A 56,819-nucleotide genomic window follows, 5' to 3' on the forward strand; every position below is an offset into this window, starting at 1 on the left:
GCGTCCCGGTGTGCGGGTCGCCGCGCTGTTCGCGTCCCGGTGTGCGGGTCGCCGCGCTGTTCGCGTCCCGGTGTGCGGGTCGCCGCGCTGTTCGCGTCCCGGTGTGCGGGTCGCCGCGCTGTTCGCGCCCCGGTGTGTGAGTCGCCGCGCTGTTCGCGTCTGGTTGCGGTCTGCTCGGCAGCGACCCTCGCTCGGCTCCAGGTCGCGGCCGCCCCTCCTGCTCACCGGCCGGCCCCACCGTCGTCGTGAGCGCCCGATAACCACGCTCGGGCCCAGCTCGCCCAGCTCGCCCAGCTCGCCCAGCTCGGCTTGCTCCCAGCGTCGTTGTAGGTGCCGGGTGACCACGGTCAGGCCCAACTTGTCCGGTTCGGGCGGCGTTCACTGTTGTTATGGGGGCCGCTGACCACGGCGTGGCCGCACGCAGTTGTCGTTCGCCGGGGCTTCGAACTGAGGCCCCGGACGGCGAGCGCGGGGCGCTGGGGCGGGGCCCCGGATGACGTACCAAAATAAGGGGTTAATTGGCTTTCGATGGGTTTTCGGGGGTATAAGGAGCGCCGGTCCAGAGATTGGTGGCCGTGCCTTCGGCCACGTGCGCGCCGTAGACCGCGACCTTGTAATCGATGACCTCGCGGAACTTCTGCAAGCGCCGGATCTGCTCGTCCACCCGCTCCCGATGGTCGCGCAGCAGTTCGAGGCGTTCGAGCTCGTTGCCGGAGCCGGCGCGGACCAGGTCGGCGAAGCGTTTGATCTCGCTCAGCGGCATGCCGGTCGCCCGTAGGTTCGTGCAGATCTCCAGCCAGCCCTCATCCTCCTCCCGGTAGACCCGGCGGCCGGCCGAGTCCCGCTCGACCGGGCGGGTCAGCAGGCCGGCCCGCTCGTAGAAGCGCAGCGTGTCCACGCTCAGCCCGGTCCTGCGGGCGATCTCCCCGATGCTCAGCCCGACGTCGTTCATCGGCCGAGCTTAATCCCTCGGGAGGGGGCGCTGGGGTTGTCCACACTGGAGGTCTGTCCACAGGGCGGCGGTGTGATCTTGATTTTTGAGCGGATAATGGCTGGTGGGTGGTCTGCCCCCGGATGGGGTGGGGCCTGTTTCCGGCGGCCTGTTGTCCGGCGGGCTAAGGCTTGTCCAGGTGACCGCCGACCGCTGCCAGCGCCTCCGCGTCCAGCCGCACAGCCCGCCGCTCCGCCGCCGCGTCATGTACGGCCCGCACCGCATACGCCACCAGCTCCGGCTGATCATGGGGGATGCCGTGCCCGGAGTGTTCAGCCACGATCAGCGCCGTCCCGGCGTCTCGCGCCAGGATCCGCTGGCTGGCGAGCCACAGTTCGTCCGCTCCGGGTGGTGGCGGCCCGGGTGCCCAGTGTCCGGGGCTGCGGACGAGGACGAGGGTGGGGGCGGCCGGCGCCGTCGCGTAGAGGACTTCGACCTGTCCGTTGACGATGTCGATCGCGGTGGCGTCGGTGTCGCCGTCGGCACCGTCTTCGGGGGTTTCGGTGCCGGGTACCACGTAGAACTGGGGGAGGGAGCCGTCGACGTGCACGATGCCGGCGACGCGGTGGGCGTGCCGGGCGGCGTAGACGCGGGCGATGAGGCTGCCGATGGAGTGTCCGACGATCACTGCTGGGCCGGTGATGTCGCGGTGGTCGAGGTGGGCGGCCAGTTCGTCGGCGAAGGCGCTGTACGGCAGCGGTGGGTTGGGTGGTGGCCGGTGTGGTGTGGCACCGATGCCGGGCCGGTCGTAGGTGATGGTGGTGTGGCCGGGGAGGTGGTCGAGCACGGGCTGCCAGTATCGTCCGGGCTGCCCCATGGCGCTGATGAACACGATCGGTAGCTGTGACGTCACCTGTTCGAGGGTATCGATGGTTGCCGTGATCCGCCCGGCTCGGAGATCCGAAAAGCATCGATGATGGTAATTGTCGGAAAATCTCCCGGGACCGACAGCGCTGGGCGCATGCTTACGGAATGGCCACTTTGCTGATCGCCGAGGACGACGAGGACATCGCCATCGTCCTGGCCCGGGTCTGCAAGCGGGCCGGCCTGGACGTGCTGCGTGCGCCGGACGGACAGGCCGCGTTCGAGATGATCGTGGAGAAGCATCCGGATGCGCTGCTCACCGATCTCGGCATGCCGCGCATGGACGGCTGGGAGCTGATCCGCAAGGTCCGCGAGCATCCGGAGGTCGGGCACATGCCGGTGGCCATCCTGACCGGGCAGCTCGCGCCGGGTGATCCGCGGGCGGCGGAGGCGGAGGCCTGCGCCGTGCTGCTCAAGCCGTGCCCGAACGATCAGCTGCTGGCGACCATCCGGGCGCTGCTCCAGAACGGTCCGCACGAGCACGATCAGCGCTGCGAAGTTTGAGACCGGTCGTCCCGTGACCGTGCTGGGGGCCGATGCCTTCCTCGGCGCCCTGCTGGAGAGCCTCTCGGCCGGGGTGGTCGCGTGTGACGCCACCGGCCGGGTGGTTCTCGTGAACCGGGCCATGCGCGAGGTCCGGGGCTTTCCGCTGGACGGACCGGTGCCGGAGGACTATGCCGAGAGCAGCGAGCGGGTGCTGGCCAGCCCGGACATGCGGCCGATGCCCTGGGCGCAGACGCCGCTGATGCGCGCGCTGCGAGGCGAGCACATCGTCAGTGAGGACGTGCTGTTCTGCTGTCCGGGGGAGCCGGTGCGGGTTTTCGCCTGCACCTCGCAGCCGATCTACGACGCCGCCAACCGGGTGCTCGGCGCGGTCTCGATCGCCCACGAGGTGACCGCGCTGCGCCGCGCGGAACGGTTCCGGGCCTGTCATTTGGCGGTCGAGCACGTGCTGAAGCGGGCCGCCACGGTCACGGCCGCGGCGCCGGACGTGCTGCGCGCGGTCTCGGTCACGCTCGGCTGGCCCTGCGCCGAACTGTTCCTGATCGACGACGCGGCCGGCTCGGCCCTGCGGTCGGTGGGCCACTGGGATGCCTCGGGGGTCGCCTCGGACGGGTTCTTCGGGCACGTCCCGCGGTTCGGGGAGGGCATCACGGGGCGGGTCTGGGAGACCGGGCGGGCAATCTGGGTACCGGACATCGGGGCAGACCTTTCCCTGCGTACGCCGTACGAGCGCGAACGCGTCCAGATCTGCATCCGCCGCGGTATCCGTACGGTGCTCGCCGTCCCGGTCCACGACGGCACCACCCTGCTCGGCGTGCTCACGTGTTACGCCGGCGCCCAGGAACGCCACGAGGACCTGCTGACCGTGCTGATGGACGGGGTCGCCGCGCAGATCGGCGTGTTCGTGGCGCTGCGCCGGGCCGAGGAACTGGCCCGTCAGCTGGCCCGCGCGCAGAGTGATTTCGTCGACCTGGTCGGCCACGAGATGCGTACGCCGCTGACCTCGATCACGGCGAACGCCACGATTCTCGCCGAGGAGTCGGCCGGGATGGATCACGACGGGCGGCAGATGGCCCGGACGATCGCCCGTAACGCCGCCACGCTGCAGCGGATCGCCGACGCGCTGCTGGATCTGGCCGGGCTCGACGGCGGTCACCTCACGCTGGAGCGCCGCCGGGTCGACCTGGTCGCGGTGGTCACCGACGCGGTCGCCGCGGCCTGCCGGACCGGCCGGTGCGACGGGGTGAGTACGGACCTGCCGCCGGAGCTTTACGTGCCGGGCGACCCGGACCGGCTCCGTCAGGTCCTCGACGACCTGCTGGCCAACGCCATCAGGTACAGCCCGCCGGGCGCCCCGATCCAGATCGTGCTGCGGGCCGGCGAGACCGTCGCCGAGCTGTCGATCGCCGACACCGGCATCGGCACCCCGGAGGCCGAACGGGACCGGGTCTTCGACCGGTTCTTCCGCGGCAGCAACGTCCGCCATCAGGGGACGCACGGCAGCGGCCTGGGGCTGAGCCTGGCCCGCGCGATCGTCCACCTGCACGGCGGCACGATCCGCCTCACCGGGAACCACCCCACCGGCACGGTCGTCTCGGTGCGGCTGCCGACGTCGTGATCCGGCACCCCGATCGCATCGACGGGGCGGAATCCTGCGATCTCCCGTGCGATGCCGGCCGCCCGGCGATCCGCCGGACACTGAACGTCCACATCGGATCGCGGATTCGTGCGCTTCACACGGCTCCTCGCCGGCGCTGATCAGCGTTCCGGCCCGGTGGTGACACCGGGCCGGACGTCGGCGAGCCGTTACGTCAGCGGTCCCAGGCGTCGAGCAACGCCGTCCCGTGCAGCCCGGCGTTGATCCCCAGCCACCGCGCCGGTTCCGGCTCCCACCGCCGCGACCGGTGGTTCACCCAGGGCAGCCGGGTCAGATCGGTGGAGCGGCCCAGGATCAGGTCGGTCAGGGTCCGCCCGGCCAGGTTGGTCGCGGCCACGCCGTCGCCGACGTAACCACCGGCCCAGGCGATCCCGTCGCGCAGTCCCACGCTCGGCATCCAGTCCCGCGGGATGCCGAGAGGACCACCCCAGCGGTACGCCACCGGCACCTGGATCCCGAACAGCTCGCTCAACGTGTGCCGGAGTTTCCCGAACACCGCCGGCACCCGGTCGAACTCGGGCCGCACCCGTGACCCGAAGTGGTACGGCGCCCCGCGCCCGCCGAACGCCAGCCGGTCGTCCGCGGTCCGCTGCCCGTAAATGATCATGCGGCGTTCGTCCGTGAACGTCTCCCGCCGCTTGAGCCCGATCCGCTCCCACACGTCGGCCGGCAGTGGCTCGGTCGCGATCATCAGCGAGTAGACCGGTGCCACCTCCCGCCGGTATCCGGGCAGCTCGGGCGTGTACCCCTCGAGCGCCCGCACCACCGTGTCGGCCCGGACCGTCCCGCGGTCGGTGACGACCTCACCGGCGGTCAGCGACAGCACCCGGGTGTCCTCGTGGATCGTCACGCCCAGTCGTTCGACCTCGGCCGCCAGCCCGCGGACCAGTTTGCCCGGGTGCAGCGCCGCGCAGTGCTCGCTGTAGACGCCGCCGAGCACCCCGGTCGCGTTGCAGATCGCGCGCGTCTCGTCGGCGTCGAGCCGATCGGCCGGCGCTCGGCGCAACTGGCCGGGGGAACGGATCAGCGAGATCACCCCGCCCTTGGCGTAGTCGCAGTCGATGCCGGCCCGCCCGACCTCGTCGACGGCGTCCTCCAGGGCGGCGTGCATGGCCCGGGCGGGCTCCACGCCGTACCGCGAAGAAAGCTTCTTCTCGGAGACGGGGAAGAGGCCGGAGGCCCAGCCCCCGTTGCGCCCGGACGCGCCGAAGCCGCAGAACTCCGCCTCGAGCACGACGATCCGCAGGTCGGGCCGGGCCTTGGCGAGGTAGTACGCCGTCCAGAGACCGGTGTAGCCGCCGCCGGCGATGGCGACGTCGGCGGCGGCGTCCCCGGGGAGCGCGGGGCGTCGCTCGACCGGGCCGAGCGATTCAAGCCAGAAACTCATCTGTTATCTGGTTCCCCAGGCGTAGGTCTGTTTGGCGAGCTTGAGGTACATGAACGTGTCGACGGCGGCGACGCCCTCGATCGTGCGCACCTTCTCGTTGAGCAGGTCGAGCAGGTGCGCGTCGTCGGTGCACACCAGCTCCACCAGCAGGTCGTAGCGCCCGGCGCAGATCACCACATAGTCGACCTCGGGGATCGAGGCGAGCTTGTCGGCGATCTCCCGCAGGTCCCCGTTCACCCGCAGGCCGACCATCGCCTGCCGGGCGAAGCCCAGGGTGAGCGGGTCGGTGACGGCGACGATCTGCATCAGCCCGTTGTCGAGGAGCCGCTGCACGCGCTGGCGCACAGCGGCCTCCGACAACCCGATCGTCTTGGCGAGAGTGGCGTATGACATCCGCCCGTCCCGCTGCAGGTGATCGATGATCTGCTTGTTGATCTCGTCCAGGCCCGTCTCGCTCACGGCGCGATTGTTCCCTGTGAGCATGCGTTCGGCTAGTTCCGGAGAGCTTCGCGCAGAATGTCCAGCCCGCGGTGGAGGTCCTCGTCGGAGATGACGAGCGGGGGCAGGAACCGCAGCACGTTGCCGTAGGTGCCACAGGTCAGCGTCAGCAGACCGGCCTCGTGACACGCTCGGGAGACCGCAGCCGTGCGAACCGGATCCGGTGCGAGCGTGCCCGGCCGGTTCAGCTCGACGGCCATCATCGCGCCGCGGCCCCGGATCTCGGCGATGCCCGGAACATCGCTGAGAGCGGTGATGATCCCGGCCTCGATCCGCTGTGCGGCCGCAGTCAGATCCAGCTCACGCATCGTCTCGATGGCCGCGAGTGCCGCGGCGCAGGCGACCGGGTTCCCGCCGTAGGTCCCGCCGAGCCCGCCCGCGTGCACCGCGTCCATCAGGTCCGCCCGCCCCACGACCCCGGCGATCGGCAGCCCACCGCCCATCCCCTTGGCCGTGGTGATCAGGTCCGGTTCCAGGCCCTCGTGCTCGGAGGCGAACCACTGCCCGGTCCGGCAGAACCCGGTCTGGATCTCGTCGGCGATGAAGACCGCCCCGGCCTCGGCCGCCCAGGCGGCAAGAGCAGGAAGAAAACCCGGCGCCGGTACGACGAAACCGCCCTCGCCCTGGATCGGTTCGATCAGCACCGCCGCGACGTTGCCGGCCCCGACCTGCTTCTCGATCACGTCGATCGCCCGGCGGGCCGCCCCGGGGCCGTCCAGACCGCCGTCACGCAGCGGATACGACATCGGGGCCCGGTACACCTCCGGCGCGAACGGCCCGAACCGGTGCTTGTACGGCATGTTCTTCGCGGTCAGCGCCATCGTCAGGTTCGTCCGGCCGTGGTAGGCGTGGTCGAACACCACGACCGCCTGCCGTCCGGTGGCGTGCCGTGCGATCTTGACGGCGTTCTCCACCGCCTCGGCCCCGGAGTTGAACAGCGCCGCCCGCTTCTCGAACGAGCCCGGGGTCAGGTCGATCAACTGCTCACAGACGGCGACGTACGACTCGTACGGCGCGACCATGAAACAGGTGTGCGTGAACCGCTCGACCTGGGCCCGGACCGCCTCGACGACCTTCGGTGCGGCGTTGCCGACGTTGGTGACGGCGATGCCGGACGCGAAGTCGATCCACTCCCGCCCGTCCACGTCGGTCAGCGTGCCGCCGCCGGCGTGGTCGACGTAGGCGGAGATGGTGGACCCCACGCCCCGGGCCACCGCGGCGACCCGTCGTTTGTGCAGATCGGCTGACGACATCAGGCCCCCACGTTGTGCATGACGTGCTTGATGCGGGTGTAGTCCTCCAGGCCGTACACGGAAAGGTCCTTGCCGTGCCCGGAGTGCTTGAACCCGCCGTGCGGCATCTCGGCGACGAGCGGGATGTGGCAGTTGACCCACACGCAGCCGAAGTCGAGCCGCTGGGTCATCCGCATCGCGCGGCCGTGGTCCTTGGTCCAGACGCTGGAGGCGAGCGCGTAGTCGACGCCGTTGGCCCAGCGCACCGCCTCGTCCTCGTCGGTGAACTGCTGCACGGTGATGACCGGGCCGAACACCTCGTTCTGGATGATCTCGTCGTCCTGCCGGAGACCGGCCACGACGGTCGGTGACCAGAAGAAGCCGCGGTCGCCGACCCGCGAGCCACCGGCCTCGATCGAGGCGTGGTCGGGCAGCCGGTCGATGAAGCCGCTGACGCGGGCCAGCTGGTTCGCGTTGTTGACCGGGCCGTAGAGCACGTCCTCGTCGTCCGGCGCGCCGGTCTTCGTGGCCTTGGCCTGCTCGGCCAGCGCCGCGACGAAGTCGGCGTAGACCGCGGGCGCGACCAGCACACGAGTGGCCGCGGTGCAGTCCTGACCGGCGTTGAAGTAGCCGCCGACCGCGATGTCCGCGGCGGCCGCGGCGATGTCGGCGTCCTCGAAGACCACGACCGGGGCCTTGCCGCCCAGCTCCAGGTGGGTGCGCTTGAGATCGGCGGCGGCGCTGCCGGCCACCTCCATGCCGGCCCGGACCGAGCCGGTGATCGACACCATCCGCGGGGTCCGGTGCTCGACCAGGGCGCGGCCGGTGTCCCGGTCGCCGAGCAGCACGTTGAAGACGCCGGCCGGGAAGAACTCGGCGGCGATCTCGGCCAGCAGCACGCTGGTGACCGGGGTGGTGTCGGACGGCTTGAGCACCACGGTGTTGCCCGCGGCGAGCGCCGGCGCGATCTTCCAGACCGCCATCATCAGCGGGTAGTTCCACGGTGTGACCTGGGCGCAGACGCCGATCGGCTCGCGCCGCACATAGCTCTCGAACCCGTTCAGGTACTGCCCGGCCGAGCGGCCCTCCAGCACGCGGGCGGCGCCGGCGAAGAACCGGATCTGGTCGACCGCGGGCGGCAGCTCCTCGCCGGCGGTCAGACCGAGCGGCTTGCCGGTGTTCTGCGACTCGGCGGCGACCAGCTCGTCCGCACGGGCCTCGACCGCGTCGGCGAACTTCAGCAGCGCCCTCTGCCGGTCCCCGGGGGTCGTGGTGCGCCATTCCTCGAACGCGGAGGCGGCGGCCGCCATCGCCCGGTCGACATCCTCGGGGCCGGAGACCGGGGCGGACGCGAAGACCTCACCGGTGGTCGGGTCGACGAGGTCCGAGTACCGCCCGTCGGCGGGCGCGACCGCGGCGCCGGCGACGAAGTTGTGCAGTTGCTTCTTGGCGGTCATCCGGCCTCCAGGTTCGGGTTCAGTGCATGCCGCCCCATCTTTTCCACTGATTCCGTGGCGAGCAAGGGGGAGCAGGCACTTTTCCGTGTTTCCGGCGTTGTTCGAAGGTGTGTCAGTGACGTCGGTGGACGGCCAGCACCGCCACGTCGTCCACGGGCTGCTCCGCGCCGGTCGCGGCCATCACCGTCGCGCAGACCCGCTCCGCATTCTCCGCCCGGACGGCCCCGGTGAGGCGCGCCAATCCGATATCGATCACCTCGTCGCGGCGCTCGATCAGCCCGTCGGTGTAGCAGAACAGCATCGCCCCCGGCGGGAACGCGATCGTCGCGCTGCGCCGCGCCCGGGACGACCGGCCCATGCCGAGCGGCGGATCGACCGGCATCTCGGCCAGCTCGGCCGTGCAGCTCGGCCGGGCCAGGACCGGGCGCAGGTGGCCGGCGCTGGACAGCACGATCCGGTCCCGCTCCGGGCTGATCATCGCGTAGAGCGCGGTGGTGAGGCTGCCCGCCTCGAAATGGTGCACCTTGCGGTTGAGCAGCGTGAGGGCTTCCGCCGGGTCGTCGCAGATCAGCGCGTACGCCCGGAGAGCGCTCCGGATCCGCCCCATCACCACGGCCGAGGCGAGGCCGTGGCCGGACACGTCACCGATCACCGCGCCCAGCCAGCCGGTGGGGAGCGGGAAAACGTCGTACCAGTCGCCGCCGATGCCGAACGCGTGGCCCGGCACGTAGCGCGCGGCCAGCTCGACCCCGGCGATCTCCGGCAGGCGCGACGGCAGCAGGCTGCGCTGCAGGGCGAGCGCGGTCGCCTGATCGAGCCGCCCCGGCCGGGCCCGCCTCCCGGCGGACCCGGCCGGGGCGTCCGTGTCGATCAGGCCCCGGACCCGGTCCAGCAACTCGTCGAGCAGATCGGCGGGGCCGAGGCGGCCGGGAGCCGCCCCGAGCCGCCGCAGCCGCTCGTCGTCGCCGATGCGTCCGGGCACGATGTCAGCCTAGTGGCCGCTCAGCGGGGCGGACGGCAACCGGCGGTCACGATCCGATCGGCCGGACCGTTCCGGGGGTGGTCAACCGGCGCTCCGCACCGGCCGGGCGGACCGGGCCGGTCAGCCGGACGGTCGCCTGGCAGGGCAGGTCCCCGGCCGACGTACCGACGAGAACCCGCAGGTCACCGGGCTCCACGATGCGTGTCAGGTCGCGGCCGGTGAACGCCGCCCGGTCGGTGTGGACCGAGAACGTCACCTCCGCGCCCGCACCGGCGGCGAGCTCGACGCGCCGGAAACCGGACAGTTGGAGTACCGGACGGGTGACCGTGGCGACCGGGTCGGAGAGGTAGAGCTGCACCACCTCGGAACCGTCCCGTTCGCCGGTGTTGCGCACCCGCACGGTCACCTCGAACTCGCCGTCGGTCGGCACCTGGTCGGCGCTGACCCGCAGCTCGTCCACCTCGAACGTGGTGTAGGACCGGCCGTGCCCGAACGGGTAGAGCGGCACCGGGTCCAGGTTGCTTACCCCGCTGTGGGTGGCACCCAGGATCGGCTGCAGATACGTCCCCGGCTGCCCGCCCGGGTGGCGCGGGATCTGCACCGGCAGCTTGCCGCTCGGCTGGATCCGCCCGCTGAGTACCCCGGCGATCGCGGCGCCACCGGCCTGGCCGGGCATGAACGCCTGGACCAGCCCGGCGACCCGGCCGTCCAGGTCGCCCAGCGCGTAGGGCCGGCCGGAGACCACCACCACGACCACCGGCGTGCCGGTGGACAGCAGTTCCTCGATCAGGTCGGCCTGGACGCCGGGCAGGCGCAGGTCCTCGGCGTCGCAGCCCTCACCGGACGTGCCCTTGCCGAACAGCCCGGCCAGGTCGCCGACGAACACGACGGCCAGGTCCGCGCCGCGGGCCGCCTCGGCCGCCTCGGCGAAACCGCTGCGGTCCTCGCCGCTGACCTCGCAGCCCTTGGCGTAGGTGATGTCGTTGGCCGGGAACTCGGCGCGCAGACCGTCCAGCGCGGTGGGGATGTCCAGCCCGAGGCCGAGCTGCGGATAGCGCGGGAGCACGTGGTTGGGGAACGCGTAGCAGCCCAGGAACGTCCGGGCGTCGTCGGCGCACGGGCCGATCGCGGCGATCCGGAACGGTTCGGTGACCGGCAGCGCGGTGCCCGTCTCCAGCAGCACGATCGACCGCTCGGCCAGGTCGATGGCGATCTGCTGGTTCTCGGGGGCGTTCAGGTCGGTGAACTCGGCGGCGGTCACCGACGACTCCGGCGTCCAGCCCGGGTCGAGCAGGCCCAGCTCGGCCTTCTGTGTGAGCAGGCGGCGGACGGCCCGGTCGACCAGCTCCTCCGGCACCTCGCCGCGGCGGACCCGCTCGACCAGCCCGGCGCCGTAGCCGATGGTGTCGGGCAGCTCGACGTCGATGCCGGCCTCCAGGGCGAGCGCGCCGGCGCCGGTGTTGTCCTCGGCGACGCCGTGCATCAGGGCCAGGAACGGGATCGCCCAGTAGTCCGAGACGACCGTGCCGGTGAAGCCCCACTCGTCCCGCAGCACGTCGGTGAGCAGCCACGAGTCGGCGCCCGCGGGGACACCGTCGACGTCGGAGTAGGAGTTCATCACCGAGCGGACACCACCCAGTTTGACCGCCATCTCGAACGGCGGCAGCACCACGTCGATCAGCTCGCGGCGGCCCATCGCCACCGGGCCGTGGTTACGGGCGCCACGCGAGGCCGAGTAACCGGCGAAGTGCTTCAGCGTGGCGATCACCCCACCGGCCTGAAGACCACGGACGTACGCCGAACCGACCGTCGACACCAGGTAGGGGTCCTCGCCGATGGTCTCCTCCACCCGCCCCCACCGGTAGTCGCGCACCACGTCGAGCACGGGGGAGAGCCCCTGGTGCACGCCGAGCGCGGCCATGTCGCGGCCGATCGCGGTGGCCATCCGCTCGATCAGCTCCGGGTCGAACGTGGCGCCCCACGCGATCGCGGCCGGGTAGACGGTCGCGCCCAGCGCGGTGAACCCGGTCAGGCACTCCTCGTGGACCAGCGCCGGGATGCCGAGCCGGGACGCCATCACGACACGCTGCTGACGGATCAGTTCGGCCGCGCCCTCGGCCGGGGTGAGCGGCACACTCCCGTACACCCGGGTGAGGTGACCGAGACCGTGCTGGGCCGCGACCTCCAGCGGAACCGTGCCGCCGGCGGCGAAGACGTCCTGCATCGGGGCGACGTTGTGCTGTTCCTCCGGGTCATACCCGTCGTCGTGCCCGTCGTCGCCCATGTCGTTGCCGACCCAGCGGCTGCCCAGCTGTGCGACCTTCTCCTCGAGGGTCATCTCGGCGAGCAGTGCCTCCACGCGGTCCGCGACCGGCCGCGCCGGGTCACGCCACGGCTGGGTCACCTGTTCAGTGGTCAACGTTTCCTCCGATTGGTCCCCGAAAGTTTCGGGTGCCTTGAGCTGCGTGCCGATGAGCGAAAAGGCCCTGACGGCGCTGCCTACTCTCGCGCTCCGGGCACGGTTACGGCAAGGGCCTTGACACCTGTCACAGCGAAACCCTACGTTAACGAAACCTCGCGTTAATTTGCGGCTGTCACTCGAAAGTTCCGGAACTCGGTGACCGCCGTCGCCATCGCTATATCACCCCCCGCGGCTTGCCGCGGCTTGCTTCGAGTACGGAGAAAAGCGTGAAGCGCAGGAATTTTCTGAGTCTCACCGCGGGTGCTGCCGCGGCCACCGGTCTCGCCGCGTGCGGCAGCTCCGGCCCGGCGGACACCACCGGGGGCGGCTCCGGTGGCGGGGACGCCGCCACCTACTGGTTCCTCAGCGGCCCGCCCGGTGAGCCGATCCGCCAGGGCGCGGTCGACCGGTTCAACAAGGCGAACTCCGGTAACCAGGTCAAGGTCACCGCGATCCAGAACGACACGTACAAGGACAAGCTGAAGACCGCGATCGGTGCCGGCCAGGCCCCCAGCATCATCTGGGGCTGGGGTGGCGGCGGCCTGAAGAGCTACGTCGACGCCGGCCAGGTCGACGATCTGACCGACTGGTTCGCGCAGAACGCCGCGGTCAAGAACAAGCTGTTCCCGGCATCCTTCGGCCCGGCCACGGTGAACGGCAAGATCTACGCGATGCCCGCCGAGACCGTGCAGCCGATCATCATGCTGTACAACAAGGAGGTCTTCGAGAAGGCCGGCGTGCAGAACCCGCCGCAGAGCTGGGCCGAGCTGATGAGCATCCTGCCCAAGTTCATCGACAAGGGCGTCGCGCCGATCTCGCTGGCCGGGGCGTCGCGCTGGACCAACATGATGTGGCTGGAGCTGCTCTTCGACCGCATCGGTGGCCCCGAGGTCTTCAACAACGCCTACGACGGCCAGAAGGACGCCTGGAGCAACCCGGACGCGATCACGGCTCTCACCAAGATCCAGGAGCTGATCAACGCCAAGGGCTTCGTCAAGGGCTTCTCGTCGATCACCGCCGACTCGAACGCCGACCAGGCGCTGCTCTACCGCGGGAAGGCCGCCATGGAGCTGCACGGCTCCTGGTCGTACGGCATCATCAAGGCCGACGGCGGTAACTTCATCAAGGACGGGAAGCTCGGCTTCTTCAACTTCCCGGCGGTCGAGGGCGGCAAGGGCGACCCGACCAACGTCTACGGCAACGCCGGCCAGTTCCTCTCGATCTCCTCCAAGGCCTCGGAGAAGCAGAAGGAGACCGCGAAGAAGTTCTTCGCCAGCATTCTCGACGACACCGAGCAGCAGGGCTGGATCGACTCGGGCGGCGTGCCGATCGTCCAGGGCTCGAACGCGAAGATCGGGTCCTCCCCGGACAAGGACTTCCTCAACTTCATCTACGACGTGTCCAGCAAGGCGAAGAACTTCGGCCAGTCCTGGGACCAGGCGCTGAGCCCGTCCGCCGCCGAGATCCTGCTGCAGAACATCTCGAAGCTGTTCCAGATGCAGATCACTCCGCAGCAGTTCGCCACCAACATGAATGCGACCATCGGCAAATGACGATTGCACCGCCTGTAGTGCGGTCCGCTCCGCCCGCCGCGTCCAGCGGCGGGCGGAGCGTGTCCGTCTCCTGGATGGCGTGGCCGGCACTGGTCGCGTTCACGATCTTCGGGATCATCCCGCTCGTCGGTGTCCTGGTGCTCAGCTTCTCCTCGTGGAGCGGCCTGACGCAGAACGTCCCGTTCAGCGGTCTGGACAGCTGGAAATCCACCCTGACCGATCCCGGCCTGCCGCACGCGCTCTGGGTCACCTTCCTGATCATGGCGCTCTCCTGGCTGGCGCAGACCCCGCTGTCGATCCTTCTCGGGGTCTTCATCGCGGCGCACTCGCGGTACCGCAGCGTACTCGCGGTCCTCTTCTTCATCCCGCTGCTGCTCAGCCAGGCGGCCATCGCGATCACCTACAAGATGCTGCTCGACCCGAACTTCGGGCTCGGTGCCAGCCTCGGCTGGGGCTTCCTCCAGCAGGACTGGCTCGGCGAGGGCAAACTCGCCATCGGCGTGGTCATCTTCGTGGTGTCCTGGCAGTGGATCCCGTTCCACTCGCTGATCTACCAGGGTGGCGTCCGGCAGATCCCGGCCGCGATGTACGAGGCCGCCGAGCTCGACGGTGCCGGCCGGGTGCGCAAGTTCTTCAGCATCACGCTGCCGCAGCTGAAGTACACGATCATCACATCGTCGACGCTGATGGTGGTCGGTTCGCTGACCTTCTTCGACTTGATCTGGGTGCTCACCGCCGGCGGTCCCGCCGATGCCACCCGGGCCCTCGCGGTCGACATGTACGTGCGTGGCTTCCGGACCGGCCAGATGGGCCCGGCCAGCGCCATCGCGGTGATCCTGGTGCTGCTCGGCCTGGGCCTGGCCCTGCTGGTGCGCCGGCTCGGCGGCCGGGACGCGACCGAGAGCCAGCTGGAAGGAATGTAAGATGACGATCGTGCTCGACAGCCGGAAGGCGGGCAACGCGGCCCACGCGGCCCCGCCCCCGTCCCGCCGGCGTCCCCGGTGGATGCAGCACAACTGGTTCGGCGGGCTCGCCGGCTGGCTGTGGCTCGTGATCGTGCTGGTCCCGATCTACTGGATCGTGATCACCAGCTTCAAGCTGCAGGCCGACTACTTCTCCACGAACCCGCTGGTCCCGCCGTCCTCACCGTCGCTGGAGAACTACCGGTTCGTCCTGGAGAACCACTTCGTCCGGTACTTCTTCAACAGCGTCATCGTCACCCTGGGCGCGGTCGTGCCCGCGGTCGTCGTGTCGTTCATGGCCGCTTACGCCGTGGTGCGGGGCAGCGCGGCGAGCCGGTTCCTGCGTACCGTCAATGCGGTCTTCCTGATGGGTCTGGCGATCCCGCTGCAGGCAGTGATCATCCCGGTCTACCTGATGATCATCAAGCTCAAGATGTACGACACTCTCGGGGCGATCATCCTGCCGTCGATCGCGTTCGCCATCCCGCTGTCGGTGCTGGTGCTCTCCAACTTCATCCGCGACATCCCGAAGGAACTCTTCGAGTCGATGCGGGTGGACGGCGCCACCGAATGGGGCACGCTGTGGCGTCTCGCCCTGCCGCTGACCCGCCCGGCGCTGGTCACCGTCACGATCTACCAGGGCCTGCAGGTGTGGAACGGCTTCCTGCTCCCGCTCATCCTGACGCAGAGCCCGGAACGGCGCGTGCTGCCGCTGGCCCTCACCGCGTTCCAGGGCCAGTACAACATCAACATCCCGGCGGTGCTCGCGTCGGTGGTCCTCACGACCCTGCCGATCCTGATCCTCTACGTGGTCGGCCGTCGCCAGCTGCTCAGCGGTCTCACGGCCGGCTTCGGCAAGTAGACCCGCCGCCGCCCAGCCGGCCCCACCCTTCCCGGGTCGGGCCGGCTGTTCCGTACCCGGGGCCCCGCAGCTCACCCCGGCAGTGCGGCACCGCCTCACCCGCAACCCCACAAACCCTTTTCCCGTACGCCTGATGCCCCGTCCCGTGCGAATCCCGGGCAGCCCCCGTCCGTTCGGCTCACCCCGCGCCGTCGGCCCCCGGCTGGCTCTCAGAGGTGCTTCCCGTCGCCCCGCCGCTCCGCCGCCCCGTCGCTCCGTCGCTCCGTCGCTCCGTCGCTCCGCCGCCCCGCCGGCTTCCCGGCTGGCTCTCAGAGGTGCTTCCTGCCGCCGATGGACCTGCGGCGGGAGCGGGCGAACGGGTGTAGGTGCGGTGGGCAGGTGGAGCGGCGGGGATGGGTCAGAGGCTGGTCTGGGGGCGGGTCTCGGCGAGGGACTTGGTGCTTTCGCGGACTATCAGCTTCGTGACCAGCTCGACGCGCGGAGTTTCGATGGTCTCGCCGCGGGACAGGCGCAGGATCGTGCGGGCGGCGAGGGCGCCCATCTCGGCGAGCGGCTGGCGGATCGTGGTCAGCGGCGGAGAGGACCAGCACGCGTCGGGCAGGTCGTCGAAGCCGATGACGCTCAGGTCATCCGGCACGCGCAGGCCGCGGCGTCGGGCCGCCTCGTAGACGCCGAGGGCCATCTGGTCACTGGACGCGAAGATGGCGGTCGGCCGGTCGGGACGGTCGAGCAGCCGGCCACCGGCCAGATAGCCCGACTCGTTCCGGAAGTCGCCCTGCTCCATCAGGCTCGGGTCGACCGGGACGCCGGCCGCCTCCATTGCCGCGCGGAAGCCGTCGAGCCGGGCGCGGCTGCACAGCAGATCTTTCGGCCCGGCGATGAAGCCGATGCGCCGGTGACCGAGACCGATCAGGTGGTCGGTGGCGGTGCGCCCGCCGGACCAGTTGGTCGCCCCGATCGTCGGCACGTCGGTGGCGGCACCGCCGGCCGGGTCGATGATCACGACGGGGACGCGCAGGCGGTGCAGCTCGCTGTGCACCGGCTCGGCCACGTCGGACGTCACGAACACCACCCCGTCGGAGGCGCGGGCTCGCAGGTTCTGCAGCCACTGGCGGGTGGCGGTGGTGCGCCGGTGGACCTGGGAGACGACGGTGCCGACGCCGGCGGCGTGGGTCACGTCCTCCACACCGCGCACCAGCTCCAGCGCCCAGGGGCTGTCCAGGTCGTTGAAGACGAGGTCGATCAGCCGGGCTCGCCCGGAATGCCGAGAGTTGCGAGGACGGTAGTCGTGCTCGCGCAGCAGCCGCTCGATGAGCTCGCGGGTCCCCGGGGAGACGTCGGAGCGCCCGTTGAGCACGCGGGAGACGGTGGGCACCGAGACGCCGGCGGCGTCCGCGATGGCCGCGATGGTGACCCGTTGCTTGCCGGCAACCATGGGGGCGCGCTCCTTACCGCCGGGGTGCAATGCCTGCAACTTCCGGGCCCGGCCCCGAAATCATGCCATGGCTACCCATGAGTTCAACACGCTGGAAAGTGACCGTTTTCTGTTAACCGGTTAAGCTCAGCCAGCGGTTTTGTCCTGGGAGCGCTTCCGTCGCGGTACCCGAAAGTTTCGGAGAGCGCTCCCATCGGTGCCCTGCAAACGCGACGTTGCAGGTCAGCGCTTGGTTGCGCATTGCAGCGCTGCAGAGAATTGTGGCGGACACGGCCATGTCCGTTCACTGAACCGCCGGTGACGCACCTCATGATTGGTAAGGCGCGGTTCGCCCGTCCGGTGCGCCGCGCGCTCCGTCACCACTCCACACGACCGCGTCCGGCGTCCGGGCACCGCCCCGGCCGCCGGTGACGCGCATCCCAGGTGTCAGAGGTCGTTCGGGCTGAAGTGCATGTAATCGCTTGGTGCTTGATCGCGTACCTGCTTAAGGTGCTTCACAGGGCCGACTACCTGCGTTTTAATACGTCAGTTCTAGTCGATAGTAGTCAATGCCGGGCGACGTTTAACGGCCCCTCCGCGGCCCAGGCGGCCCAGAGACGGCCCAGGTTAGTTCGTCGCGGTGGTGCTGTCCCGGCGAGCCACCTGGTCGCGAGCCTGCTGCGGCAGAGAGTCGAAAAGCGCCTGTGCGTGCGAGGGGATGCTGATCATCTGATCAACTACCACATTGATCAGACGGAACAGCCCCGGCAACAACATCAGGTCATCGTCAACATCGATCTGGCCCGGATGAACGGCGTTGTTACCTACAACTCTGAGTACGTCCATGGCTTGTTGGGTCTGCGGCCGCAAACCGTTTTCAACCAGCTTGCCGATTTTGGAGTTGATGTCACCGCGTCCAGGAACAAGGTGGTCAACCAGCATTTGCAAGGCAAGCCTCAGGAGGGCGGCTGCACTACGGCGCGATACGGCGGCCACGGCTTGAGCTTCCTCGTAGATCGCGCGCACATCACCGGGCATGTCCTGTTCTGCGGGTTCCCCGATAATCCCCCGTGGATAGGCCATCACCCAGTCCTCACCGACCTGTCGCCACAAGATGGGCTCGTCGCAGGCGGTGCAGCAGTGAGCGGCCCACCCCTGGATCCAGGCCTGGGTGTTGGTCGGTTGCCAGAGAAGACCGGTTTCCCGCTGCACTGCGTAAGTGCCACATGCTGGGTGGGGGCAGGTGAAACGGTCTTTCTCTTTCGCTGGTTCGGTCATCGCCGTCACCGCAAGATTGTCGCACTTCGTTCGTCCGGACAACCGAATGGACTCGGGTCGGTTCAAGGCATCCCGTTGCGTAGACCACCGCTCAGCCGGACCGTTTCTGCCTGGCCGCCTAGGGAGGGCGCGGCACGTCCAGTTGTGATCACGGCTGTGGGCAGCGGTCTAACCGCCGGGCTGGTGGTCGGCATGCATTCGGCGCAGGAGGTGCCGACCTCCCTCGAAGAGAAGGTCAGGAAGTCTCCGGGCGTTAGGTCCTGCTCAGCCGTGGTGGTTTCGACCGCGACGCGACGCGGCGCCCCCAACCACCTGAACCGCCTAGCCTGGCTGGCATCCCGTCGCGCACGTCCCGCATGGTTGGACCGCGCCGGCCTGGTCCAGGTGGAGCGCCCTACTGGACGAACGACCTGGACCAGGCCGGCGCGGTCTGGCTTCCTGCGGTGTGCGATGGGACGTCAGCCCGGCATGGCATCCCCGAGCGCCGGGTCCAGGGGCGGTAGCCCCGGCCGCCGGAGGCGTTATCCGGGTGCAGGGTCGGAGATCCTGCCCGCCGGAGGCTGGGTTTTCTGAGCGAAGATGCGCCAGAGCCTCGGCTGATCCCTGGACGCGGGGAGGCGGTCGAGGCTTTAGGCGTGTTCGGCGTTCGCCGCGTCGCCCAGCTGCCGCGCCGCGCCGTGGGCGAAGCACTAAGGCGCGGACGGCCGGCAGGGCTGGATCGAGCGTGCGGCCCGCAGGGCCGCCTTGAAGATGTAGAGAAAGTTCTCACCGCTGGCGTGGGCGGTCCGGGACAGCTCCGGACGCCGGTGCGAACTGCGTCTGCGCCCATTCTGGCTCAAGGACGGAGTAGAGCAGGGAGTCGCGCCAAGCGCCGCCGGTGAAGACGTGGTGCCGGATTCGGCCTTCATAGGCCATGCCTAGTCGCTTTGCGACCGCGACTGATGCAGCGTTGTCCGGACCGATCGCAGCGGAAATGCGGTGCAGACCTAACCTGGTGAAGCCGAACTCGATGATCGTGCGCGCGGCGTCGGTAGCTAGACCCCTGCCCCATAGCTCGGCGCGTACGGCATAGCCGAGCTTGGCGGCCTTTACACCGTCCAGGCCGAGTCGGACGAACCCCGCAAAAGCGCTTTCGTGTTCTATGGCTAGGTAATACTCGGTGCGGGGTTCCAGTTGTGCCCGTGCCATTGCCCCTCGGATCATCTCGGCGGCCTCGGTCTGGCTGCGCGTGTCGAACGACAGCCAGCGGGTTACCCGGTCGTCTCCGACGACAGACAACGAAGAGGCCGCGTCGTCCTCCCGGAATTCCCGGAGAGAGACAACGCGGCCTGTCAGGATCACGGGGTGCATAGGCCCGATCCTGCCCTACCTGGGTAGCGCGCGTAACGGTGTGCCGGTGAAGTCTTCGATCTGGTCAATGACTTCGTGAGCGTCGCCAGCGAGGCCGGACTGAGTGAGCGCGCGGTGCACGCGCTGTACCGAGTGCACAATGCCGTTGATCCGCTGGTCCGGTGCCAATTCGAATACTGGTGCCAGAGCCTCGGCGGCACCCTCGACGTTCCGAGCAGCGACACGAGCAACAGCCAGGTCGGCGTGTGACCCTGCCTGGTCACTGAATGCCCATGCCGGGTCCGTGCGGTCGGCATACGCGCTGACAGCACGCTGTGCGAATTCCTGAGCTTGCTCGGCTTCAGCGGGGAGCCAGGCGAGTGCGTCGGCCGCGTAGTACAGGGTGCGAGGCTGGTTGAAGGTGCAAATTCCTCCCAGCTCGTCCATCTCGTCGGGCTCGACACGAGTCCATGCATCTTCCGCCGCGTGGACCGAGTCGAGCGTCTTCTCAGCGTTGCCGAGTGCGGCGTACGCGCGTGCGGCACTGACAGGCAGCCAGACCGATGTCGTGCCGGTCGTGTGCTCGGCGAAGCGCATGCCCATTTCGGCGTAGCGCACGGCCTCGGCGTGGCGGCCTGCCCAGTAGGCGACCATCGACTGAAGGCCGCGTAGCCAAGCACGCAGGCCGTTATGGTCAGCGCGATCCGCGCATAGGACCGCGGTTCGCGCCTGGAGCATCGCCGAGTGAGGGTCAGCGAGGTCGTGAGACGCCTTGGCGAGAAGTCCCGACGTCACGCTAGCCAGAAAGTGGAGCTGCCGGGACTGCTGAGGACCTTGGCGGCGCTCCAGCAGTGTGAACAGTGTGTCCTGTGTCTCGGCCAGATCGCCGAGGATTTCCGGCAACGGGCGCTGGGGGTAGGCCAGGGCGAGACGCTGAACGTCTTCCCTGAGTTGGTCGACGGACTCGGCGCTGGTGGTTTCCGAGGTCAACATCGCGAAGCGACGTGCCCGTTCGGCTGCCATGTTGAGAAGGCTCCTCTCGTTGCCGGTGTGCGGCAGCGCTAAGGCGCTGTCGATAGCCGGCCCGGCTGTCTCTAGAACGGGAGTCCACGGCCGAAGCAACTCGTCCAGTGGCTTACCAAACATGGCTTGGAAGGCGCGTCGGGTTGCCGGGGTGGCTCCTGTAGTTCCCCGCTCGCCCCGGGCAAGCCTGCCGAGGTGCCGAGCACTGATCGCAGCGCGCTGGTCATGCTGCGAGAACTCGCCAGCGAGTTCCTCATAGGTGCTGTCGCGCTGCTGGATCAGGAACTCCAGCAGCGTTCGGGGTTCCTGGCGTGTTCGCGCCATTTGTTGCCCCTCCTCTGGTAACTGAACTCCCTTACTTAGAAGGTCGCTCACCGAGTTCGCCCGTTCAACCGATGTCCGTGAGAGGTCCGTCGATGGTCCGCCAGAGGTCGCTTTCGGGACCTCGATAGGTCTGCGTCGATCAACGCACTCTATGGATGTTGTCGCTACCAAACACGGTAGCGGGCTCAGCAGAGGTGGAGGGGGAGGGAAGATGTCCGCGCTGCCTGGTGTGGTTCCGATCGTGGTTTTCGCCGCTGGAGGGCTGCTGCTCGCGCTGGAGGTCGCGTTCATCATGGCCGTTCACCATGGGCGGCGACCTTGGCGGAAGCGTTCGATCAGCCGGGGGTGGCGCTCCGACAGGAAGGCGGCATTCATGCGTAAGCTCGATGGCGATGCCTACGCCGATGGATCCCGCGAAGCTTCCCACCGACTGGTGGACGGCTGCCGAGTGCGCAGCGTTCCTCGGGATCACGCGCAGCACGTGGGCGGCTTACGTGTCCCGTAGCCAAGCGCCGGAGCATGAGCGCATGTTCGGACGATCCCCCGTGTGGCGTCCGTCGACCGTCAGGGCGTGGGCGGAGAGCCGCCCCCGTGCCCGGTCGTAGGTTCGTGCGCCAACTGTAAAACCCTTCTCCAGTACAGCACTGGTGTTGTACGTTTGGCCTTGAATACAGCACCGACGCTGTAAAGCGTCGCCGTGGGTGGGCCTGACCAGCGGAATTACCTGAGTGAGGTCTGCCGTAGGTAAGTCGTCTCTTTGAGGGGAGCTGGTGAGTTATGGCAAGGGGCGGTCTGTTCGAATCGACCCCCATCGGCGCCGTGACGTTGGTGGAGACGCCGGTGTCGCGGTGGTACGTGAAGCGGGCGCGGCTGACGTTCATCTGCGTGAGCCTGATCGTGTGGGCGTCGTCGGCGGCTATCGGTTCGGCGTTTGTGCCGTTGCTGGTGGCGATGTCGGCGGGTCTGGTCGCGGGTGTCGTGGTCGGCTTGGTAGCGGCCTTGTTGGTGCGGGTGTGGCCGGTGTTGCGGGTGCTGTGGTGGTGGTCGTTGGAGATCACTATCGGGGTGGCCGTGGTGGGCCTGCTGGCGTGGCTGTTGCGGGTGATGCCGTGGTGGCTGGCGTTGTCACTGCTGGCGGTGACGGCGATCGGCTGTTTCGCGGTCGGTCCGGTTCGTCGGTTCGTGCGGGCGTGGTCGTGGTGCGTGATGGATCGTCACCGGCTGCGGCTGTTCTTCGCCGGGTTCCTGAAGTCGGCCGGCGGTGCGAGTGCGCGTCCGGTGCCGTTGCCGCTGATGTTGTGGGCGCGTCCGACGCCTGCTGGTGAGCGGGTGTGGATGTGGCTGCGGCCGGGTCTGTCGCTGGATCAGCTCGACGGGAAAACGTCGGTGATCGCGGTGGCGTGTGGGGCTGCGGACGTGCGGGTTGCTCGTGCGCGGCAGTCGTTGTCGCCGCTGGTGCGTGTCGATGTGAGTCGTCGTGACCCGCTGACCGGTGAGGTGCTGTCGCCGCTGGCCCGGATGGTTCCGAACTCCGCCACCGCGACTGAGGTCGATGAGTCGGTCGTCCCGGTGTCTCCGGCAGTGCCGGTGTTCGGGCTGGATCTCGATGAGGTCGAAGAGGTCCCGGTGCCGGAGCCGCGTGGCGGTGGTCGGCGATGAGCGAGCCGGTGCTGTCGGTGACGTTTCTCGGCTTGGCCGGAGTGCCGCTACGGGTTCTTCCGATCGGTGGTCACCCGGATCAGGCAGTGATTTACATCGGCGGGTCGATGCACGTATCGCTGCACGTCAGTGAGGACGACGTCGACCGCCTGACGGTGGCGCTGGATCAGGCACGCGAGGTGTTGAAAGGCAGCGCCTCAGATCAACAAGGAGTGGAGTAATGGCAGGAGAAACCACGATCACGGTGGTCGGGAACCTGACCGGTGATCCTGAGCTGCGTTTCTTGCAGGACGGGACCGCGCTGGCGAAGTTCTCGATCGCCTCGACGCCTCGGACGCTGGATCGTCAGTCCGGGCAGTGGAAGGACGGTGAGCCGCTGTTTTTGTCCTGCACGGTGTGGCGGGAGATGGCCGAGAACGTTGCCGGTTCGCTGGTCCGAGGTACCCGTGTGGTGGTTCAGGGCCGGTTGAAGCTGTCGAAGTGGGAGACGCCGGAGGGCGAGAAGCGGTCGCAGCATGTGCTCGATATCGACGAGATCGGACCGTCGCTGAAGTTCGCTCAGGCGAAGGTCATCCGCGCGACGCGCAGCAAGGGCGGTGACGCGTCTTCGTCGGCGCCGGCTGCGGGCGACGCCTGGGCCACTCCGCCGTCAAAGGATGAGGAAGAGGTGCCGTTCTGATGGACAGCAACCTCTACCTGGTCGGTGTCGACTCGGACGGTGCCCCGGTTGTCTTCGACGAGATGTCGCTGGACATTCGCAACCGGCTGATCGGCGCTGCTCCCGGCATGGGCAAGAGCGCTCTGGTCAACCTGATCACCGCTCACCGCGCACTCACGTCCGACGACGATCGGCCGGCCCCGGACTCGCCTTCGGGCCTGTGGCTGACCACGTCGCGGTGGCTGCCGGATCACGGCGGACTGGACGAGGACGGATACGCCGTTCCCCCGACCGGCTCCCGCTGTGTCGGCTGTGGAGTCGCGCTGTCCAGCGTGTGCGAGCTGGTAGCGGCGGTTCACGGCAGTGACGGTTTGCACTACCACTGCGGGACCTGCGCGACGTACCTGGAGGAGGACTGACATGCCTCCGATCCTTACCGCCGAGACGGAGTCCGGTGCGGTGGAGCTGGGTCCGGTGCTGTCGATTTTCGATCCGGTGCACATCGGGATCGACGAGTTCGGCAGGCCGGTCCGGGTGCCGCTGATCTACCGGAACATGCTGATCGGAGGCGAGCCGGGCTCGGGTAAGTCAGGCCTGCTCAACGCGATCGTGGCGCACGCGGCCCTGTCGCTGGACTGCAAGCTGGTCCTGCTCGACGGCAAGCGGGTCGAGCTGGGGCAGTGGCGGCACTGTGCGGACGAGTTCGTCGGTCCGAACATCGCCAAGGCGTGCAGCACGCTGCGCCGGGTGCAGAAGATGATGGACAACCGGTACGACTACCTGGAGGCGTGCGAGCGGCGCAAGATGCGCCCGGTCGACGCGTTCGGCGCGTTGCTGCTGGCCATCGACGAGATCGCGTACTTCTCAGCCACGGTCGGCACAAAGACGCAGCGCGACGAGTTCGCGACGCTGCTGCGGGACCTGGTCGCGCGGGGCCGGGCGGTCGGCATCATCGTCATCGCCGCCACCCAGCGGCCGAGTTCGGACATCATCCCGACATCGCTGCGGGACCTGTTCGCGTGGCGGTTCGCCGGCCGCTGCACCAACGACTCGTCCTCGGACATCGTCCTGGGGCACGGCTGGGCGCAGAAAGGCTGGACGGCGAACGTCATCAGCCCGACGAATCCGGGTGCCGGTCTGCTGATCTCCGAGTCCGGCAGTCCGGAACTGGTGAAGGTCGCCTACCTCAACGACGCCACCTGCGCAGCGATTGCCGCGTACGCGACGCTGCTGCGCTCCACCGTCCGTGAGCAGACCCGAGACCGCGAGCCGGTCGCTGCCTGACGGACATTCCAAGGCCACCGCATACGCGGATGGAAACCGTTCCTCTACTGAAGGGAGGGCCGATCTCATGGCCCGTCATCTGCCCGAACAGCCTGCGGCCCGTCCGGTCGTGCACTACTACCCGGACCCGGCCATGGTCGCTGACCTGGAGCGGCTCAACGCCACCCAGATCGCGGCGAAGCAGGCTCAGGACCGCATCCTGTACGCCCGTTGGGTCAAGCGTCAGGAAGCGATCAAGGAGCAGGACCGCAGGCACGCCCGATTCGCGATCGGCTTCGGCTCGGTCGTCGGCGTGGGCGTGCTGTCCGTTGTCGGCTTCGTTGGCTGGTCGCTGTTCACCTGGCTGGCCTCGGTCGGCGCGGGTGTCCTCGCGATCCCGGTGCTGTTCGCGCTGCTGGTCATGGGCGCGATCGGCGGTCACCGCTGCGTCACTGTCGTGCAGCACTGGCACTGACTGACCAGCACCAACAACTTCATTCAAGCGGTCGACACCAGGCAACACGCCCTGGAAAGCAGAGCCCGGTGCCGCCGCCCTATCCACCCACCCACTTCCCAACGGAAGGAGTAGGCACCATGAACCCTACCCAAGATCAGGGTGCGTTCAACCCTGACACCCTCGGAGCCATCCATCTCCCGGTGGACTACGTCCTGACCGATCGGGCACTCGGCATCTTCGAGAACCCGGACGACGTCGCCCGGCTGCTGCCGGACGTCGTCACCCGCTCGAACGGACATCACCCGGAGTGCTGCTTCGTCTGCGATGACGAGCCGCTGGTGACGGACCTGCCTGCCGACGAGTCGGCGGACACCTATCCGACGGTGCTGCAGAGCGCTGCTCTGTACCTGGAGCGGCACGGATGGATCCAGGGCGCGTACTTCGACGCAACCGCCCGGGTGTTCACGCCCGCGGCGTGCATGGTCGGCGCGGTCGGCATCGTCTGCTACGGCGGTCCGGTCGAGGCTCCGGCCCAGATGTTCGAGCACGACGGTTACGTCGACTTCGAGCAGGCCATCGCGCACCTGGACGGCTACCTGCTCGCGGAGGCCGGCTGCCAGTCGTACGACTTCAACGACACTCGAGGCCGGACCCTCGACGAGGTCACGCACGCGCTGCGCCAGGCCGCGTCAACCCCGGCCGAGCAGATCCAAGCCGCGCTGGAGGCCCAGCACGGCAACGGCTCACACGAGCCGGGCACGGACAAAACCTGCAAGGAGTGCCAGCGGGTCTGCTGCTGCAACTTCATGTCCGACAAGTGCGTCCACTGCGAGCACGAGGACCTTCGGGATCTTCTGCTGGGCGGTGACGCCTGATGCGCACGAACACTGTCAAGCGCACCTTGACGCCGAGGCGTCGTCGTCGGTCTCGCCGTGGGCGTGGCCTGTCGACGTGGGTGCTGCTGCTGGTGCGGTTCCTGTCCGGTCTGCCGCTCAACGGGCGCCGGGGCAGTAACGGCACGTTCTGGAAGTCGGGCAACCGCCGGATCGGTATCCCGGCCTATCTGGTCACCTGCCGTTGGTGGGCCCTCGCGGCCGGCTGGCAGCGTGCCGGACTGCGTCTGGGTGCTGTGGCGATTGCCGCGTACCTGGTGTTCGGGCTGGTGATCGCGCGATGACCGCCACACCGGACCCGGATCGCAAGCCGCGTAAGCGTGCCAAGCGGCACACCGAAACGGCTGACTTCGACGCGTTCGCGCGGCGGATCCTCAAGGCGTATGCCCGCAGGGTCGCGGCCGGCGACGTGGAGGCCCTGGCCTCTATGGTCACGCTCACCGCTGAGGTGGACGCGATGGTGCGTCTGGCCGTGGCCGGTCTGCGGGCCGAACCGTATTCCTACTCCTGGGACGAGATCGCCCGCCGGCTGGGGACTTCCCGGCAGGCAGCGCAGCAGCGCTACGGCGACAAATTCGAACGGCACGGCCTCGACCCCCGGCTTCTGCAAGCGGGATTGACCGTGTCCGTGGCGACCCTCGTGCGGGTGTTCGCCGATCACTACCCCGGTAGCCCGATGCCGTCACGGTGTCCGGGCTGCGGCTACCCCTACCCCGACAACGTGTCCGAGTGCCCCACGAACGCCACCGTGCGTCCGCTGCTCAAACAGCGGCGTGGAGAGGACCGGGACGCGGTAGCCCTTCTGTCCCCTGACCAATTCGCTGACCTGCTCAAACCCAAGTCCCGCACCACGCGGGCCACGGTTCGGCAGTCGGCGACCTACGCGCCGGATCCGAACCGTCCTGCTCTACCCCTGTTCGATCTTCATGGAGAGGACCCGACGCGATGAGAACCCTCGAAGAGTTTGACCTCGAACACAGCAAGGCCATCGATCAGGCATTCACCGAGGTGCAGGCCCAGATCTCGCGGGTCGACACTAAGGCTTCTATCCTGACCGGTCTCGCCCTCGGAGGGCTGACCGGTGGCGCCGCACTGGTGAGCAAGGCTCACCTACACGGCATCGCGCTGGCAACTGCTGTCATGACCGCCGTCCTGACCGGCGCGGCGATCGCCCTGCTGGGAGCGGCCATCCGGCCCGCGCTCGGCGGCAACTACGGCTTCATGCGGTGGGCGTTCGCGCCGACCGACGAGGCCCTGTACTGGGATCTGCGGATCAAGGGCTACGAGAACAAGGCCCGCATCCGCGATCGGCTGGACGATGACATTGCGTCGCTCCGGCATCTGGCCCGATCCGCCCGCCGCAAGTACCAGCGGGTACGCCTGGCCGTTGACCTGCTCGGTGCCGCCCTCGGCTGCGCCGCGCTCACCGCGTTCCTCTCGGCTCTGGACTGACGGGGAGGAACCGACATGACCACCAACCCGAACAACAACCGATCCACGTACTTCTACTTCGTCGCTTTCCAGTACTTCCAGGGTACGGGGCTCGGCTTCGCCAACATGGAGGTCCCGCTGTCCGGCCCGATCCGGTCCCTGACCGACGTACGGACGGTGGAAAGAATGCTCCGCGAGAGGGACTACACGCGAGCCCTGGTCACGGGATTCAGCCTCCTTCGTCAGGAACAGCGTTCGGATCAGCCCCAGGGGCAGCGATGAGTGCCCGCGTCAGCGGCCGTGACTGGGCCTACACCGGCGCAGTTCTCGGTGGCGCCGTCTCCATCGCCGCCAACGTCGCCCACTCCTTCATCCCTCCCAAGGAAGTCGCCAACCCTGCCGTCTGGTCCCCGGAAACGGGTGCCGTGGTCGGCGCGGTCGTCTGGCCCGTCTTCCTGTTCATCGCCGTCGAAATCCTGGCCCGCATTGCGTGGCCCGGCGGCTGGCAATGGCAGTTGCTGCGCTGGGGCGGAATGCTCCCGGTCGCCGCTGTCGCCGCACTGGTGTCCTACCGGCACCTGTCCGGCCTCCTCGACCACTACGGCGAGGAAACCATCGTGTGTGTGCTCGGCCCGCTCGCTGTCGACGGGCTGATGGTGATGGCCACCGGAGCACTCCTGGCCACCGGTCACCACCGGCACACCCCGGAACCCCTAGCCGCCACGGCCGTCCCGGCCGACGAGGACGCCTTGCGCGTCCCGGCCCTGATCACGGCCCCGACCACACCGCCGACCCACGTCCCCGTGGACGTGCCGACGTCGGTGGCCGACACCAAACCGGCAAGCCCTGCCCCGGTGGCACCCGAGGCGCAGGAGCCGGCACGGTCGCCGGAATCCTCTACCAGCACCACGATTCCGACGCCCGCGGTCGTTGCCTCACGAGTCGCTCAGCCCGGCGACACCCCGGCCCGACCGGTAGCCAAACCCGACGTGACCGCCTGGTCGCGCCGCCCGCACCCCAGCACCGCCGCAGCGACGGCAAACGAGCTGGCCCGTCCCGCCACCGACACCCCTGTCACCGAGCCGGACGCCGCACAACTCACCCTGCCGCTCGTACCCCCGGCCCTGCTGGAACGCGCCCGCGACGTCGCCGAGCGCTACCACGCCGACAACGGCGAACCGATCAAAGCCGGTCAACTCGCTGCACGCCTGAAAGTGAACTCGTCGCAGGCGGCTGAGGCACTGGCAGCTCTCAGCCAGTCCTCGAACAACAGCCCGACCCCGCCGACACCTGCCGTCAACGGTCGCCGCCCGAGCATGGCGAACCGGTAACCGTCTCGACAACCAGCGTCGCACCCGAAGCAATCCCTGCTTCGGGTGCGGCCCCGGCCGCCGAGCCGACCCCTGATCACCACTGGAAGGCACCGACCGTGAAAATCCGATTGATCGGCACTCCCGCCGAGTGCACCGCGCTCACCGACGCCCTGTTCACCCTGCCGGACCTGTTCATCGGCTCGGTGTCCGAGCCGTACCCCTCGCACCGCCATCCCGCCCACGTCCGGGTCTACATCGACGCCTACCCGTGCCGCGACATCGACCGGGGAGGCCGGCCGTGAGCCTGCGGGTCTATGACGAGTTCTCCGGCGTCGGCGGAACAAGCTTCGGATGGTCGCTGGTGCCGGGGGTGGAGATCTCCGCAGCGGCCAACCACGCCGCGGACGCGGTCGCGTCGCACGCCCTGAACTTCCCCGGCGCCCGCCACTTCCAGGAGGACGTGACGAAGCTGCCGGTCGACAAGATGCCGTACGCGGAGATCTTCGTCGCCTCCCCGGCCTGCCCGGCCTGGACGACTGCCAACGGCGTGAAACGCGACTTCGACAAGGCGAATGCCGAGCGCCCGGCCCTGTTCGACGCCCCCGAGCGGCCGCTGACCGCCAAGCAACTCAAGCGGCAGGAGGACTACCGCCGCTCCCGGCTGTTGATGAAGGAGATCCCGCGCTACCTGCGCGCGATGAAAAAACGCCGCAAGCCGGTGCTGGCCGGGATGGTGGAGAACGTCATCCAAGTCCGGCTTTGGCACGAGTGGGATGACTGGATCGCCGAGTTCGGCAAGCTCGACTACGAGGTCCGGGTCATCGCGTTCAACTCGATGCACGCCCAGCCGGTGCGGGCACCACGCGCCCCGCAGTCGCGCAACCGGGCGTTCATCGCCTACTGGCACAAGAGCCTCGGCCGCCGCCCGGACTGGGACAAGTGGCTACGGCCGACCGCGTGGTGCCCGGCCTGCGACGAGCATGTGCTCGCGGTGCAGGTGTGGAAGAAACCCGGCCGGGACATGGGCAGCTACGGCACCCAGTACATCTACCTGTGTCCCAAGACGACCTGCCGGGGTCGGGAAGTCTTCCCCGAAACCCTGCCCGCCCTCGCCGCGATCGACCCCACGATCCCCGGCGTGCGCATCGGCGACCGTGACCGGCACGGCCTTGACCCGCTCGAAGGCGCCACCCTCGACCGGATCCGGGAAGGTATCCGCCGCTACTGGGCACCGCTGATGGTCCCGGTCGAAGGCCGCGACGGCAAGCACGCCGCCCCGGCCACCGATCCGCTGCGCACCCAGACCTGCCGCAACGAGACCGGCTACGCCCTGCCGCCGTTCCTGGCCCCGGCCGGTGGTACCTGGCGCACCCACCCCTCGGCCGGCACCGTCCCGATGCCGACCCGCACGACCCGCGAATGCGACGGCGTCGCCGCCCTGCCGCTGCCGTTCATCGCACCCTTGCGCGGCGGCGGCGACAAGAACAACGCCCGTCCGGTCACCGCACCACTGTCGACCGTCACCGCGTCCGGCAACCACCACGGCCTGGCCCTGCCGCCGCTGGTGACCCGGCAGAACACCGGCAGCCCCCGCTCACGCACCACCCCGGCCACCCAACCGGTCCGGACCGTGACCGCCTCCGGCCGCCAATCGGTGGCCTTCCCCGGCGAACAGATGCTGCTCGTGCCGTACTACGGCACCGCCGCATCCGGGCACCCGGTGACCGCACCGATCGGCACCGTGTCGACCCGCGACCGCTACGGCCTGGCCCGCACCGCCCTCGACGCCGCCGCCACCGCGGTCGACCTCGACGACGTGCGGTTCCGGATGCTCGAACCCCACGAGATCGCCCGCGCCATGGCGTTCGAGGACACCTACCAGGTCGCCGCCAGCTCCAAACGCGCCAAGGTCCGCCTCTACGGCAACGCCGTCACCCCACCGGTCGCCGAACTGATCGGCTCCGCCCTCGTCGAGTGCATCACCGGAGCCGACCTCGACCGGCACCTCTCGCAGGACGCCGCTGCATGACCCTGACGGCGCTTCCCGTGACACCCGAGCCGACCGGCCCGGGTGCTGCGGCCTGCGCCGACCCGGTCACCCCGACCTGGTACCGCACCTCCCCGGACGTGCGCCTGCAAGCGATCGCCCGCGCCGCCCGCGACGACTACCCGGCCTGGCTCTCGCATGTCAAAGCCGCCTCCGCGTGCACGCGGCCGGTCCGGTTGGCCGGAACCATGGCCACCATCGAAGCCGCCACCGGCCGCCTGCTGACCGAACGCGCCACGGCGGACATGCCGGACGGGGTGATCTACAAGCCGTGCGGCAACCGCCGCGCCAGCGTGTGCCCGTCCTGCTCCAAGCTTTACCAGAACGACGCCTACCACGTCGTCCGCACTGGCCTGGTCGGCGGCAAAGGCGTCCCGGAGCAGGTCGCCACGCACCCGGCCGTGTTCCCCACCTTCACCGCCCCCAGCTTCGGCGAGGTCCACACCCGGCGGGTCAAGCGGCACACCTGCGCCCGGCGCACCGACTGCGACTGCCGCGCCGAACCGTGCCACGCCCGCCGGGACCTGACCGTCTGCGAACACGGCACCCGGCTGGCGTGCTTCGCCCGCCATGAAGCCGACGATGCCCGGCTCGGCACCCCGCTGTGCCTGGACTGCTACGACCACGCCGGACAGGTCATCTGGAACTTGCACGCCGGAGAACTGTGGCGGCGCACCACCATCGCCATCAACCGGCACATGATCCGCCTATGCCGCGAACGCGGCGTACCCGACGTGACCGTGGCCTACGAACGCGCTGGGAAGATCCGCACCCGGCAGGTGGCACCGATCCGGCTGTCGTTCGGCAAAGCCGCCGAGATGCAACGACGCGGTGTCGCGCACTTCCACGCCATCATCCGCCTCGACGGCTTCGACCCCGAGCAGCCCGACGCCACCATGCCGCCGCCGGCCGAACTCGATGCCGACGACCTGAAAGCCGCCGTCGACCACGCCGCCGCAACCGTCGGGTTCACCACCGACCCGCACCCGGCCCAGCTCGACGGCTGGTACATCGGCTGGGGCGAGCAGGTCCTGACGAAGGTCATCACCATGGCCGGCCGCGGTGAGGTCACCGACGCCCAGGTCGCCGCGTACCTGGCGAAGTACGCCACCAAGTCGACCGAGATCACCGGCCACGCCTCCGGCCGGATCACCGCCGACACCGTCGGCCTGTACGCGAACCGGCACGGCACCCACGCCGAACGCCTCGTCCATGCCTGCTGGTGGCTCGGCCGCGCCCGCTACCCGCGCTGCACGGTGTGCCGCACCCGCAGCGACCGCTACGACTGCCCGACCTGCGCCAACCGCAACGGCGACGACGAACCCGACCTGAGCACCTACCGGCGCTTGCAGCGGTGGGCGCACATGCTCGGCTTCGGCGGCCACTTCCTCACCAAGTCCCGCCGCTACTCGATCACCTTCGCCCTGCTGCGCGGTCAGCGCGTGGAGTTCCGCCGCGTGCAGAACGCCGGACCCGACCGGATCGAGCCGGGCGAGACACCGACCACTCTGGTCGTCAATTTCCTGCAATTCGTGGGCGCCGGATGGCAGACACCCGCTGACGCCATGCTCGCCAACACCTCCGCCGCGATGGCGCGAGAGCACCAGAACGCCGCCAGGCAGGCACTGCTAGCCATGGCCGCGTGAACGGCCGTCAACCGTCAAGGCCAACTTGACACTGAAACGACGGAGAGGATCGATGGCAACACCGGTAGACGAACCGCGCTGGACGGTCGACGACGTGGCCGCATACCTGCGCGTCGACAAAGAGACCGTCTACACCTGGCGCAAACGCCACTACGGGCCGATCGGCCGCAAAGTCGGCAAACACCTGCGCTACGACCCCGCCGAGGTCCGCGCCTGGTACCGGCAGCAGGAGGCGGCGTAGCCATGGGCCACATCGAGGACCGCTGGTTCAAAGAAGTCATCGGGGACGACAAGAAGAAGCGCCAGGTCCGTACCAGCAGGTACGGCAAGGGCCTGCGATATCGCGTCCGGTACATCGCTCCGGACGGCAGCGAGCGCAGCAAATCGTTCCCGGACCGGGCGAAGAAGGCCGCCGAGACCTTTCTCAACGGCATCGAGACCGACAAGAACCGGGGCAGCTACGTCGACCCGGCCGCCGGCAAGACGCCGTTCGACGAGTTCGCGGAGTCCTGGCTTCGCACGCACCGGTTCGACGAATCGACGCGGTGGCCGGTCAGGCTTCGGGTGCGCAAGCACATCATTTCCTACTTCGGGAAGCGGGCGATCGCGTCGATTCAGCCGAGCACGGTGCGAGCTTGGGACGCTGGGCTCATCGAGAAGCGGCTTGCGGCCAACACTCGGGCGGTGCTGTTCGCCCACCTGAGCGGCATCCTCACTGCTGCCGTCGACGATGGCTTGATCCTAAAGAACCCGTGCGCGGCGAAGTCGGTCAAGGCTCCGACCCCAAACGTGCCGAGGGTGACTCCCTGGACTGCGGGAACGGTGGTGGCCGTCCGGGAGAAGATCAGGCTGCGTTACCGACCTGTGGTCGACGTCGGCGCGGGGTGCGGGGCTCGGCTCGGTGAGATTGCCGGGATCTCACCGGATGACTTCGACTTTGACGGGGGCTGGCTGCACATTCGCCGCCAGGTCAAGCGTGTCGGTCGCAAGCTGGTGTTCGGACTGCCGAAGAACGACACGGAGCGGCGGGTGCCTCTGCCGGATTCGGTGGCGCGATCGGTGAAGGCATACATGAAGGAGTTTCCGCCGGTCGCGGTGACGTTGCCGTGGGAGGACCCGGTTCACGGTGATCCAGTGACCGTGTCTCTTGTCCTCACTACGACCCACTTCAAGCCGTTGCGTGGCGACGTGCTCGCCGCGACGGCCTGGCATCCGGCCCTCCGAGGGGCGGGGGTGGAGCCAGGCCGGGCGAACGGGGTACACGCGCTGCGGCACTTCTACGCATCCGCCCTGCTGGACGTCGGCGAGAGCGTGAAAGCGGTTGCGGAATGGCTCGGTCACGCGAACGCGGCCTTCACGCTGAGGGTGTACGCGCACCTCATGCCGGACAGCCCGAAGCGCGCCCGGCGCGCTCTGGACCGTCTCCTCAACCCGCCGGAGCACCCTGACGGCCCAGCGACGGCCCAGAGCGGGAGTTGATCTGCAAATGACCTGGTCATCACAGGTTGTTCGGGCTGAAGTGCATGTAGTCCTTGAGGGAGGTCCAGCGGCCACCCCACGCGAAGCCGTTCGCGGTGAAGGCCACCTCCGCGCCCTGCGCGTGGATCATGCCGGTGCGGTAGGGGTCGCGCGGGATCCACGGTTCGCTGCCAGGCGGGTCGAGGTAGTCGCCGCGGATCATCGGGTTCTGGCGGGGGTTCACGTCGATCGCCAAGCCGTACGCGTGTTGCGACCACCTCGTCGTCCCGGCCACGTTCCGGCACTCGTAGCCGCTGGTCAGGACGGTGCGGTCGGTCAGCCCGGGCATGTTCACGGCCACCGGCTCCATCACCATGATCGGAAATCGCCACTCGTACAGCAGCGCGAACGCCTTCTTGGTCGCGGGCACGATCGACCGGTTCACGATCAGGCTGCCGTCGTGGACCTCACCGTCGAAGTCCGTGTACTTCACCCAGACCCGCCGCAGCTCGCTCGCGGGGACGGGACACTTCTTGTCCGGGTCACCGTTGGCCTCGGCCGCGGTGAGCGTTTCCGACCAGGTCACCCACCCCGGCCGTACGTGATGGGAATCGGACAACCGCAGGGCGCCGTCGGGCCGCAGCAGGTCGCCGTCGAGGTGGTTCCAGCGTTTCAGGTCGTCGACCGTGACCTGGTACTGCCGCGCGATGGCGGTGAGGGTGTCCCCGGGACGGATGATGTGCGCCTCCGGGCGCGACATCGAGGCATGTGCCGGCGGCACGACAACGGGGCGAGGGGCGGACGCGAGCGCGGGCGCGGGGGCGGGTGACAGCACGAGGAGCGCCGCGAGCAGGGACTTCAGCACGTCGTCCAGGGTCGGGCCGGGAATGCCGGCGCCGCAGCCGAACGTCCGGACACCAACCCGGAAGAGGCCGGCCCGCCCGCCTGACGCGGGACGAGCCGGCCCGCTCGGGCCGAGACCGGTTCAGCAGGACGCCAGACTGAAATTGAACAGGGTGTCGACGTCGCCCTCGGTGGTGTTCATCGACATCGTGCTGGTGCCGGTCGAGGTGCCGGGGTCGACCCGCAGCTCGGTGTTGATGTTGAGGACGCTCTGTGCGCCGCACTCCGCGTAGGTGAGCACAGGCGCGACGTCCCACGTGGTCCACAGTCCGTTGAGGGGCCCGGTGAACGTCGCGTCCTTGCGCTGGGTCGCGGAGGATCCCTGCCAGTAGTAGCTGGTGCGCTGCAGCGCGCTCGCGCCGGGGAGCAGGCCGGCCTTGCCGCGGTAGTTGGCCGAGGCGATCGCGATGGTCCAGCCGTCCGGGATGGTCACCAGGACGCCGAGCTGGCAGTTCTTGCGGCGGTCGACGACGCCGGCGCCGCCGCCGGCCTCGGCCAGGAAGTCCCGGTACTTGATCCGGAATCCGGTGTTGTCGCCGTTGCTCACGACCGTGGCGGTGCCCGGGGCGCATCCGGAGCCGCTGTTGGCGATCACTTCGACGGTGATCGCGGCCGCGGCCGCGCTGGTGCCGGTCGCGGCGCTCGCGGGGGTGCCGAGGGGGAGCGCCAGGGCCGTGGTCAGCACGGCCGCCATCACGCGATTGGTGTTTTTCATGGAGGTCCTCCGGGGAATGGGCGTGGCTTTATCGGTGCCACAGCAGGGGAATCTGGAATTGTTCCAGAACGGCGGCCATCGCATTCGCGACCACCGTAGTGGCGCCCCTATGGTATTTACAAGCATAAATTTAATGTCGATCTTTGGAGGGGTTGCGCGGATCGGTCCAATCCGCAGATAAGCCCCAAAAGAAGGCCGAGAATGCGTAATTGGCCGGTTTGATGCCCTGCTCTCCTCTTTTACGTCCCGCATCAAGAAGTCCCTCAAATCGGGATCAACCCTTGACTCTCATTGACGGTCATCAATAGCTTGATGGCCGTCCGTTCCCGATCCCGGAAGGATTCACATGAAAAGATTGTTGACTCGCGGATGCGTGGTGCTGGCGCTTCTGGCGTCGTCGCTGCTCCGCGCGACGCCGGCCTCCGCGCTCATCGTCGTCGTCGACCCGCCGCCGGCCGGCGAGATGTCCATCGAGCTGGTCGCGATGGCCGGCTCGGGCTGCGCGCCGGGCACCGCCGACGTGGCGATCTCGCCCGACAACTCCGCGTTCACCGCGATCTACAGCGCCTACCTCGCGCAGGCCGGCCCGAACGTCGCGGTCACCGAGAACCGCAAGAACTGCCAGCTCAACGTGCTGGTCCACGCCCCGGCGGGCTTCACCTTCGCGATCGCCAAGGTGGACTACCGCGGCTACGGCTACCTGCAGCCCGGTGCGGTCGCCCAGCAGCGGGCGAACTACTACTTCCAGGGCATGACGGTCGGTAGTTACGCCAACCACGCGATCAGCGCGCCGCTGGACGACAACTGGATCGCCACGGACCAGATCCCGATCGCGTCGCAGGTCTTCCGCCCTTGCGGGGAACAGCGCAACCTCAACATCAACACGGAACTGCGGGTCACCAAGGGCACGTCGACCGACGTCAGCTACCTGACGATGGACTCCACCGACGGCAGCATCGAGACGATCTACCACTTCTCCTGGATGCGCTGCAACTGAACGCGACCAGGGGCGATGGTGGCGGATCCGCAACGTTCGCCACCATCGCCGGTGGTCTGCTCCACCCCGAACCCGAAAACGCTTGTTCGGTACGCGGTGAGCACGCGCCCGCCCCGGGGCGGCCCGCCCGGGCCGGCAACGTCGGTGCCGGATATCCTTCCAGGTTTCTCGCGCTGGAAGTCAGCGGGAACATGCCCGGGGCGGGGATCGCAACGGTGGATCTGTCAGAAGCGCGAAGCACAGCCGAGGCCTTCCTGGACGAGCGCATGAGGCCGCGGTTCTCCCACGAGATCGTGATCCTCGGGGACTTCGTCAAGGAACGGGGCGATGCCTGGGTCTTCCCGTACAACGGTCGTGGCTACGTGGAGAGGGGTGACATCAACGAGGCCATGGCCGGGAATGCCCCGTTGGCGGTGAGCAAGGAGACCGGTGCCGTCACCTTCGACGTCTACCGTCGAGGCGCGGAGTGATGATCAAGTCGATAAGTTGTGTGCATGAGCATCAAATTCGGGCTTTTCGTTCCGCAGGGCTGGCGGATGGACCTGGTCGAGATCGACGACCCGGTGGAGCAGTACGAGGCGATGACCGCGGTCGCGAAGCTGGCCGACGCGGGCCCGTGGGATTCCGTGTGGGTGTACGACCACTTCCACACCGTCCCTGAGCCGACGATCAACTCCACGTTCGAGGCGTGGACGGTGAGTTCGACGCTGGCGCGGGACACGAGCCGGGTGAAGATCGGGCAGATGGTGGGCTGCAACGGGTACCGCCAGCCGTCGCTGTTCGCGAAGATCGCGTCGACGGTGGACGTGGCCAGTCACGGGCGGCTCTACGCCGGGCTGGGCGCGGGGTGGTACGAGCACGAGTGGAAGGCCTACGGCTACGAGTGGGCCGACGTGCCGGAACGGATGCGCGCCTTCCGCGAGGCGGTGGAGATCGTGCACCGGATGTGGACCGAGGAGCGGCCGGTCTTCGAGGGCAAGCACTACCGGATCGACGGGCCGATCAACGAGCCGAAGGGCGCCGGCGGCCGCAAGCCCGACCTGTGGCTGGGTGGCGGTGGCGAGAAGGTGACGTTGAAGCTGGTCGCGAAGTACGCGGACGCCTGCAACGTGGGCGGCGGTGACCCGGAGCTGATCGCGCAGAAGCTCGCGGTGCTGCGGCGGCACTGCGACGAGCAGGGCACGGACTACGACCGGATCACCAAGTCGACCAGCCTCAACCTGGCGGAGGGCGACAGTGTGGCGAAGGTCCGCGAGCAGGTGGAGCGGGTCGTCGAGGCCGGTGCGAACTACGTGATCGTCTACCTCCCGCGGGTGGCCTACGACCACGCGCCGATGCAGGCCGTCGCCGAGGAGGTCATCCCGCGGTTCGCCTGACGCCTCAGGTGTGTTCGCGCAGCCAGTGACGGGCGGCCTCGACCGGGTTGCGCGGCGAGAACGGTGGCAGGCCCTGGGCGATCTCCGCGTCCCGGGCCTGCCGGATGTCCGTCAGCGAGTGCAGCAGCAGCTGGGGGTCGACGCCCGGGTCACCGGTCAGCTCGTAGATGCGCTGGTGGTGCAGGACCGCGGCGCGCGGCGGACGATCCTCGAAGATCGTCGGCGCCACCCCGAGGTAGAGGTAGCCGGGGTCGAGGCAGCGGGGCGGCTGGCACCCGTGCGAGATGTCGACGATTCTCAGGACGATCCGGCCACCGGCGCCCGGGGTGTCCGGGACGTACTCGTCGCCGGTCTCGTTCGTCCCGAAGGTCAGCTGGGCCGGGTGGTACCCGGCGACGGTCACGACGTTGAAGTCGGTGCGCTTCCGGGCGGCCTGGTCGAGGCGCACGTCGAGGTCGCTCGGCCCGAGGTCGCGGAACGCGAACACCCCGGCCCCGGCGAGCACGATCAACGCGGCGGCGGCCGGGGCGCGCAGCCACCAGCCGCGGGTCAGCAGCGCCGCGACCAGCACCGCGAGACCGCCGCCGAGCAGCACGGCCATCCGCCCGTTGTGCAGCACGCCGGGTTCGCGGGCGGTGGCGACGGCCCGGCCGGCGAGCCAGGCGAGCGTCCCGACGGCGGCGACCAGCACCGCCCAGAGCAGCCGCCCGCGCCGGCTCGCGCCGAGCGGGGTGACCAGCGCGGTGGCCCGGACCAGCAGGTAGAGCAGGGCGATCAGGCCGAGCGCGACCACGACGAGCATGCCGGTGGTGGCCACCGTGTACTCGGTGCCGCCCAGCTCGTATCCGTGGGCGACGCCGTCGAGCACGAACGGGGTGCAGCCGCCGAGCAGCCACACGCCGATGAACTGCCAGACGAGCTGGCCGGTGCGGGACGCGGCCGGGTCCTCCCAGTGGGGGCGATCGGGGAGCGGCGACCCGGGCTCGGTGGTGTCGACGATCTCTGCACGGTGACGCGCTGCGGCCATCGACACAGGGTCGCAAGTTGATCACGGAACGCGCTGCCCCGGCTCCAGGCCCGAATGTGCACAGTCCGAGGTGGCCGGAGGGCGAACCGATGGCGGCCGCCCGTACCGCTGGATGACGTCGACGTACGCCGGTCGGCGCGGTGGACCACGATCCGACGCCCGGCGGCTCCGACGATTTATCGTGTCGATCATGACTTGCTGCACGCCGTCGTCCGATCGGCCCGCTGCCCCGGTTGTCGTCGAGGAACGGGGGAGCGGTGTCCATGCCGTGGCGCAGGTTACCGTTCCCGATCAGGAGTTCCTGATGGGCGACGCGCACGACGACGGTCACCCGGCCGACGGGGAAGGGCCGGTTCATCCCGTACGCGTCAAGGCCTTCGACATTGACGCGACGTCGGTGACGGTGGCCGATTTCCGGGCGTTCGTCGAGGCGACGGGGTTCCGCACCGACGCCGAGCAGTACGGCTGGTCCGCCGTCTTCCACCTCGCGGTGACCGACCCGGAGCGGATCGCCGGTCGCATGGCCGGCACCCCGTGGTGGCTGGGCGTCGAGGGGGCGGACTGGGCGCACCCCGGCGGCCCCTCGTCGTCGGCCGAAAATGATCACCCGGTCGTGCACGTCAGCTGGAACGACGCCCAGGCCTACTGCGCCTGGGCCGGGCGGCGGCTGCCCAGCGAGGCGGAGTGGGAGTGCGCCTCCCGCGGCGGGCGCGCCGGCCTGCGCTATCCGTGGGGCGACGAGCTGCCGGAGTCCGGCTGGGCCTGCAACATCTGGCAGGGCGAGTTCCCGGAGACCAACACCGGCGACGACGGCTGGATCACCACGGCGCCGGTCCGGGCGTTCGCGCCCAACGACTACGGCCTCCACCAGAGCGTCGGCAACGTGTGGGAGTGGTGCGCGGACTGGTTCTCGCCGCGGTACTACGCCCAGTCGCCGGTGGACGACCCACGCGGGCCGTCGCTCGGGACGGCCCGGGTGATCCGCGGCGGGTCGTACCTGTGCCACGACTCCTACTGCAACCGGTACCGCAACGCGGCCCGCTCCGCCAACACGCCCGACTCGTCGACGGGCAACCTGGGCTTCCGGACCGCGGGGCTGTCCATATCAGAGCGGTAACGGTCTGACCTTCGGGGCGTGTCTTCGCGGTCCGGGAGCGTGAAGCTGTGCCCCAGGGGGTGAGGCGGGGGCATGTTCACGATCCTCTGGGGCGCCGTGCGCTCGCGGGCCGCGCAGGCCTGGACGTTGCTGCTGCTGACCGCGCTGCCGTCGGCGGTCGCCGCCGCGGTGCCGTGGTTCGCGCTGACCGCGGCCGCCCGCAGCGCCGCGACCACCGCGGACTCGGTCCCGGCAGCCCAGCGCACGGTCGTCGTGCACTGGGACAGCGACACCGGCGGTGACCCGGTCGGCGCCCTGGCCGCGTTCGGCGAGTCGGTGCGGACCACGCTGCCGATGCCCGGCGCCGAGGGTTTCGCCGGGCTGGCCCGGCCGATGAGCGCCACCGACACCACCGGGGTCGCCGACCACGTCAACGTCGACTACCGCGACGGCTTCTGCCGGCACGTCGTGCTCTCCGCCGGTCGGTGCCCGGCCTCGGCCGGCGACGCGGCGCTCACCGAGACGGTCGCCGGCCGGCTCGGCGTCGGTCCCGGCGACGAGTTCGCCGTGCAGGGCAGCTCGGCCGGGCCGAAGATCCCGATGCGGGTCACCGGCATCTACGCGATCACCGACCTCTCCTCCGGGTACTGGGCCGACGAGCTGTTCCGGGTCGAGAGCGGCCTCGACCCGATCTTCACGGTCGCCGCGACGTTCACCGGCACGCCGCTCGGCCAGCCGGTCTTCACCTGGTCCGCCGAGGTCCCGGTGGCGCTGCTGCGCGGCGACGACGGGTACGACCTGGGCGAGACGATCGCGCGGGCGGGCTCGCTCGGCGAGATCGTCGACCCGACCGCGGGGCTGCGCGCGGACCTGTCCGGCGCCGACGAGCGGCTCCTGCGGGCCGTGCTGCTCGCCGCCGTCCCGGCACTGCTGCTGGGGTGGTACGCGATCGCGCTGGCCGGCCGCTACACCGCCCGGGACCGGCGGCGCGACGCGGCGCTGCTCAAGATGCGCGGCGGGACCCGGCGCCGGCTGATCACCCTGCTCTCCGGGCAGCACCTCGCGCCGCTGCTGGCCGGGGGCCTGCTCGGGGCGGCGGCCGGGCTCACCGCCGGACGGCTCATGGCCGGTCCCGGCACGCTGACCGCGGGCGTGCTCGCCGTCGCGGCGGCCGCGGTGGTGCCGCTCGTCGCGCTGGTCACGCTCGTGGCCGGGGATCTGCTGCTGATCCGTACGCCGGTGGTCGCCCTGCAGCGTGAGGTGCCGGCCACCCGCGGCGGCGGCATCGCCGCCCTGCTCACCGACGTGCTGCTGGTCGCGATCGCCGTCGCCGCGGCCTACCAGGCCCGGTCCGGCAGCCCCGACGCCGGCATCGGCGCGCTCGCCCCGATCGCGGTCGCCGTCGCGGTCGTCGTGCTGCTGGCCCGGGTCCTGATGCGGGCCGCCGACCGGGGCGGCTCGGCCGCGCTGCGCGGCGGGCGGCTGCGGCTCGGGCTCACCGCCGTCCGGATGTCCCGGCTGGCCGGCCTCGACCGGGTCTTCGCGCTGCTCGCCGTCGCCGTCGCGGTCCTGGTCACGGCGACCGGCGAGACCGCGGCCGACCGGGTCGCGCACACCGCCCGGGCGGAGGCCGAGCTCGGCGCGGCCCGGGTGCTGACCGTGAGCGCGCGGAACTGGACGGCGCTGGAACGCGCGGTCGCGACCGCCGACCCGGAAGGCCGGTACGCGATGGCCGCCGCCGTCGACCGCACCGGCGCCCCGCAGGTGCTCGCGGTGGACACCGAGCGGCTCGCCGCGGTCGGCGTCTGGCGTCCGGAGTACGGGCCGCGCCCGCAACCGCCCGCGGAGAGCCACCCGGTCCCCCCGATCACCGGCCGCCGGCTGGTCCTGAAGGTGCGCAACGAGCGGGGCGTGCCGTCCACCGTCGACGTGGTCCTGCAGAGCAACAGCACCGGCGACCGGGTCCAAATCACGTTCGAGCTCTCACGGGCCACCGAGCAGACCCTCACCGAGCCGGTCATCGGCTGCGCCGGCGGCTGCCGGCTCGTCCGCTGGCAGATCGCCACCCAGCTCGGGACCGACGGCAAACCGATCGAGCGACCCATCACGCTGCACTCGCTGGCCCAGCTCGGGCCGGACGCCGACCTGCTCGGCGCCGACCGGCTGGCCGACGCGACCCGCTGGCGCACCGTGGCCGGCGACGGCGGGCTGGAACTGTCCGGCAGCCACGAAGGGCTCGCCATCGGCCCGGCGCGCGGCTCGGCCCGCTCGGAGAGCGACCGGCTGTTCGCCGTCGACACCGCCCTGCCGCTGCCGCTGCTGCTGGCCGGCCCGGCGCCGGTGCCGTGGCGTTTCGGCGAGGCCGGACTGACCGTGACCGGCGCCGGGCAGGTCCCGGCCCGGGTCGTCGCCGCGGTCCCGGTGCTGCCGGTGCTCGGCGGGAGTGGGCTGATGACCGACTTCGACGCGCTGCGCCGGATCGCCGGCGAGGCCGACCCGGCCGGGGTCACCCAGGTCTGGCTGACCGCCGACGCGCCGGCCGCCGTCGTCGATCGGCTCAAGCAGGCCGGGCTGACCGTGCTCGCCGACGAGACCGCGGTCAAGCGGGCCGGCCGCACCCCGGGCCGGGGCACCGCGCCGGCCGGCGGCTTCTCGATGTTCTGCGCGGTGATCGCACTGCTCACCGCGGCCGCCGCGGCGGCGGTGGCCGCCTCGGTCGACCGTGGCCCGCAACGCGCGGCGGCGGCTGCCCTGCGGGTGCAGGGTGTGTCCGGCGCGACCCTCGCCGCGACCCGCTACCTGGGTCCGTTCGCGCTGGTCACCGGCGCGGTGCTGAGCGGGATGCTGGCCGCCCTGACGGCCCGGCGGGTGGCCGGTGAGCCCGACTCGGCCTTCGTCGACGGGTGGCGGCTGCTGGCCCCACCCGACGTCCTCGGATGGGGGCCACTGCTGATCTCCGGTCTGACCGCCATGCTTTGCCTGACCGCCCTGTCCTGGATGACCGCCGTGTCCGGCCGGAACCCCGGAACCCGTCGTGGAAGTCGGTCCGATCGATGATCTCGCTGATCCTGACGATGGTCTGGGCCCGGCGCGGACCGGCCATTGTGCTCGCCGTGCTCGCCGCGTTCGCGGTGGCACCGGCCGTGGCGGCACCGGCGTACCTGCGCGCCGCCGACCGGGTGGTGGCCGCCGGGCAGGTCGCCCACGCCGAGCGCGCCGAGAAGGAGATCACCATCCGGGTGGTCGACCCGGATCGCCGGGAACCCGGCGGCAACAGCTCGACCGGCGGGATCGACATCGCCACCACCACCGGGCAGGCGCTCGCCGAACTGCCCGGCTTCCGGTACGCGTACGCGGCGGAGATCCCCACCGTGGGCCTGGAGACGGACAGCCGCTTCCGCACCCGGCTGGTGCACCGGCAGGATGCCTGCGCGCACCTGGTCATCGTGGCCGGGCGCTGCCTGCTCGGCGAGGGCGACCTGGTGCTGGGCGAGCAGGCCGCGCAACGGCTGAAACTCGTGGTCGGGCAGTCGGTGGACCTGACGTACGCGTACTACAACGCCGACCCGGCGGTGCTGGCGTACGTCGCCGACGGAATCCCGAAGAGCTTCTTCCTGGCCGGCACCTACCGGGTCGCTGACCCGGGCGACGTCTACTGGGGCGAACACGGCTACTTCACCACGGAGGACGCGACCGGCGGCACCGTTCCCGGCGAGCCCGCGTTCACCGGGCTGACCACTTTCGACCTGATGGACCGGGGCAAGGTGCAGCTCAGCGTCGACGGCTACGCCGGGCCCGGCGCGCTGGACGCCGACCGGCTGCCCGCCCTGCGCGCGGCCCTCACCCGCCTGCAGGCCGGGATCGCCGACGTGGGCGCCGGGCTGGACAACGCCACCACCGCCGAGGGCCTGCAACTGCAGACCGGAATCCCGAAACTGCTGGCCCGCATCGACGAGGGGCACACCACCGCCCGCCGGATCGTGCCTGTGCCCGCGGTCGCCCTGGTCGTGCTCGCCTGCCTGGCCATCCTGCTCGCCGTCGCGGCCGGTGCCGAGGTCCGCCGGCCGGAGATCGCGGTGATCGCCCTGCGCGGCTCGCGACAACACCACCGCTGGCTGCTGGCCACCGGGGAGAGCCTGGTCGCGGTCCTCGCCGGCACGATCGCCGGAGCCCTCGCCGGGCAGCTGCTCGTCGACGCCGTGGTGGCGATCCGCTGGCCCGGCGTCGGCGCCGACCCGCACCCGGACTCACTGCGGTACGCACCGCTGGCCGCGGCAGCCGCGGTCCTCGCCGTGCTCCTCGCCCAGGGCGTGACATTGCTGCGCCCGGTGACCGAACTGCTGCGCCGCGCCCCGGTGCCCGGCCGCTGGGCCGGCATCACCGTCGACATCCTGATCGTCGCGCTCGCCGCCGGCGCCGCCGTGCAACTCGCGGTCGGCGGCGGTGACCTGGTCGGCATCGGCTCGGCGGCCCCGGCGCTGGTCATGCTCGCCCTCGCGCTGCTGGTGGCGCGGGCACTGCGGCCGGCCGCCGCCCGCCTCGGACACCGCGCACTGGGCCGCGGACGGCTCGGACCCGGCCTGACCTGGCTGATGCTGTCGCGGCGCGGGGCGACCGGGCGGGTGCTCGCGCTGCTCGTGGCGGCGGTGGCCGTGAGCGCGTACATGGTCGCCGCCTCCGACGTGGCCGCGCACAGCCGCCGCATCCAGGCCGACCTGGGTGTCGGCGCGGACCGGGTGCTGTCGGTCGGGGCGGTCGGCCGGGCCCAACTGCTCACCGCGGTGCACCGGGCCGACCCGGACGCACGGTACGCGATGGCCGCGGTCGTCGTCCCGCAGCGACCCGACCAGCCGCCGGTGCTGGCCGTGGACACGCCGCGGCTGGCGGCCGTCGCGAACTGGCCGGGCGGGACGCCGTACGGGAAAATGGTCGATCTTCTTCGTCCGGAGACGGCGAAACCGGTCGTGACGGCGGGCGCGGCGACGTTCACGCTGGATCTGAGCGCCGACGGATTCCGGCCGGGGCGGATGGTCAGTGTGGACGCGATCCTGTCGCCGGTGGACGGCAGCGGGCCGGACGTGGTCGCGCCGATGGGCGTGCCCCGGCCGGGGCGGCACACCTACACCTACCCGGCGCCGCAGTGCAAGGCCGAGGGCTGCCGGCTCAACGCGCTGCACGTCAGCGGGGCGAACACGCTCGGCGTGCAGGGCGTGCTCACGCTGCACGGACTCGGCGGTACCGACCCGGCCGGGTGGCGGGTCAGCCCGGGCGGCCGAGCCGTCGCCGGCGCGGACGGGCTGCGCCTCGAGCTGACCAACATGGACAACCTGCCGGAAGGCCTGTACTTGCAGCCCGTCGACACGCCGTGGCCGTTGCCGGCGGTGGCGACCGGGACGTTCGCGCCCGGCGCGGTGAACGGGTTCGACTTCCGCCCGGCGCGGGTCACCATCGCCGGGCGGCTGCCGGCCATCCCGCAGATCGGCGGGCCGGCCCTGATGGTCGACCTGGAGTACGCCGACCGGCTCGCCACCGACGGCAACCGCATCCTGACCGGCCAGGTGTGGCTGTCGCCGCGGGCACCGGCCGACATGGTCGACCGGCTGGCCGCGCAAGGGCTCACGTTCACCGGCGACCTCCGGTCCGAGCAGCTCGCGGCCCGCCTCGCGCAGCAGGGAGCGGCCGTGGCCCTCGGGTACGGCGCACTCGTCGCCGTACTGGTCGCACTACTGGCCGCCGGAGTCCTGGTGATCACCGCCGCGGCCGGGCGGGAGCGGCAGGTGGAGGACCTGACCGTGCTGCGCACCCAGGGACTGTCGCGGGCGGCGGTGCGCCGGGCGGCGCTCTGGTCGTACCCGGCGCTGGCCCTGGCCGCGGTGCCGGCCGGGCTGGTGATCGCGGTCGCCGGATGGGCGGCAACCGGGTGGGCGCTGCCGCTGTCCGGGCTGAACCCACCGCCGCTGCCCTTGCCGTCCTGGCCAGGAGTGATCAGCCTGCTGCTGGCGGCGGTGGCGCTGGCGGTGCTGCTCGGCGGGACAGCGCTGCTCGCCGGTCGGCGGACGTTGCGCCGGGTCCCCTGACGAGGACCAGGCGGGCCGGCGAAGCACACGTGACTGCCGGGATTCCGAGCCGTTGCCCGGGGCCTGGGGGACGTCGCGGCGTTCCGCTGTCGACCGCCCCGGGCCGGACTCGGTCCCCACCCGAACTCAGTCCCCACCCGAACTCGGTCCCCACCCGAACTCAGTCCCCACCCGAACTCAGCCCCCACCCGAACTCAGTCCCCACCCCAACCGGGGGCAGGCCGCCCACCGACCATTGTCCCGGCCCAGCCCACGATCAGGCTGTCGCCTTGTGGACGACCCGCTGATGTGGACACCCCGGAGAATCCCAGGTGGATCTAGTATGGCCGGGTGAGCGATCCGCAGCTGCTCTCCGCCCACGTCGGCAACTGGACCGGGGACGGCACCGGTGTCACGGTGATCCTGCCGCCGCCGGGGACCGTCGGCTCCGGGGAGGTTCGTGGCGGTGCGCCGGCCACCCGGGAGTTCGATCTGCTGGATCCGGTGCGGCTGGTCGACCGGGTCGACGCGGTGGTGCTCTCCGGCGGTTCGGCGTTCGGGCTGGCTGCCGCGGACGGGGTGATGCGGCTGCTGCGGGAGCGGGGGACGGGCTATCCGACCGCGTTCGGGCCGGTGCCGATCGTCGTCGGGATGTCGATCTTCGACGAGTCGGTCGGTGCCTTGCCGGGGAACCCGTCCGGCCCACCCGCCGTGGGTTTCGGCAGCGCCGGGACAACGGCCGCGGCCCACTGCGAGGAGCGTCCTGCCGGTCCGCCGACTGCCGAGGCCGGCCGAACCGCGGCCCCGCGCAACGAGGAGCATCCTGCCGGCGCCCCGCGCGGCGAGGAGCACCCTGCCGGCCCGCCGACGGCCGAGGCCGGCCGGGCGGCGGCCCTGGCGGCTCTGCGCGGCGACGAGTTCCGCACCGGGGTGACCGGCGCGGGAACGGGCGCCCGAACCGGCAAGTGGCGCGGCCGCTTCGACCCCGGCGGCCTGGGCCGCGCCGACGGCCGGGCGGGCACGACCCGGCTCACCGCTCTGGCCGTGGTCAACGCCTGGGGCGACGTCCTGGGTCCGGATGCCCGCCCGCTGTTCGACAACGACGCGGTGGAACGCCCGGCCGCCCGGTTCGGGCGGCAGAACACCACGATCGCCGTGCTGATCACCGACGCGCAACTGTCCAAGGCCGACTGTCAGCTCCTGGCGCAGAGCGGCCACACCGGTTTCGCCCGGGCCCTGCACCCGGCGCATTCCCGCTACGACGGCGATGCCGTGGTCGCCCTCGCCACGGGTGAGGTCACTGACGGCGTCGACCTGGATCTGATTCGCGCGGTGGCCGCGGAGGTGATGGCCGAGGCGATCCGGGCGGCGGTCACACCCGGCGGGGTCGACGACGTACCCCCGGAATGATTGTGGGTTTGTGCAGGTGTTATGACTGACGGATGCTGGTTGACTTCACCGCGCCGGTCAGTGCGTCGCCCGCCGAGACCGAAGCGGCCGCCGTCTCGGCCGAGCAGGTCGGTTATGACGGGTTCGGCGCGGCGGAGACCCGGCATGACGTCTTCACGACGTTGACGCTGGTGGCCCGGGCGACGGAGCGGATCTCGCTGCAGTCGGGGATCGCGGTGGCGTTCGCGCGGAATCCGATGAATGTCGCGGTGCTGGCCAACGACTTGCAGCTGATCTCCGAGGGCCGATTCCGGCTGGGGTTGGGTTCGCAGGTCAAGCCGCATATCGAGCGGCGGTTCTCGATGCCGTGGGGTCGTCCGGCGGCGCGGATGGAGGAGTTCGTCGCGGCGGTGCGGGCGATCTGGCACGCGTGGGCGACGGGTGAGCGGCTGATGTTCCGCGGCGAGTTCTACAAGCACACGCTGATGAGCGAGTTCTTCGACCCGGGGCCGAATCCGCACGGGAATCCGCCGGTCGAGCTGGCCGCGGTGGGCGAGTTGATGACGGCGGCGGCCGGCCGGGTGGCGGACGGGCTGCTGGTGCATCCGCTGACCAGCGTGCCTTACCTGACCGGCAGGTTGCTGCCGGCCCTGCGGGAGGCCCGTGGCGGGTCGATGGACGGTTTCACGTTGAGTCTGTCCGCGTTCGTGGTGCTGGGTGCCGACGCGGCGCAGCGGGCGAAGGCGGAGGAGGCGGTGCGGCGGCAGATCGCGTTCTACGCGTCGACGCCGTCCTACCGTCCGGTGCTGGAGGTGCACGGCTGGGGTGAGCTCGCCGACCGGCTGAACCTGCTGTCACGCCGGCAGGACTGGGTGGCGATGGGCGCGGAGATCACCGACGAGGTCCTGGACGCCTTCGCGGTCTCCGGTGACCCGGCATCGGTCGCCGATCAACTGAAAACCCGATTCGGTACGATCATCGACCGCATTTCGCTCTACACCCCTTACGAGGCGGACCGCTACCAGCTGGCAGCGGTCCGCTCGGCGATCAGCCGACCGTGATGCTCTCCACCCTGTCGGGGTAGAAGGCGACGTGGTCCTTGATCTGCGCGACCGCGTCGTAGGGGTTCGTGTACTCCCAGATCGCGTCGACGGCGGTGGTGTCGTCGACCGTGATCGAGTAGTAGCCGGCCTCACCCTTGTACGGGCAGTAGGTCTGCGTGCCGGTGCGCTCCAGCAACGACTGGTCGACGTCCGCGAGCGGCACGTACTGCACCGGCGGATACGTCGCCTCACGCAGGCTGAGCGCGTTCTGCGTGTCGGCCACCACCTTGCCGGCGACGGTCACCACGACCCGTTCCCCGGTCGGCGTGACGGTGATGGGGTGGTCGGGTCCGGGCTGCTTGCGAGGCCTGTCACTCATCGAGTTCCCTCCTGGTTCGGACGGCTCCAAAACTACTACCGTGATCGCGTGACGAATGCTGCGATCGCCGCCGTGACCGGATTCGGGCTGGCCCACGAGGTGGTCCGGCACGGGCCGGTGAGCAGCGTCACCGAGGCTGCCGCGGTCCAGGGCGTCGACATTCAGGATCTGGTCAAAACCTTGGTGGTACGTCGTGGGCCCGACTCCTACCTGTTCGTGCTGGTGCCCGGCAACCGTTCCATCTCGTGGCCCAAATTGCGCGCGCTCCTCGGCGTGAACCGGCTGTCGATGCCCGACGCGGCGACCGCCAAGGAGGCCACCGGTTACGAGCGGGGCACCATCACCCCGTTCGGCTCGTCGACGGCGTGGCCGGTGATCGCCGACGAACGCACCAAGGGCCGCACGATCAGTCTCGGAGCGGGCGAGCGCGGCGTCGGCCTGCGGGTCAGTGCCGACGACGCGGTGGCCGCCCTGGACGGAATGTTCGCCGACGTCACTGAGTTTGATGGCCTCGCTTCGCTCGGCGGGCATTCCGCCCCTTGAGGTCGATGCCGAGACCACCGAAAAATGACTGCGCTTTGCTTGCCATTTTTCGGCGGTCTCGGCATCGACGGGCGGAATGCGGTGGGGTTGCGTTCGGGTCGGGCCTTTGAGGGTTTGGCTGTCGCGTTGGCGGGTGGGATGCGGTGGGGTTGCGTTCGGGTCGGGCCTTTGAGGGTTTGGGTGTCGCGTCGGCGGGTGGGATGCGGTGGGTTGCGCTGGGTCAGGCTTTGAGGGCTTCAGAGACTGCGTCGGCGAGGGGGGTGGTGGGGCGGCCGATCAGGTCGTGCAGGTCGGTGCCGGGGTTGTCGAGGGCGCCGTTCTCCCGCACGTGCACGTCGGTGTCGGCGAGGATCGCCGCGAACCCCTCGGGCACGCCCGCGCCGGAGAGAATCTCGACCAGCTTGTCGGCCGGCACGTCGGTGTAACCGATCTCGGTGCCGAGCTGCTTGCCGACCTCGGCGGCCAGCTCCGCCATCGTGAACGGCTGGTCGCCGCCCAACTCGTACGCGGTCTTCGGCTCCTCCGACAGCAGCACCGCGGCCGCCGCCTCGGCGTAGTCGAGCCGGGTCGCGCCCGCGATCCGTCCCTCGCCGGCGCTGCCCAGGAACCCGCCGGTCTGCTTCACGGTCGGGATCTGGGCGGTGTAGTTCTCGATGTACCACCCGTTGCGCAGGAACGAGTGCCGCAGGCCGGACGCCGCCAGCAGTTCCTCGGTCGCCTTGTGGTCGGCGGCGAGCAGGACCGGCGTGGTGTCGGCGCGCAGGATGCTGGTGTAGGCCACGAAGCCCACCCCGGCCGCCTTGGCCGCGTCGATCGCCGCGGTGTGCTGGGTGAGCCGGTTGCCCGGGTCGCTGGTCGAGACGAGCAGCAGCTTGTCGACGCCGGCGAACGCGCCGGCCAGGGTCTCCGGCTTGTCGAAGTCGGCCTCGCGGACCTGGACACCGCGGGCGAGCAGGCCGGCCGCCTTCTCCGGGCTGCGCACCGCGGCGACGATCGAGCCGGGCTCGACACCGCGGTTGATCAGGGCGTCCACGACGAGACGGCCGAGGTGTCCGGTGGCGCCGGTGACAGCGATGGTGGTCATGGGAACTCCTTGAGGATCGGCGGGGAGTGCTGCATCTGAGAATGCACTAACTTTTTGAAAGTGCCAACTCCGGGTGTGTGCCGCCACAAAAGAAACCTGGGTATTCTTCAGCGCATGACTGATCCCGCCGACGACCTGATCCCCAGCGTCTTCGCCCGGGACTGCGCCTCCCGCGGCGTGATGGCCGATGTCACCGGCAAATGGGGCGGCCTCGCCCTGGCCGCGCTGCTCGACGGCGCCTATCGCTTCAACGCCCTGCGCCGCCGTGTCGACGGTGTGAGCGAGAAGATGCTGGCCCAGACCCTGCAGGCACTGGAGCGTGACGGCCTGGTCCGCCGCGAGGTGCAGGCCACCATCCCGCCCCGGGTGGAGTACAGCTTGACCCCGCTCGGCGAGCGCGTCGCGGGCAAGCTGAAGGAGCTCATCGAGCTGCTCGAGAGTGAGATGGATCAGATGCGGGCCGCGCAGGAGGACTACGACCGGGTCGTGAGGTAGGTTTCCCCGCGTGAGTGCGTCGATTCAGCCCGATGTCCCGCCGTCCGGCACCGGTTGTGTGGAGTGCCTCGATTCCGGCGGCTGGTGGGTCCACCTGCGCCGATGTGCGCAGTGCGGGCACATCGGCTGCTGTGACACCTCCCCGTCGCAGCACGCCACGGCCCACTTCCGGGAGACCGGTCACCCGGTGATCCAGTCGTTCGAGCCCGGCGAGGACTGGTTCTGGAATTTCGAGACCGAGGAGGGCTTCAACGGCCCTGAGCTGGCTCCGGCGCACAGCCGGCCGGAAGGTCAGCCGACCCCTGGCCCGGCCGGCGCGGTTCCCGACGACTGGCGGTTCAAGATTCACCGCTAGGACTTGATGTCCCGTTTGCAACCCGATGGAAACCCAGCAAACGGGACAAAGGCCTTTTCTTACCCTCAGGTGATCCGGCATGCGGCCGAAAGTGTTTGCAGTCGGACAACCGTGGGGGGAAGATGCTAGGCCTGGAAAATATCGGCACAGCCAAACGGCTGGGCATCATCGTCGCCACGGGCGCGATCACACTCGGCGGTATGGGCGCCATCGCCCTGATCGGCCAGGATCAGGTGGCTGATCAGGGTCTCAAGGTCAGCCAGCTGATGTGCGGCTCCGCGGCCCTGAACCACCTGAACAACCGTCAGAGCGAGTTGAAGGTCGACGCCTACCGGGCGGCCCTCGGCCAGGACGTCTCCCAGGACGTGGTGGACGACATCCAGTCCTCGGTCGATGCTTCGGCAGCAGTCTTCGAGTGTGGCCTGCCGGCCGCGATCACCGACCAGTTCAAGAGCTACTCCGGCGATTTCGACGACTTCAGCGCGTTCATCAAGAAGTTCGTGGACGACGGCGTCGCCGACCCGAAGTCGGTGGCGAGCCGGATCGACGAGATCCCGCCGATGAACAACAAGACCGACGACGAACTCGACGCGCTCACCGAGCTCGTCGAGGGCCAGATCGGCACCGAGAAATCGGACATGGACAAGGCGATCTCGTCGACCCGCTGGACCGCGATCGCGGTCATGCTGGTCGGCCTGGCCCTGCTGATCGGCATGGCGATCCCGATGGTCCGCTCGATCCTCGGCCCGATCCGCAAGATCGGCAAAGTGATCGACGCCCTCGACAACGGCGACCTGACCGAGCGCAGCGGCATCACCAGCCGCGACGAGCTCGGCACCATGGCTCAGGGCCTGGACCGTACCCTCGACAAGCTGCGCGAGTCGATGGTCACCATCGCCAAGGACTCCGACGCCCTCGCGACCGCCTCGACCGAGCTGGCCGCGGTCTCCGGCGAGATCGCCGCCGCGGTCGACAACACCGACCGGCAGAGCTCCTCGGCCGCGGCCGAGGCCGACGAGATCTCCCGCAACGTGCAGAGCGTCGCGGCCGGCTCGGAGGAGATGGGCCTGTCGATCCGGGAGATCTCCCGCAACGCCGCCGACGCCGCCCAGGTCGCCTCGATCGCGGTCTCCGAGGCCGCCGCGGCCACCGAGACGATCCGTAAGCTCGGCGAGTCCTCGGCCGAGATCGGCAACGTGATCAAGCTGATCACCAGCATCGCCGAGCAGACCAACCTGCTCGCGCTGAACGCCACGATCGAGGCCGCGCGCGCCGGTGACGCCGGCAAGGGCTTCGCCGTGGTCGCCTCCGAGGTCAAGGACCTGGCCCAGGAGACCGCCCGTGCCACCGAGGACATCGGCGCCCGGGTCAACGCGATCCAGCAGGACACCGGCGGCGCGGTCGAGGTCATCAACCGCATCTCCGAGGTCATCGCGCAGATCAACGACTTCCAGACGACGATCGCCTCGGCGGTCGAGGAGCAGACCGCCACGACCGGCGAGATGTCCCGCAGCATCGGTGAGGTGGCGGCCGGCTCGAACCGGATCGCCGCGAACATCAACGACGTCTCGGCGGCCAGCGGCGCCACGGTCAGCGGTGTCAACCAGACCCGTGAGGCCAGCGAGGAGGTCTCCCGGACCGCGGAGGAGCTGCGCACCCTGGTGAGCGCGTTCAAGTTCTGATCTCGTACGTCACGAGGGGCCGGTCGCCGTGCGCGACCGGCCCTTCGCTCATGTCCGGGCGTTCCATGCCGATGGAAGGTCCATGCGCACGGAGACCGTCCAGCGGGAGGCGGCGGCTCTCGACGACACGCTGCTTTCCCGGCGGCGGATGGTCGAGGCCGCCGCTCTGGTGGCGCGGTTCATCGGCATGGTGGTCACGCCGCTCTACGGCCTGGGCGACAGCGGGATCGGCCCGACGACGGTCGATCCGGTCCTCACCGCCGCGTGCATGAGCGGCACGGCGGTGATGGCCGCGGCGAGTGTGCTGTCCGTGCTCGGTCTCCGGCGGCCCGGCTCGCGGTGGTACACCCGGCTCAGCGTGCTGCAGGTCGTGCTGGACACGCTGGCCTTGGTGCTCTTCGTGACCTTCAGCGAGCGGTACACGTCGCAGCCGACCTGGCCGCTGCTGAGCCTGTCGATCGCCATCGCGGCGATCCGGCACCAGCTGCCCGGCGCTCTGGCGATCTGGGCGATCACCTCGGCGTCGCTGCTGGCGATGCCGCTCGACCCCGGCGAGCTTCCTGGTGCGACCTGCCTGAACATCATGATCGCGGTGATCACCGGCGCGCAGGCCAGCGCGTTCCAGCGCCAGCTGACCATGCTCCAGCAGGTCCGGCGCGAGCTGCAGCATCAGGCGTCGCACGACAATCTCACCGGCCTGCCGAACCGCGCCCGCCTCGCCGATTGCGCCGAGCAGTGGACCAGCCGCCGGCTGGCCGTGCTGCTGCTCGACCTCAACGGGTTCAAGCAGGTCAACGACGGCCACGGCCACGCGGCCGGGGATGCGCTGCTGCACCGGGTGGCGCAGCGGCTGACCGCCGTGATCGGCCCGGACGACGTGGCCGGGCGGCTGGGCGGCGACGAGTTCATGGTGCTGCTGCCGGATGCCGGCGCGCAGGCCGCCGCCGAGGTGGGCGAGCGGATCCGGGAGGCCGTTGCGCGACCGGTGCCGATCAGCGACGGGCGGGAGGTGACCGTGGGCGTCAGCATCGGCGTGGCGCTCCGTCCGGCCGGTGGCAGGGCCGATCTGGACATGCTGACGGCGGAGGCGGACGCCGCCATGTACCGGGAGAAACACGCCGGACGGGCGGCATGATTCACCATCTGACGTTCCGCGTGCCGGGCGTGCCGTTCCGCCGCTGGCGGCGTTGAGCCCCACGTATGCCCGTATGGCGTTGACCGCAAAGGCACACGCGGCGCAGGCCGCGGTCAGACGCCGCCCAGCCGGGCCGGTCCGGCAAACGGTCCGGCTGGGCGGCCCCATCCCGGGCCCAAGTCAAGATCAAGACCACGATTCCAGGATTTCCGGTACGGTCGCGGCCCGGCACGGTTCCGGGACGCTTGCCGGCGTACGCCCGAATCGCGGCGCCGGAGCTGGTTGCAGCGTCCCGCCGACCTCGACGAACGTGGACCGCGCCCGGTTGTGCGGATGCGCCGGGGCCTCGGCCGGGGTGAGCACCGGGCTCACGCACGCGTCGAGTCCCGCGAAGGTCTCCGCCCACTCGTCCCGGGTCCGCGCGGCGAACCGTTCGGTGAACACCTGTCGCAGTTCCGGCCAGCGCCGATGCTCGAACTGCCCCGGCAGGTCCGGGTCGTCCTCGAGCCCGAGTCCCGTCAGCAACGCCGCGTAGAACTGCGGTTCGATCGCCCCGACGGCGAGGTGACCCCCGTCCGACGCCCGGTACGTGTCGTAGAACGGCGCCCCGCCGTCGAGCAGGTTCTCCCCGCGCCCGCCCCGCCACATCCCGTCGTCGATCATCCCGCGCAGGAACGTGGTGAGCAGCGCCGACCCGTCCACCATCGCGGCGTCGACCACCTGACCCCGCCCGGAACGCTCTCGTTCCAGCAGCGCGGCGAGCACCCCGACGGCGAGGAGCATGCCGCCCCCGGCGAAGTCGGCGAGCAGGTTGATCGGGGCGTGCGGGCGCTCGCCGGAACGGCCCAGCGGCTCCAGCGCACCGGCGACGGCCAGGTAGTCGATGTCGTGACCCACCGCCGCGGCGAGCGGGCCGTCCTGCCCCCAGCCGGTCATCCGCCCGTACACCAATCGGGGGTTGATCTTGTGGCAGGTCTCCGGGCCGAAGCCGAGGCGTTCGGCGACGCCGGGGCGGTAGCCCTCGACCAGCACGTCGGCCTTCTCGGCGAGCGTGAGCAGACCGGTCAGTCCGTCGGCGGTCTTCAGGTCCAGGCTGACCGCCCGCCGGCCGCGCTGCAGCGGACCGGGCGGCGGAACGAGCGGTCCGGCGCCGCCGGGGCGGTCGACGAGCACGACGTCGGCGCCGAGGTCGGCCAGGACCATGCAGCCGAACGGGCCGGGCGCCAACCCGGCCAGCTCGACCACCCGGATCCCGCTCAGCGCGGTCATGCTGTGCCTGCCTTGGGCATGTGCTCCTGGCCCTCGCCTGCGAGGCCGTCGGCAAGTGCGGCCGGCGGCCGCTCGGTGCAGTCGCTCATGCTGTGCCTGCCTTGGGCATGTGCTCCTGGCCCTCGCCTGCGAGGTCGTCGGCAAGTGCGGCCGGCGGCCGCTCGGTGCAGTCGCTCATGCCGGGGTGAACCGCTCGCCGTAACGCGCGGCCAGTTCGGAGGCCCGGCCCTTGAAGTCGGGGTGCTGCTCGACGTACCGGATCACGCCGCCGGTCCAGGCCGGGAAGCCGATGCCGAGGATCGAGCCGATGTTGCCGTCCGCGTCGGTGCGCAGCACGCCTTCCGCGCGGCAGCGCAGCGCGTCGAGGGCTTCGCTGAACAGCAGCCGTTCCTGCAGGTCCTCGAAGGGCACGGCGCGGCCCTCGTCGGTGGCCAGGTCGGCGAGCCCGCTCCACAGCTTCTGACGGCGCCCGTTCTCGTACGCGTAGAAGCCCTTCCCCGACGACCGCCCGGCCCGCTCGTGGTTCTCCAGCATGTCCTGCACGAGGGCGTGTGCCTTCTCGTAGCCCGCGTTGACCCCGGCCGCCAGGTAAGCCTTGTGGATCTTGCCCATCAGCGTGAGCGTCACCTCGTCGGCCAGCGCGAGCGGCCCGGTCGGGTAGCCGGCCTGCAGCGCCGCCTGCTCGACCGACGCGGCCGGCACCCCCTCGGCGACCATGGTGACCGCCTCGTTGATGAACTGCCCGATCACCCGGCTGGTGAAGAAGCCGCGCCCGTCGTTGACCACGATCGGCGTCTTGCTGATCCGGCGGCCCAGGTCGAAGGCGCGCGCGATCGCCGCGTCCGACGTCTGCTCGCCGACCACGATCTCCAGCAGCGGCATCTTGCCGACCGGGGAGAAGAAGTGCATGCCGATGAAGTCGGCCGGGCGGGACACGCCCTGGGTCAGGCCCGTGATCGGCAGCGTGGACGTGTTCGAGGCGAGCAGCGCGTCCGGCGCGAGCACCGGCTCGACCTCGGCGAACACTCGGTGCTTGAGCTTCGGGTCCTCGAAGACGGCCTCGATCACCACGTCACAGCCGCGCAGGTCCTCCACGTCGGCAGTCGGCGTGATCCGGGCCAGCACGCCCGGGTCACCGTCGGTGACCGCACGCTGCGCCGCTTCCAGCGAGACGTCCTTGACCACGACTTCCAGGCCGGCGCGGGCACACGCGTACGCGATCCCGGCGCCCATCATCCCGGCCCCGAGCACCGCGACCTTCGTGGCCGGGGCGACCTCGACCTGCGGGCGGGCCGCGCCGCCGTTGACCGCCTTCATGTCGAAGAAGAACGCGCCGATCATGTTCTTCGCGATCCGGCCGGTGAGCAGCGTGATCAACCGCCGCGTCTCGATCAGGAACGCGGTATCGACGTCGACCTGCGCGCCCTCCACCGCGGTCTCCAGGATCGCCTCGGGCGCCGGCATCCGGTTGCCCTTGAGCTGCTTGCGCAGGGTCGCCGGGAACGCCGGCAGCTGCACGGCGAGCTTCGGGGTGGCCGGGGTGCCGCCGGGCATCCGGTAGCCGGGCCGGTCCCAGGGCTGGGCCGCGTCCGGGTTCGCCGCGATCCACTCCTTCGCCTTGGTGATCAGCTCCTCGGGCGTGGTGACGACCTCGTCGATCATGCCGGCGTCC

The 56,819-nt window shown here is 70.1% G+C and carries 55 protein-coding genes (1 of these 55 only partly in view); 36 read left to right on the plus strand and 19 right to left on the minus strand.

Annotated features, from left to right (window positions below; genetic code table 11):
* Positions 1-514: 514 nt before the first annotated feature.
* The gene (locus ACH442_RS40885) at positions 515-952 is read right to left on the minus strand and encodes a MerR family transcriptional regulator (protein ID WP_396343514.1); all 438 of its coding nucleotides are present in this window, start codon (positions 950-952) and stop codon (positions 515-517) included.
* Between the two features lie 163 nt (positions 953-1,115).
* Positions 1,116-1,844 carry an alpha/beta fold hydrolase gene (locus tag ACH442_RS40890; RefSeq protein ID WP_396343515.1) on the minus strand — a complete coding sequence of 243 codons (729 nt, stop codon included), beginning with the start codon at positions 1,842-1,844 and terminating at the stop codon, positions 1,116-1,118.
* Positions 1,845-1,963: 119 nt separating this feature from the next.
* Here ACH442_RS40890 and ACH442_RS40895 point away from each other — a divergent pair, with 119 nt between their 5' ends.
* Together ACH442_RS40895 and ACH442_RS40900 are read left to right on the plus strand one after the other, a co-directional pair.
* The gene (locus ACH442_RS40895) at positions 1,964-2,359 is read left to right on the plus strand and encodes a response regulator (RefSeq protein WP_396343516.1); all 396 of its coding nucleotides are present in this window, start codon (positions 1,964-1,966) and stop codon (positions 2,357-2,359) included.
* Positions 2,360-2,372: 13 nt separating this feature from the next.
* The gene (locus tag ACH442_RS40900; RefSeq protein WP_396343517.1) at positions 2,373-3,977 is read left to right on the plus strand and encodes an ATP-binding protein; all 1,605 of its coding nucleotides are present in this window, start codon (positions 2,373-2,375) and stop codon (positions 3,975-3,977) included.
* Positions 3,978-4,170: 193 nt separating this feature from the next.
* On the opposite strand, the gene ACH442_RS40905 is transcribed toward ACH442_RS40900, so the two are convergent.
* From ACH442_RS40905 to ACH442_RS40930, 6 genes are all read right to left on the minus strand, one after another.
* On the minus strand, positions 4,171-5,403 hold the full coding sequence (locus ACH442_RS40905; protein ID WP_396343518.1) for an NAD(P)/FAD-dependent oxidoreductase: 1,233 nt from the start codon (positions 5,401-5,403) through the stop codon (positions 4,171-4,173).
* 3 nt (positions 5,404-5,406) lie between these two features.
* On the minus strand, positions 5,407-5,886 hold the full coding sequence (locus ACH442_RS40910) for an Lrp/AsnC family transcriptional regulator (protein ID WP_396343519.1): 480 nt from the start codon (positions 5,884-5,886) through the stop codon (positions 5,407-5,409).
* A gap of 8 nt (positions 5,887-5,894) precedes the next feature.
* Positions 5,895-7,154 (minus strand): 4-aminobutyrate--2-oxoglutarate transaminase, encoded by a 1,260-nt coding sequence (gabT, locus tag ACH442_RS40915; RefSeq protein ID WP_396343520.1) that lies wholly within the window; start codon positions 7,152-7,154, stop codon positions 5,895-5,897.
* Positions 7,154-8,590, minus strand: a complete 1,437-nt coding sequence (locus ACH442_RS40920; protein WP_396343521.1) for a gamma-aminobutyraldehyde dehydrogenase — start codon at positions 8,588-8,590, stop codon at positions 7,154-7,156. Before ACH442_RS40920 ends, gabT begins: the two co-directional genes overlap by 1 nt.
* 112 nt (positions 8,591-8,702) lie before the next feature.
* Entirely contained in the window at positions 8,703-9,572 is an 870-nt protein-coding gene (locus tag ACH442_RS40925; protein ID WP_396343522.1) for a PP2C family protein-serine/threonine phosphatase, read from the minus strand.
* 46 nt (positions 9,573-9,618) lie between these two features.
* A complete protein-coding gene (locus ACH442_RS40930; RefSeq protein ID WP_396343523.1) occupies positions 9,619-11,991 on the minus strand; it encodes a beta-glucosidase in 2,373 nt (790 codons plus the stop codon).
* 269 nt (positions 11,992-12,260) lie between these two features.
* On the opposite strand from ACH442_RS40930, the gene ACH442_RS40935 reads away from it, so the two are divergent.
* The 3 genes from ACH442_RS40935 to ACH442_RS40945 are packed head-to-tail and all read left to right on the plus strand — an operon-like array spanning position 12,261 to position 15,410.
* The gene (locus ACH442_RS40935) at positions 12,261-13,586 is read left to right on the plus strand and encodes an extracellular solute-binding protein (RefSeq protein WP_396343524.1); all 1,326 of its coding nucleotides are present in this window, start codon (positions 12,261-12,263) and stop codon (positions 13,584-13,586) included.
* A complete protein-coding gene (locus tag ACH442_RS40940; RefSeq protein ID WP_396343525.1) occupies positions 13,583-14,509 on the plus strand; it encodes a carbohydrate ABC transporter permease in 927 nt (308 codons plus the stop codon). The genes ACH442_RS40935 and ACH442_RS40940 overlap by 4 nt, the downstream gene beginning before the upstream one ends.
* A 1-nt stretch (position 14,510) precedes the next feature.
* Positions 14,511-15,410 (plus strand): carbohydrate ABC transporter permease, encoded by a 900-nt coding sequence (locus ACH442_RS40945; RefSeq protein ID WP_396343526.1) that lies wholly within the window; start codon positions 14,511-14,513, stop codon positions 15,408-15,410.
* A 397-nt stretch (positions 15,411-15,807) separates the two neighbouring features.
* On the opposite strand, the gene ACH442_RS40950 is transcribed toward ACH442_RS40945, so the two are convergent.
* From ACH442_RS40950 to ACH442_RS40965, 4 genes are all read right to left on the minus strand, one after another.
* Complete coding sequence (locus tag ACH442_RS40950; protein ID WP_396343527.1) at positions 15,808-16,845, minus strand: LacI family DNA-binding transcriptional regulator; 1,038 nt, start codon at positions 16,843-16,845, stop codon at positions 15,808-15,810.
* Between the two features lie 606 nt (positions 16,846-17,451).
* A complete protein-coding gene (locus ACH442_RS40955; protein WP_396343595.1) occupies positions 17,452-18,102 on the minus strand; it encodes a DUF4145 domain-containing protein in 651 nt (216 codons plus the stop codon).
* 765 nt (positions 18,103-18,867) lie between these two features.
* A complete protein-coding gene (locus ACH442_RS40960) occupies positions 18,868-19,452 on the minus strand; it encodes a GNAT family N-acetyltransferase (protein WP_396343528.1) in 585 nt (194 codons plus the stop codon).
* 15 nt (positions 19,453-19,467) lie between these two features.
* Positions 19,468-20,778: a hypothetical protein gene (locus ACH442_RS40965; RefSeq protein WP_396343529.1), complete on the minus strand. Its 1,311-nt coding sequence runs from the start codon at positions 20,776-20,778 to the stop codon at positions 19,468-19,470.
* A gap of 211 nt (positions 20,779-20,989) precedes the next feature.
* Between ACH442_RS40965 and ACH442_RS40970 the strand changes: the two genes are divergently transcribed.
* The 18 genes from ACH442_RS40970 (at position 20,990) to ACH442_RS41055 (ending at position 33,624) form a co-directional block, all read left to right on the plus strand.
* Positions 20,990-21,283 (plus strand): hypothetical protein, encoded by a 294-nt coding sequence (locus ACH442_RS40970; RefSeq protein ID WP_396343530.1) that lies wholly within the window; start codon positions 20,990-20,992, stop codon positions 21,281-21,283.
* Positions 21,284-21,597: 314 nt separating this feature from the next.
* The gene (locus ACH442_RS40975) at positions 21,598-22,437 is read left to right on the plus strand and encodes a hypothetical protein (protein WP_396343531.1); all 840 of its coding nucleotides are present in this window, start codon (positions 21,598-21,600) and stop codon (positions 22,435-22,437) included.
* A complete protein-coding gene (locus ACH442_RS40980) occupies positions 22,434-22,658 on the plus strand; it encodes a hypothetical protein (RefSeq protein WP_396343532.1) in 225 nt (74 codons plus the stop codon). Before ACH442_RS40975 ends, ACH442_RS40980 begins: the two co-directional genes overlap by 4 nt.
* Positions 22,658-23,116: a single-stranded DNA-binding protein gene (locus ACH442_RS40985; protein WP_396343533.1), complete on the plus strand. Its 459-nt coding sequence runs from the start codon at positions 22,658-22,660 to the stop codon at positions 23,114-23,116. Before ACH442_RS40980 ends, ACH442_RS40985 begins: the two co-directional genes overlap by 1 nt.
* Positions 23,116-23,514, plus strand: a complete 399-nt coding sequence (locus tag ACH442_RS40990) for a hypothetical protein (protein WP_396343534.1) — start codon at positions 23,116-23,118, stop codon at positions 23,512-23,514. The genes ACH442_RS40985 and ACH442_RS40990 overlap by 1 nt, the downstream gene beginning before the upstream one ends.
* Before the next feature lies 1 nt (position 23,515).
* Positions 23,516-24,379, plus strand: coding sequence for an FtsK/SpoIIIE domain-containing protein (locus ACH442_RS40995; protein WP_396343535.1), 864 nt, complete (start codon positions 23,516-23,518; stop codon positions 24,377-24,379).
* A gap of 67 nt (positions 24,380-24,446) precedes the next feature.
* Positions 24,447-24,833 (plus strand): hypothetical protein, encoded by a 387-nt coding sequence (locus ACH442_RS41000; protein WP_396343536.1) that lies wholly within the window; start codon positions 24,447-24,449, stop codon positions 24,831-24,833.
* 119 nt (positions 24,834-24,952) lie between these two features.
* Positions 24,953-25,690, plus strand: a complete 738-nt coding sequence (locus tag ACH442_RS41005; RefSeq protein ID WP_396343537.1) for a hypothetical protein — start codon at positions 24,953-24,955, stop codon at positions 25,688-25,690.
* Positions 25,691-25,770: 80 nt separating this feature from the next.
* Complete coding sequence (locus ACH442_RS41010; RefSeq protein ID WP_396343538.1) at positions 25,771-25,992, plus strand: hypothetical protein; 222 nt, start codon at positions 25,771-25,773, stop codon at positions 25,990-25,992.
* Complete coding sequence (locus ACH442_RS41015) at positions 25,989-26,657, plus strand: hypothetical protein (RefSeq protein ID WP_396343539.1); 669 nt, start codon at positions 25,989-25,991, stop codon at positions 26,655-26,657. Before ACH442_RS41010 ends, ACH442_RS41015 begins: the two co-directional genes overlap by 4 nt.
* Positions 26,654-27,160: a Pycsar system effector family protein gene (locus tag ACH442_RS41020; protein ID WP_396343540.1), complete on the plus strand. Its 507-nt coding sequence runs from the start codon at positions 26,654-26,656 to the stop codon at positions 27,158-27,160. Before ACH442_RS41015 ends, ACH442_RS41020 begins: the two co-directional genes overlap by 4 nt.
* Positions 27,161-27,175: 15 nt before the next feature.
* Positions 27,176-27,421, plus strand: coding sequence for a hypothetical protein (locus ACH442_RS41025; RefSeq protein ID WP_396343541.1), 246 nt, complete (start codon positions 27,176-27,178; stop codon positions 27,419-27,421).
* Entirely contained in the window at positions 27,418-28,470 is a 1,053-nt protein-coding gene (locus tag ACH442_RS41030) for a hypothetical protein (RefSeq protein WP_396343542.1), read from the plus strand. Before ACH442_RS41025 ends, ACH442_RS41030 begins: the two co-directional genes overlap by 4 nt.
* A gap of 98 nt (positions 28,471-28,568) precedes the next feature.
* Positions 28,569-28,754: a hypothetical protein gene (locus ACH442_RS41035; RefSeq protein WP_396343543.1), complete on the plus strand. Its 186-nt coding sequence runs from the start codon at positions 28,569-28,571 to the stop codon at positions 28,752-28,754.
* Positions 28,751-30,481: a DNA cytosine methyltransferase gene (locus tag ACH442_RS41040; protein WP_396343544.1), complete on the plus strand. Its 1,731-nt coding sequence runs from the start codon at positions 28,751-28,753 to the stop codon at positions 30,479-30,481. Before ACH442_RS41035 ends, ACH442_RS41040 begins: the two co-directional genes overlap by 4 nt.
* Entirely contained in the window at positions 30,478-32,145 is a 1,668-nt protein-coding gene (locus tag ACH442_RS41045; RefSeq protein ID WP_396343545.1) for a replication initiator, read from the plus strand. The genes ACH442_RS41040 and ACH442_RS41045 overlap by 4 nt, the downstream gene beginning before the upstream one ends.
* 25 nt (positions 32,146-32,170) lie before the next feature.
* Complete coding sequence (locus tag ACH442_RS41050; RefSeq protein ID WP_396343546.1) at positions 32,171-32,386, plus strand: helix-turn-helix domain-containing protein; 216 nt, start codon at positions 32,171-32,173, stop codon at positions 32,384-32,386.
* Positions 32,387-32,388: 2 nt separating this feature from the next.
* Positions 32,389-33,624 (plus strand): tyrosine-type recombinase/integrase, encoded by a 1,236-nt coding sequence (locus ACH442_RS41055; RefSeq protein WP_396343547.1) that lies wholly within the window; start codon positions 32,389-32,391, stop codon positions 33,622-33,624.
* Between the two features lie 19 nt (positions 33,625-33,643).
* On the opposite strand, the gene ACH442_RS41060 is transcribed toward ACH442_RS41055, so the two are convergent.
* Together ACH442_RS41060 and ACH442_RS41065 are read right to left on the minus strand one after the other, a co-directional pair.
* Positions 33,644-34,468 carry a M15 family metallopeptidase gene (locus ACH442_RS41060; protein ID WP_396343548.1) on the minus strand — a complete coding sequence of 275 codons (825 nt, stop codon included), beginning with the start codon at positions 34,466-34,468 and terminating at the stop codon, positions 33,644-33,646.
* 120 nt (positions 34,469-34,588) lie between these two features.
* Positions 34,589-35,221 (minus strand): DUF4360 domain-containing protein, encoded by a 633-nt coding sequence (locus ACH442_RS41065; RefSeq protein WP_396343549.1) that lies wholly within the window; start codon positions 35,219-35,221, stop codon positions 34,589-34,591.
* A 346-nt stretch (positions 35,222-35,567) separates the two neighbouring features.
* On the opposite strand from ACH442_RS41065, the gene ACH442_RS41070 reads away from it, so the two are divergent.
* From ACH442_RS41070 to ACH442_RS41080, 3 genes are all read left to right on the plus strand, one after another.
* Entirely contained in the window at positions 35,568-36,218 is a 651-nt protein-coding gene (locus tag ACH442_RS41070) for a DUF4360 domain-containing protein (protein ID WP_396343550.1), read from the plus strand.
* Between the two features lie 215 nt (positions 36,219-36,433).
* A complete protein-coding gene (locus ACH442_RS41075) occupies positions 36,434-36,688 on the plus strand; it encodes a YrhB domain-containing protein (protein ID WP_396343551.1) in 255 nt (84 codons plus the stop codon).
* 24 nt (positions 36,689-36,712) lie between these two features.
* A complete protein-coding gene (locus ACH442_RS41080) occupies positions 36,713-37,594 on the plus strand; it encodes an LLM class F420-dependent oxidoreductase (RefSeq protein ID WP_396343552.1) in 882 nt (293 codons plus the stop codon).
* Between the two features lie 4 nt (positions 37,595-37,598).
* Here the strand turns inward: ACH442_RS41080 and ACH442_RS41085 are convergent, their stop codons facing one another.
* Positions 37,599-38,621, minus strand: a complete 1,023-nt coding sequence (locus tag ACH442_RS41085) for a hypothetical protein (RefSeq protein WP_396343553.1) — start codon at positions 38,619-38,621, stop codon at positions 37,599-37,601.
* A 268-nt stretch (positions 38,622-38,889) separates the two neighbouring features.
* Here ACH442_RS41085 and ACH442_RS41090 point away from each other — a divergent pair, with 268 nt between their 5' ends.
* The 5 genes from ACH442_RS41090 (at position 38,890) to ACH442_RS41110 (ending at position 48,223) form a co-directional block, all read left to right on the plus strand.
* On the plus strand, positions 38,890-39,738 hold the full coding sequence (locus ACH442_RS41090) for a formylglycine-generating enzyme family protein (protein WP_396343554.1): 849 nt from the start codon (positions 38,890-38,892) through the stop codon (positions 39,736-39,738).
* Positions 39,739-39,810: 72 nt separating this feature from the next.
* The gene (locus ACH442_RS41095) at positions 39,811-42,774 is read left to right on the plus strand and encodes an FtsX-like permease family protein (protein WP_396343555.1); all 2,964 of its coding nucleotides are present in this window, start codon (positions 39,811-39,813) and stop codon (positions 42,772-42,774) included.
* The gene (locus ACH442_RS41100) at positions 42,771-45,794 is read left to right on the plus strand and encodes an FtsX-like permease family protein (protein ID WP_396343556.1); all 3,024 of its coding nucleotides are present in this window, start codon (positions 42,771-42,773) and stop codon (positions 45,792-45,794) included. The genes ACH442_RS41095 and ACH442_RS41100 overlap by 4 nt, the downstream gene beginning before the upstream one ends.
* A 330-nt stretch (positions 45,795-46,124) precedes the next feature.
* Entirely contained in the window at positions 46,125-47,183 is a 1,059-nt protein-coding gene (locus tag ACH442_RS41105) for a P1 family peptidase (protein ID WP_396343557.1), read from the plus strand.
* 32 nt (positions 47,184-47,215) lie between these two features.
* Positions 47,216-48,223 carry a TIGR03617 family F420-dependent LLM class oxidoreductase gene (locus tag ACH442_RS41110; RefSeq protein WP_396343558.1) on the plus strand — a complete coding sequence of 336 codons (1,008 nt, stop codon included), beginning with the start codon at positions 47,216-47,218 and terminating at the stop codon, positions 48,221-48,223.
* Here the strand turns inward: ACH442_RS41110 and ACH442_RS41115 are convergent.
* Entirely contained in the window at positions 48,210-48,584 is a 375-nt protein-coding gene (locus ACH442_RS41115) for a DUF427 domain-containing protein (RefSeq protein WP_396343559.1), read from the minus strand. The genes ACH442_RS41110 and ACH442_RS41115 overlap by 14 nt on opposite strands.
* Before the next feature lie 48 nt (positions 48,585-48,632).
* Here ACH442_RS41115 and ACH442_RS41120 point away from each other — a divergent pair, with 48 nt between their 5' ends.
* A complete protein-coding gene (locus tag ACH442_RS41120; protein WP_396343560.1) occupies positions 48,633-49,127 on the plus strand; it encodes an aminoacyl-tRNA deacylase in 495 nt (164 codons plus the stop codon).
* Positions 49,128-49,347: 220 nt separating this feature from the next.
* On the opposite strand, the gene ACH442_RS41125 is transcribed toward ACH442_RS41120, so the two are convergent.
* Positions 49,348-50,211: an SDR family oxidoreductase gene (locus ACH442_RS41125; protein ID WP_396343561.1), complete on the minus strand. Its 864-nt coding sequence runs from the start codon at positions 50,209-50,211 to the stop codon at positions 49,348-49,350.
* 114 nt (positions 50,212-50,325) lie between these two features.
* Between ACH442_RS41125 and ACH442_RS41130 the strand changes: the two genes are divergently transcribed.
* The 4 genes from ACH442_RS41130 to ACH442_RS41145 all read left to right on the plus strand — a co-directional run bounded on the left by ACH442_RS41130 (position 50,326) and on the right by ACH442_RS41145 (position 53,878).
* Entirely contained in the window at positions 50,326-50,706 is a 381-nt protein-coding gene (locus ACH442_RS41130) for a winged helix-turn-helix transcriptional regulator (protein ID WP_396343562.1), read from the plus strand.
* Positions 50,707-50,716: 10 nt separating this feature from the next.
* A complete protein-coding gene (locus tag ACH442_RS41135) occupies positions 50,717-51,061 on the plus strand; it encodes a UBP-type zinc finger domain-containing protein (protein ID WP_396343563.1) in 345 nt (114 codons plus the stop codon).
* 200 nt (positions 51,062-51,261) lie between these two features.
* Positions 51,262-52,743, plus strand: a complete 1,482-nt coding sequence (locus ACH442_RS41140) for a methyl-accepting chemotaxis protein (RefSeq protein WP_396343564.1) — start codon at positions 51,262-51,264, stop codon at positions 52,741-52,743.
* An 82-nt stretch (positions 52,744-52,825) separates the two neighbouring features.
* Positions 52,826-53,878: a diguanylate cyclase domain-containing protein gene (locus tag ACH442_RS41145; RefSeq protein ID WP_396343565.1), complete on the plus strand. Its 1,053-nt coding sequence runs from the start codon at positions 52,826-52,828 to the stop codon at positions 53,876-53,878.
* 186 nt (positions 53,879-54,064) lie between these two features.
* Here the strand turns inward: ACH442_RS41145 and ACH442_RS41150 are convergent, their stop codons facing one another.
* Together ACH442_RS41150 and ACH442_RS41155 are read right to left on the minus strand one after the other, a co-directional pair.
* Positions 54,065-55,147, minus strand: a complete 1,083-nt coding sequence (locus ACH442_RS41150) for a CaiB/BaiF CoA transferase family protein (protein ID WP_396343566.1) — start codon at positions 55,145-55,147, stop codon at positions 54,065-54,067.
* A 174-nt stretch (positions 55,148-55,321) separates the two neighbouring features.
* Positions 55,322-56,819 carry the 3' portion of a 3-hydroxyacyl-CoA dehydrogenase NAD-binding domain-containing protein gene (locus ACH442_RS41155; RefSeq protein WP_396343567.1) on the minus strand. The gene runs 533 nt beyond the window's last position, so the window shows 1,498 of its 2,031 coding nt (coding positions 534-2,031); its start codon lies off the right edge, out of view — the gene reads right to left on this strand; its stop codon occupies positions 55,322-55,324.

This window comes from Actinoplanes sp. NPDC020271 (assembly GCF_044388125.1).
GTDB lineage: Bacteria > Actinomycetota > Actinomycetes > Mycobacteriales > Micromonosporaceae > Actinoplanes.

Bases quoted from the DNA above. Each gene is read 5' to 3' on its own strand.
- ACH442_RS40885 (WP_396343514.1), bottom strand. From the start codon at position 952: ATGAACGACGTCGGGCTGAGCATCGGGGAGATCGCCCGCAGGACCGGG.
- ACH442_RS40895 (WP_396343516.1), top strand. From the start codon at position 1,964: ATGGCCACTTTGCTGATCGCCGAGGACGACGAGGACATCGCCATCGTC.
- ACH442_RS40905 (WP_396343518.1), bottom strand. From the start codon at position 5,403: ATGAGTTTCTGGCTTGAATCGCTCGGCCCGGTCGAGCGACGCCCCGCG.
- ACH442_RS40910 (WP_396343519.1), bottom strand. From the start codon at position 5,886: ATGCTCACAGGGAACAATCGCGCCGTGAGCGAGACGGGCCTGGACGAG.
- gabT (WP_396343520.1), bottom strand. From the start codon at position 7,154: ATGTCGTCAGCCGATCTGCACAAACGACGGGTCGCCGCGGTGGCCCGG.
- ACH442_RS40920 (WP_396343521.1), bottom strand. From the start codon at position 8,590: ATGACCGCCAAGAAGCAACTGCACAACTTCGTCGCCGGCGCCGCGGTC.
- ACH442_RS40940 (WP_396343525.1), top strand. From the start codon at position 13,583: ATGACGATTGCACCGCCTGTAGTGCGGTCCGCTCCGCCCGCCGCGTCC.
- ACH442_RS40945 (WP_396343526.1), top strand. From the start codon at position 14,511: ATGACGATCGTGCTCGACAGCCGGAAGGCGGGCAACGCGGCCCACGCG.
- ACH442_RS40950 (WP_396343527.1), bottom strand. From the start codon at position 16,845: ATGGTTGCCGGCAAGCAACGGGTCACCATCGCGGCCATCGCGGACGCC.
- ACH442_RS40955 (WP_396343595.1), bottom strand. From the start codon at position 18,102: ATGACCGAACCAGCGAAAGAGAAAGACCGTTTCACCTGCCCCCACCCA.
- ACH442_RS40960 (WP_396343528.1), bottom strand. From the start codon at position 19,452: ATGCACCCCGTGATCCTGACAGGCCGCGTTGTCTCTCTCCGGGAATTC.
- ACH442_RS40965 (WP_396343529.1), bottom strand. From the start codon at position 20,778: ATGGCGCGAACACGCCAGGAACCCCGAACGCTGCTGGAGTTCCTGATC.
- ACH442_RS40970 (WP_396343530.1), top strand. From the start codon at position 20,990: ATGTCCGCGCTGCCTGGTGTGGTTCCGATCGTGGTTTTCGCCGCTGGA.
- ACH442_RS40980 (WP_396343532.1), top strand. From the start codon at position 22,434: ATGAGCGAGCCGGTGCTGTCGGTGACGTTTCTCGGCTTGGCCGGAGTG.
- ACH442_RS40985 (WP_396343533.1), top strand. From the start codon at position 22,658: ATGGCAGGAGAAACCACGATCACGGTGGTCGGGAACCTGACCGGTGAT.
- ACH442_RS40990 (WP_396343534.1), top strand. From the start codon at position 23,116: ATGGACAGCAACCTCTACCTGGTCGGTGTCGACTCGGACGGTGCCCCG.
- ACH442_RS40995 (WP_396343535.1), top strand. From the start codon at position 23,516: ATGCCTCCGATCCTTACCGCCGAGACGGAGTCCGGTGCGGTGGAGCTG.
- ACH442_RS41000 (WP_396343536.1), top strand. From the start codon at position 24,447: ATGGCCCGTCATCTGCCCGAACAGCCTGCGGCCCGTCCGGTCGTGCAC.
- ACH442_RS41005 (WP_396343537.1), top strand. From the start codon at position 24,953: ATGAACCCTACCCAAGATCAGGGTGCGTTCAACCCTGACACCCTCGGA.
- ACH442_RS41015 (WP_396343539.1), top strand. From the start codon at position 25,989: ATGACCGCCACACCGGACCCGGATCGCAAGCCGCGTAAGCGTGCCAAG.
- ACH442_RS41020 (WP_396343540.1), top strand. From the start codon at position 26,654: ATGAGAACCCTCGAAGAGTTTGACCTCGAACACAGCAAGGCCATCGAT.
- ACH442_RS41025 (WP_396343541.1), top strand. From the start codon at position 27,176: ATGACCACCAACCCGAACAACAACCGATCCACGTACTTCTACTTCGTC.
- ACH442_RS41030 (WP_396343542.1), top strand. From the start codon at position 27,418: ATGAGTGCCCGCGTCAGCGGCCGTGACTGGGCCTACACCGGCGCAGTT.
- ACH442_RS41045 (WP_396343545.1), top strand. From the start codon at position 30,478: ATGACCCTGACGGCGCTTCCCGTGACACCCGAGCCGACCGGCCCGGGT.
- ACH442_RS41055 (WP_396343547.1), top strand. From the start codon at position 32,389: ATGGGCCACATCGAGGACCGCTGGTTCAAAGAAGTCATCGGGGACGAC.
- ACH442_RS41065 (WP_396343549.1), bottom strand. From the start codon at position 35,221: ATGAAAAACACCAATCGCGTGATGGCGGCCGTGCTGACCACGGCCCTG.
- ACH442_RS41070 (WP_396343550.1), top strand. From the start codon at position 35,568: ATGAAAAGATTGTTGACTCGCGGATGCGTGGTGCTGGCGCTTCTGGCG.
- ACH442_RS41080 (WP_396343552.1), top strand. From the start codon at position 36,713: ATGAGCATCAAATTCGGGCTTTTCGTTCCGCAGGGCTGGCGGATGGAC.
- ACH442_RS41085 (WP_396343553.1), bottom strand. From the start codon at position 38,621: ATGGCCGCAGCGCGTCACCGTGCAGAGATCGTCGACACCACCGAGCCC.
- ACH442_RS41095 (WP_396343555.1), top strand. From the start codon at position 39,811: ATGTTCACGATCCTCTGGGGCGCCGTGCGCTCGCGGGCCGCGCAGGCC.
- ACH442_RS41100 (WP_396343556.1), top strand. From the start codon at position 42,771: ATGATCTCGCTGATCCTGACGATGGTCTGGGCCCGGCGCGGACCGGCC.
- ACH442_RS41110 (WP_396343558.1), top strand. From the start codon at position 47,216: ATGCTGGTTGACTTCACCGCGCCGGTCAGTGCGTCGCCCGCCGAGACC.
- ACH442_RS41115 (WP_396343559.1), bottom strand. From the start codon at position 48,584: ATGAGTGACAGGCCTCGCAAGCAGCCCGGACCCGACCACCCCATCACC.
- ACH442_RS41125 (WP_396343561.1), bottom strand. From the start codon at position 50,211: ATGACCACCATCGCTGTCACCGGCGCCACCGGACACCTCGGCCGTCTC.
- ACH442_RS41130 (WP_396343562.1), top strand. From the start codon at position 50,326: ATGACTGATCCCGCCGACGACCTGATCCCCAGCGTCTTCGCCCGGGAC.
- ACH442_RS41140 (WP_396343564.1), top strand. From the start codon at position 51,262: ATGGGCGCCATCGCCCTGATCGGCCAGGATCAGGTGGCTGATCAGGGT.
- ACH442_RS41145 (WP_396343565.1), top strand. From the start codon at position 52,826: ATGCGCACGGAGACCGTCCAGCGGGAGGCGGCGGCTCTCGACGACACG.
- ACH442_RS41150 (WP_396343566.1), bottom strand. From the start codon at position 55,147: ATGACCGCGCTGAGCGGGATCCGGGTGGTCGAGCTGGCCGGGTTGGCG.